The organism is Corallococcus exercitus, from assembly GCF_003611585.1.
GTDB classification, from domain to species: Bacteria; Myxococcota; Myxococcia; order Myxococcales; family Myxococcaceae; genus Corallococcus; species Corallococcus exercitus.
In genome coordinates this window covers 1-53,112 of sequence record NZ_RAVW01000008.1, presented here as the reverse complement: position 1 = coordinate 53,112, position 53,112 = coordinate 1, and the positions used below count along the sequence as shown (strand labels likewise).

Below are 53,112 nucleotides of genomic sequence, written 5' to 3'. Positions count from 1 at the left end.
GGGGAGGCACTGCGGACAGCAGCGCGGCTAGATGGCGCCGCCGCTGCAGTCCTCATAGGGGGACGTCGCGCCGTCCTCGGAACACAGCCGGTGGGCCGAGTTGTAGAGGTCCTGCCAGACCGTTCCCGGCCCCGATGCGACGAGCGAATAGGTGGTGTTGGAGAAGTTCGACGTGGCGAAGCCCATGACGTCCGGGCCTCCGTGGACCAGCTCCAGCAACTCCGAGACATCCTTGCGCGTGAAACGCATCGGGGACCTCCGTGCGGCGGGTGGAACGGCGGGTGGGAAGGCGCGGCGCTAGTAGCAGCCGAACGTGGAGCGGTCCTCGGCGGTGACGGTGCCGCCGTCCTCGCAGGTCCACTGGTACGTCCAGGAGTTCTGCCAGACGGCGCCGCCGCCGAAGGAGGGGACCATCGTCCAGGTGGCGCCGGCGAAGGTCGAGGTGCCGTGGCCCTGGACATCCGGGCTGCCCTGCACCGAGCTCAACAAGTCACTGACGTTCTTGCGCGTGTAACGCATGGGTGTGCTCCGGGTGTGGCGTGGAGGGAGGCGGCGCGGAAGGCGCTAGTAGCAGCCGATCTGGGACGCGTCCTCGAAGACGGTCTGGCCGCCGTCCTCGCACATCCGGTGATTCGGATTGTAGATGTCCTGGAGGATGTTGCCGCCCGCCGACGGGGTGATGTTGTACGTGTAGCTGCCGATGGTGGACGTCCAGAAGCCCACCACGTCGGGGGTGCCCTTCACGGTGTCGAGCAGCTCGGAAACGTTCTTGCGCGTGTACCGCATGGTGATGCTCCTGGGATGAGGGGGGATCCGGCGGAGTCCGGAATCCTAGGAAGGGACCGGGGAGCGAGCAAGCCAGGGGAGGGAGGGGTCCCTGGAAGTGTCAGGAAACACGCCTGTATTCGTGTTTCACGGTCCCGCCGGACCCAGGGCCCGGCAGCCTGGGTCGCATGCCCACGTTCAGCCAGGGCTCGAGCGCGAGCTGGACGCCGCAAGCCACGACGGTGACGAGCGCCGCGGTGAAGCCTGGCGCCTTCCACGCGCCGACGACGGCCGCCGCGGCGATGACCCAGGGGCGGATCAGCGTGAACGGCCCCAGGACCACCACGCTCGCGAGCGTCCGCGCATCCGCCTCCGCTGCCGCCCAGACGCCCATGCCCACCAGGGTCAGGGTGGCGTACGGCAGGAGCACCCAAAGAATCGCCTGCGCGCAGATGAGCAGCTGCGCGAACAGCCCCGGTGAGAACAGGCAGGCCCCGGCGATGCCGGCACCCACCAGCGCGGTCGTGAAGATCCCCCGCCCCATCCCCCGGCGAATCGCATGCCGGTAGAAGTCGGCCTTGAAGATGCGGGCATCCCGGCCCGCGGCGACCCGGAAGCCGCAGAACGAGGCATCCGTGATGGCCAGCAGCGCGAGCAGCACGGGAAGGACCGCGTTCATCGGTCAGGCCCCAGCCGTGCGCGCAGCGGACCCAGGTGGCGCATAAGCGGTTCCCACAGCTCCGCGCGCGCCCCGAGCGTGGCGGTCATCGGACGAAGCGCGGCGCCAAGGAGGTTCCGGGCACCGTCCAGGGACGCGCAGGTGAACCCTGTCGCCGTCCGGGCCGCCGACAGCAGCGTCTGCGTGGGATGGACACGCCGCGCGGAGACGACGCCATCGTGGCGCGCGAGCGGCTCCCGCATGCGGGCCTGGTGGAACATCCACGAACCCCAGGGCGAGAGCACCGAGTGCTGGATGTCGTAGTGCACGAAGGCGTGCCCCTGCCGCTGGCCGGCGAAGAACGCGTTCAGGTCGTTTCCACGAAAGTGATGCAGGACGCCCGTGGAGATGAAGACGTGGCCGGGCTGCTCCAGCTGGAACGCGTTCGCGACCTTGAGCTCGCAGGAGAGGGACTCCTCTTCCGCGAGCCGCCGGGCGCTTTCAATCAGCGTCACGTTCATGTCGCAGCCGATGAGCTCCACGTCCCGCCCCAGCCGCCCGTGCGCCGCGAGCGAGCGGACGACGTAGCCCAGCCCACAGCCGACGTCGACGATGCGCAGTGGAGGCTTCACGCCTGCGTCGCGCAGCGCCTGCAGCAGGGGCAGCAGCACGCAGCGGATGCGGTCCGCCTGCAGGAACTCCTCGCTCAGCCGCTGCAACTCGATGTGCGAGCGCAGCAGGGCCAGGTTGCAGGCCTCGGCGTCGAGCGTGTCATTGGACGCGGGGAGCCGCCGCACGAACCGCGCGGCGGACCGCTGCCCGTTCGCCTCGAGCCGGGCCACGACCGCCGAGCGGGACACCGGCCGGGGCTGGAGCGTCGCGACGTCGTAGTCGACGATGAGGTCTGAGATTTCCAGCAGGTCGGAGGGCATTCCAGCGCGGTCACGGGTGTGACCGGTGGAGTGTACCGCATCGGGTGTGGGGACACCGGGGCGCGTGCCCGCCCCGGCGCCCGCCCTGCCTACTCGTGCGCTCCGGTCAGCCCCGGCGGGCAGCTGAAGGTGGCCGGCACGGACCACAGCTCGCGCTCGTTGGTGGCGTCATAGGCGGTGAAGAAGATGCGACTGCCCACGCGGGTGAACGAGTCCGGATAGGCGACGTCCGCCAGCCGGCCCTGTGTCGCCACGGAGCCCCGGGTGAAGTAGGGGAAGGCGGGCCCGTCTTCGTCCGGCGCGCCGCCGAACAGGACCTGGCCCGTGCCGGTGGCGAACAGGGGGTAGCGGTAGCCGTACTCCACATAGCGGTTGTCGAAGAGCTCGCGGGTCCCTGCGGCGGTCCCATTCGTCGCCCACAGCGACACGGCCCGGGCCACGGGGGCGTCGCTCTGGATGACCAGGGAGAAGTAGATGTCGCCGCCGGAGACCACCGCCGTCCGCACGGCGGGATACGCGTACTCCTCGGACCCATAGGGGTTGGGCAGGGTGGTGATGCGCGTCTTGCCGTCGCCGCTCAATGAGAGCCGTTCAATGCGCAGCCGCTTCGTCACCGGGCTGTCCACGGACGTCAGATAGACGGACGTGCCCAGCGTCCCGAGCAGGTTCACGGGATGGCCGAAGGAGTCCAGGCGGACGGTCCCCGCCGCGGTGCCATTCGTCTTCCACACTTCGTGGTTGGGGCCGTCATCCAGGATGAACAGCGGCGTCTCACCCGGGCGGCTCACGTCCCTGACGTAGGTGGACCCCGCGTCCAGCTGCTTGACGGAGGTGGTCCCGGCCAGCGTGCCGTCGGTGCGCCACAGCGTGGTGCCCGTCTCCTCGGAGAAGAAGAAGAGCAGCGCGTTGCCGACCTTCAGCTTGTAGTAGCTCAAGCCGGTGAAGGCGCGGAAGTTCCGCACCCGCAGCGTGCCCGCGGACGTCCCGTCGGACCGCCACAGCTCCGGCCTCGACTCGTTCGCCGACACCGGCACCCAGCGGAAGAACACCAGGCGGCCATTGAGCTCATAGGCCGGCTCCAGGACGGAGTCGGCCGCGCCGGGAGTGATGTCCTTGACCAGCCGGGTCCCGCCCTCCGTTCCATCGCTGATCCACAGCTCCATGCCGGTGGCCGGGGTGCGCGTCTGGAAGAAGAGCCTGTTGCCCACCGCGACGAGGTTCGTCGGCTGGTAGACGCCGGGCGGCCCCGGAAACGTCTTCACCGGGACGGTCCCTGCCTCCGTGCCGTCACTGCGCCACAGGACCGAACCCGTGTCGAAGGTGGAGGTGACGAAGTAGAGCGTCCCCTGGACGTTGGTGAGCTCCCCCGCGAAGCCGCCGGAGTCCGGAGGCAGGAGGGTGGCCACCCGGGACGCCACCCCGGGAGGGCACGCCTGGGCGCTCACCTCGCGGGAGTCCTCCTCCGTGGCGGTGGGGACCGCCTCCCCTGACCCTTCATCGCCCTGCGAAGCCCCACAGCCCACCCCTGCCAGCGCCAACCCCAGCAGGCAACCCCAAGTACTTACATGCATGCCTTCTCCTTCCGGCCCTCGGCGGTCGGAGGGTGGGGCGCAAGGCATTGCGCTTCAAGGGGCACCTCGAGGAGGTAGGAGTGTTCCGGTGCTTTTCGCCTGTTCTTCTCAATCCCTACCGTTGCCGAGGCAGTCCGAGCAGATAGGTGATGGTCATTCCCTGCGCGCGATGGACCCCGGTGTGCCAGCGGTAGCCATTGGCGTCCAGCCCCTCCGTCAGCTCCTCCAGGTCCTCCGGCGCGTACGTCCGCAGCGACGACACCACGCCATCCCAGAGGATGAGCAGGGGGATGATGGGCACCAGGTAGGTGAGCAGCAGCCGCCACCAGCGCACCGGGCGGATGAGCGGGGTGAAGCCCCACACCAGGGGGATGATGAGCAGCAGCTGGATGAGGACGTAGGGCATGGAGCGCTGCGTGAGCTCGAAGGCGGCGATGGGGACTCCGCGCGTGGCGGCGTCCGCGAGGAGCGCGCGCGCCTGCTTCGGGCGGAAGTGATGCAGCGCCTCGAAGAGGGTGCGCAGCCCCGTCAGCTCCTCCGGGATGCGGGTGACGTCCACCGGGGTGTCGCGGTACCGGGCGCCCTCGGGCAGCTCCGGCACCGGGGTGGGGTGGAGGTCCGTGAGCACGACCTCGGCCTCGGGATGCACCTTGCGCAGCACCGGGAGCAGCGTGCGCCAGGGGCCGCCCGTGCCGGAGCACAGGTCGATGATCCGGTTCGTCCCGGTCATGCGCAACAGCTCCCCCAGCTGCGGGGCCACGGCGTCGTAGGGCCGCGTCCGGTCCAGCACGACGTGCAGGTAGTCGACCTCGCCACGGCGCAACGGCGCGGGCAGCCACGGCTGGTCGAGGAACTCGAAGAGGTGGAGGCGGGGGAGCAGTCGCATCGCGAGGAGGATAGTGCCTCCTCGCGATGCCAGTGAATTTCGCGCGGCCTATCTCGCGAAGGCGGACCGCTCGCGCGCCATGCCAACCAGCAGGGCCACCACCGCGACGGGGCCCACCACCTTCAGGACCTTGCCGGTGTGGTAGCCCCAGGAGTCCACCCGGTCGGCGAACATCTTGAGCAGCCAGTGGCTGGGGTAGTGGTCCGGCTTCCGGTACGCGGCGCGCCGGATGAGGCCGGAGACGCCGTGGAGCGGGGTGGCGGTGCCGAACACCGGTGGCATCTGCTTGTTGGGACGTCCGTGCATGGGCACCGCGGACGGGCCCTGCTGGGGCTCCGGTGGGAAGCGCGCGTTGGGCATCGGCCGCGGCTCCTTCATCATCGGGACGCCGGGCCGGCGCGCGGGGTCCAGGTCGACGCCCCAATAGGACGGGCGCTCGGAGCGCTGCATTGCCTGATATGCGGAGTGCCGCTCCACCTCCTGCTGCGTGGCGAGCTTGGGCTGCTCGGTGTTCGTGTCGGGCGTGGGGTTCATCACACGGCTCCTCTCAGTGCAGGTGTTCTCCGTTGGGGAAGAGGGCGACCTTGATGCAGCCGTCCTGCTTCTGCGCGAACGTGTGGTAGCCCTCGGGCGCTTGCTCCAGCGGCAGGCGGTGGGTGAAGACGCGCGAGGGCTGGATGCGCCCGGCGCGCACGTGCTCCAGCAGGTGCGGCATGTAGCGCTTCACGCTCGCCTGGCCGGTGCGCATCGTCTGCGCCTTGTTCATGTACGTGCCCAGGTCCACGCCCACCGCCGGAGGCCCGTACGCGCCGATGAGCGAGATGACGCCGCCCTTGCGCGTCGCGTGGATGGCGAAGTTGACGGCCACCGGGGAGCCGGCCTCCGCCTTCATGAGCACGCCCATCGTGCGGTGCACCGGCGAGCCCGCCGCTTCACAGCCCACGGCCTCCACCGTCGCGTCCGCGCCGCGTCCCTCCGTCATCCCCTTCACCGTGGTGACCAGGTCCACGTCGTTGAAGTTGAGCGTCTCCACGCCCAGCCACTGCCGCGCGAACTCCAGGCGGTAGTCCTCCTTGTCCACCGCGATGACCCGGCCGGCGCCCATGGCCCAGGCGCTCCACATGGCGAAGAGGCCCACCGGCCCGCAGCCGAGCACCAGCACCGTCTCCCCGCCCTTCAGGTCACACATCTCCGCGCCCTGATAGCCGGTGGAGAAGGCGTCGGTGATGGGCAGCGCGTCCAGGTCCGAGACCTCCTCGGGCACCTTCTCCGCGTCCACGCCGATGAAGGGCACGCGCACGTACTGGGCCTGCCCGCCGTCGTAGCCTCCGAACGAGTGGGAATAGCCGTAGATGCCCGTGCCCGCGTCCGTCGCCGGGTTGGTGCTGTCACAGCAGGACGTGAGGCCGCGCTGACAGAAGTAGCAGCCGCCGCAGAAGATCTGGAAGGGCAGCATCAAGCGGTCGCCCTTCTTCAATCCCTGGCTGCGGGCCGTAGGGCCCAGCTCCTCCACCACGCCCACGAACTCATGGCCGAAGGTGAAGCCGATGCGGGTGTCCGGCACCAGCCCGTGGAGCAGGTGAAGGTCCGAGCCGCAGATGGCCGCGGACGTCACCCGGACGATGCCGTCCTGGGGATGTTCGATGCGAGGGTCGGGCTTGTTCCGCACCGCGACCCGGTAGGGACCTTCGTAGGTAAGTGCGCGCATGCCTTGACGCTAAGCATCGCGACCGGGCGGACCATGGACCTGGGTCCAGGAAGGGCCCGTGCGGGGGAGGACCTTCCTGGCTGCCCGGCGCCCAGGCTTGAGCCACTGGCCTGCCCTCCTACTTGCTCACCGCGATGGATTTGCGGAAGAGCGCCAGGCTGTAGACGAAGAACCCCATGCCCACCGCGCCCACCATCAGGAACTGGCGCCAGACGGCCGTCAGCCCTCCGCCGCGGTAGATGATGACCTGCGAGAAGCTGACGAAGTGCCGGGCCGGCAGGAGGTACGTGACGTACTGCAGCCACTTCGGCTGGCTCTCCACGGGCGTGCTCCCGCCCGAAAGCAGCATCAGCACCAGCACCACCAGGATGATGAGCAGCGCGAACTGCGCCATCGAGCGGGAGATGGTCCCCAGGAAGATGCCGAGCGCCGTGGCGAAGAACAGGTAGAGCACGACGCCCGCGAACCACAGCACCACCGAGCCGGCGAACGGCACCTTCAGCACCATGTGCACGACCAGGAGGAGCGACGCCGCGGTCGCCACCAGAATCACCAGCCCGTTGGCCCAGACCTTCGCCATCGCGATCTCGAACGAGGTCAGCGGCATCACGAGCAGGTGCTCCAGCGTTCCGTGTTCGCGTTCGCGGATGACCGCCGCGCCCGTCAGCACGACGGTGAGCAGGGTGATCTGGTTGATGATGGCCACCACGCTCTTGAACCAGGAAGAGACCCCGTTGGGGTTGAAGAGCTTGCGGACGACCAGGTTGACGGGCTTCGCCCCCGTCTCCTCCGTGCGCTTCATGAAGGAGGAGATGCGGTCGTTGATGATGTTCTTGATGTAGCCGGAGCCGATGCCCGCCTGCTGCATGGCGGTCGCGTCGATGTTCACCTGGATGTCCGGGTTGCGCCCCGCGCGGAGGTCGTGCTCGAAGCGGGGCGGAATCACGACGACGAACATGAACCGGCCCCTGTCCATGTCCGCCTGGACCTCATCCGGGGAGATGATCTCCGGCTGCTTGAAGCGGGGCGGATAGAAGGCGTTGATCAACTCCTTGGACAACGCGGACCCGTCCTCGTCGGCGAAGGCAATCGAGGCGTTGTTCACCTCGCTCGAGGTCCCCGTGGCCTGGACATAGATTGCCAGCGTGAAGGCATAGACGACGAAGACGACCAGGACCGCGTCGCTCACCAGGCTGCGAAGCTCCTTGAGCCCGAGCCATATGATGTTGAGCAGCGAGTTCACCTCTATTTCTCCTGCTTTCTCAAGCCGATGACGCTGATACCCAGGAGGACGGGGACGCACACGGCCAGGAAGGCCACGTCCCTCAGGATGAGCCCCGCCCCCAGCCCCTTGGTGAAGGCGCCCAGGCTGGCGTGCATGTAATAGGTGGCCGGCCAGATGGAACCGACGACACCGGCCCCGCCCTGCAGCGTGGAGACCGGCTGCAACAAGCCGGAGAACTGGATGGTCGGCACGATGGTCAGGATGGCCGTGACGAAGACCGCCGCCACCTGGCTTCCGGTGAAGGTGGACGTCACCATCCCAATGCCTGTCGTCGCCGCGACGTAGAACAGCGTGCAGAGGATCAACGTCAGGAAGCTGCCCTTGATGGGAACACCGAAGACCACCAGCGCCAGGGCGGTCAGGATGAAGAAGTTGACCATCCCGATGGCCACGTAGGGCAGCTGCTTCCCAAGCAGGTACTCCAGCCTCCCCGTGGGCGTGACATAGAAGTTGATGATCGACCCCAGCTCCTTCTCACGCACGATGCTGACCGTCATGAGGATCGCGGGGATCAGCAGCAGCAGCAGCGCCGGGACACTCGGCACGATGGAGTAGACGCTCTCGAAGGTTGGATTGTAGAGGTAGCGCTCTTCGATGTTGGCCGTGTCCTTCCGGGCGCTGGCCGAAGAGAAGCCGCTCGCGGGATCCCTCAGCATCCGGTTGTGGACCGCCTGGGCATATTGCTCGACGGTGTCGCCACGGAAGGTCATGGCGCCGTCCACCTGCGCCAGCACCTCCGGTCCTGCGCCCCGGCGGAAGTCCAGACCGAAGCGAGGCGGAATCTCCAGCACCATCGAGACATCGTCCGACTGGAGCCTGCGGAGCGCCTCGTCCGAGGAGTCGGCCGGCGGAGTCAGGGCGAAATAGGGTTTCGCCGCGCTGAACTGTTCCAGATACGCGCGGCTCTCGGGCGACTGGTCCATGTCCAGCGCGGCGAAGCGGATGTTCTCGACGTCGGTCGTGATGCCGAAGCCGAAGACGAGCATCAGCAGCGCCGAGCCGATGAAGGCAAACGCCAGCCGGACCTTGTCGCGGAGGATCTGGATGGCCTCGTTGTGGCTGTATGCGAGCAACCGGCCGAGTCGCAGCCGGAGGCCGGCCCGGTCCACCCGATGCGCGGGCGGGGGCGGAGGCGGGGCGGCCTCGGGCGCGGGAGTCGCGTCCTTGGCCGTCGTGTCCTTGGCCGCCGCGTCCTTGCTCTCGGTGCGTGCCTTTTCGGCGATGGCGTCCTCCATGTAGCCGATGAAGGCGGTCTCCAGGCTGTCCGCGTTGCGCGCCTCGATGAGCTTCTGGGGGCTGTCCGCCGCCAGCACCCTTCCCGCGTTCATGAGGGAGATGCGGTCGCAGCGCATCCCCTCGTTCATGAAGTGCGTGGTCACGAAGATGGTGACGCCCTGCTTGCGCGACAGGTCGATGAGCAGCTCCCAGAAGCTGTCCCGGGCGACGGGATCGACCCCCGACGTGGGCTCGTCCAGGATGAGGATCTGCGGCCCGTGCAGCACGGCGACGGCCAGCGACAGCCGCTGGCGCAGGCCCATGGGCAGGTCCCCGGCCAGCGCCTCCAGGTGCGCGCCCAGGCCGAAGCGCTCGACCAGTTCGTCGATGCGCGCCTTCGCCTTGTCTGGCGGCAGGTGGTAGAGCCGCGCGTGCAGGACCAGGTTCTGCTGGACGCTCAGCTCGCCGTAGAGCGAGAACGCCTGCGTCATGTAGCCCAGGTTCTTGCGCACCTCCATGCTGCCGGCATCCACGGCGCTGCCGAAGAGCTTCGCCGTCCCTTCCGTGGGCGGCAGCAGGCCGGTCAGCATCTTCATGGTCGTGGACTTGCCGCAGCCGTTGGAGCCCAGGAACCCGAAGATTTCCCCGCGCTCAATCGACAGGGTGACGTGGTCCACGGCGGTGAAGGTCCCGAAGCGGCGGGTCAGCCCATGGGCCTCGATGGCCAGCTCCGCCTTGCCCGGCGCGCGGGGCGGGATGACGATCTCCTTGTGGCCCCGGCGCTTTTCCTCGGGCAGCAGCGCGATGAAGCATTGCTCCAGGTTCTGGGTCCCCGAGCGCTCCATCAGCTCCGCGGGCGTCCCCGTCGCCAGCACGCGCCCCGCGTCCATGGCGACGATCCAGTCCCACTGCTGCGCCTCGTCCATGTAGGCCGTGGAGATGATGACGCTCATGCCGGGGCGCCCGCCGCGGATGTCGTCGATGAGGCTCCAGAACTGCCGCCGGGAGAGCGGGTCGACGCCGGTGGTGGGCTCGTCGAGGATGAGCAGGTCGGGGTCGTGCACCAGCGCGCCGCACAGCCCCACCTTCTGCTTCATGCCGCCGGAGAGCTTGCCGGCGGGGCGCTCCGCGAACTTGCCCAGGCCGGTGGCCGCGAGCAGCTCCGGGACGCGCGCCTTGCGCTCCTCGGGCGACAACCCGAAGAGCCGGGCCATGAAGTCGACGTTGTCGTAGACGCTGAGCTCCAGATAGAGGTTCTTCCCCAGCCCCTGGGGCATGTACGCGATGCGCGGCCCCACGGCGCGCCGGTGCCGGGCGTCCGCGATGTCCCCGTCCAGGACCGTCACCCGTCCCTGCTGCATCTTCTTGGAGCCGGCGACCAGGGCCATCAGCGTCGACTTGCCGACGCCGTCTGGCCCCACGATGCCCACCATGATGCCGCTGGGAACGTCGAGCGAGATGCCGTCGAGCGCGACGACCTTGCCGTAGCGGTGGGTCACGTCCTGGATGGAGACCACCGGCCTGCTGGAGGCGCCAGCCGGCGATTCTGTGGACACGGCTGAGACCATGGCGGAGCCCTCCCGGTGCCCGGCTAACGGGACGCGGATTGCTCCGTGATGACGTTCCGCAACTGGGCGGGCCACTCCACGGAGGGGTCCACCTTGACGTAGCCGACGCCCCGGATGCCTGTCTTGATGCGCTCGACGTAGCGGCTGGCCAGCTGCCGGGGAACCTGGAGCTTCACGCGGAACACCAGCTTCTCCCGCTCGCTCTTGGTTTCAACCTGCTTGGGCGTGAACTGCGCTTCCGGGGACACGAAGGACACATACCCGGGGATGGAGCGGTTGGGCTCGAAGTCGACGGTGAGGCGCGCCTCGGAGCCAATCTTCACCTTGGCGGCCTCGCTGGCCGGGAGGAAGATCTCCATGTAGACGTCCTCCAGGTTCACGAGCGTGAGCGCCGGTCCGCCGGGCGCGAGCACCTCGCCGGGTTCGGCCAGGCGGTAGAGGACTCTTCCCGTCACCGGAGACCTGAGCGTCGCATCCGCGATGCGCGTCTGGATGGTCTGGGCATTCGCTCGCGCGACCTCGATCTCCTGCTTGGAGGTCTTCAGCGTGGCTTCCGCTTCCGCCAGGGTGGCCCGGGTGGTCTCCAGCTGGCTCGTGCGAACGTCCACGTCCCGCTGCGAGCCGGCCCCCTGCTTCACCAACCTGCGGGCGCGCTCGGCCTCGATGGTGGCGAGCTCTATCTCACTCTTCTGCCTGACGATGCCCGCCTGGGCCACCGCCATCTTCTCCTGCGTGGCCGCGAGGTTCGCGTTGGCCTCCGCCAGGCTCGACTCCAGCGTGGTCGTGTCCAACTGCACCAGCACCTGACCTGGTTTGACGAGGTCGCCTTCGTTGACAAGGATTTGCTTCACCCGCAGGGGTTCCTTGGCGGCGACATCCGCCAGCTTCGACTCCAGGCGGCCATTGCCCGAGACGATTCCCTCCGGCAGCTCGGATTGCTTCCCCTTCCAGTAGCGGAAGCCAATGAACGCGAGGATCGCGATGGCGACCAACCCGAGGATCCACTTCATCTTTCCTTCCGGAAGCTTGGGCATGGCGGACTCCCTATTGCTTTCCCGGTTGCGAAAGCGTCTTGGCTTCCTGCGCCCGCGGCTTGGACAACATGTCCCCCCAGTTGGTCCGCTGCTCCATCTCGGTCTGCATGGGTTCGGGCACGACGGGCTGGTCGCGGCGGACCTCCCAGCCTCCGCCCAGCGCCTTGTAGAGGGCGACCAGGTTCGTGGCGATGGAGGAGCTTGTCTGGGCCAGGTTGTTCTGCTGTTCCAGGAGTGAGCGTTGCGCGTCCAGCACGCGCTGGTAGTCCACGGCGCCTTCCCGGTACTGCACCACCGCGAGCTCCACCGACCGCTGCGCGGCCTTCACGGCGGCCTGCTGGAACGCCATGGCCTTCTGGGCACTGACGAAGCCCGCCAGGGAGTCCTCCACCTCCTGGCCCGCCTTGAGCACCGTGTTGCGGTAGTTGACCAGCAATTGCTGGAACCGCGCGTCCTCCACCCGCACCCCGTTCTTCAGGCGGCCGTAGTTGAGGAAGGGAAAGACGATGCGGGGGCCCACGGAGTAGACGAGGCTGCCCAGGGAGAAGAGGTTGCCGGAGGCCGAGCCGGCGGTGCTCGCCTGCAGCCCGATCGTCCCGAAGAGGGAGAAGCTTGGATAGAGCTCCGCCTCGGCGATGCCGATTCGCGCGCACTGCGCGGCGGCGAAGAGTTCCGCGCTGCGGACATCCGGGCGCCGCCGAAGGATTTCCGCCGGCATTCCGACCGCCACCGTCGCGGGCGCCACGGGAATCCGCTTGGGACCCGCCAGCAAGGCCTCCACGGCGCCCGTGGGCTGGCCCAGGAGCGTGCTCAGGGCGTTGCGAGCCTGGTCCAGCCCGCCCTCCAGCTGGGGGATGGTGGCCCGGGTGCTCTCCAGCAGGGTCGCGGCCTGCGTCACGTCGAGCTCCGACGTGGCACCATTGCTGAAGCGCGACTCGGCGATCCGGAAGCCCTCCTCCTGGATCCTGGCGTTCTCCTGCGCCTGCTCGATGAGCACCTCGTACGTCCGCACCAGGACATAGGTCCGCGCGACCTCCGCGGTGAGCGACACGAGAGAGGACTGGTAGTCCGCCACGGACGCGAGCAGGTTGGCGGTTCCCGACTCCACTCCCCGCCGGTACTTGCCCCAGAAGTCCACCTCCCACAGCGCGTCGAAGCCCAGCTGGTATTCCAGGTAGTGGCGGTCGAGGTCGCCGAGGTTGGCCAGGTCGAGCAGGTTGGACGCGGCGGCGTTCTCACTGCGTCCCACCGCGGCGGCGCTGCCGGTGGCCACCTGCACCTGCGGATACTGCCGGCCGGTGAGGATGGCCAGCTGGGCGCGCGCCTCCACGATCCTCAGCCCCGAGATCTGCAACGGCAGGTTCTGCCGGTAGGCAAGCTCGACGAGCCGGTCGAGCGACGGATCCCCAAACGACTTCCACCATTGGGAGTCGACCTCGGCCTGCTTCTTGAGCCGGGGGTCGTCCTGGGTGCGCCACTCCTTGGCGACCGCGGCCTCGGGCCTCTTGAAGTTGGGACCTACCGTGCACCCAGAGAGCGCTGATAGGACGCCGAGCAGCGGTAATGCGCCGACGATGGGGCCGAACCCCGGCTTCATCCCCCGCATGGTGTTGTCCGTCCCCCTCATCCGAGACACCTCGATGGATGGGAGGGTCCGCACTGCGCGGAAGGCATGGAAGTACGAGCGGCCCGGATGCCCCGCGGGACAGTCCGCGATGTCCTTTCAGCAATGCAAGACACCGGCCTGGGGGCGACGTGGATGTCGCCGGCCCCACAAGGCTGGCGTCTTCCGCCGGACGCCTTCGGCTGGCGGACGCGTCTCCCCAGGGTACGCATTGCGCATGTCGTCGGGTCGCACGACCCTGAGGCCATGGCCCAGGACACCCATTCGGAGCCCCTGAAGCGCAAGGACTACGACAAGGAGCTTCGCAAGCTCCAGGCCCGGCTCTGCCAGCTCCAGGACTGGGTCAAGCAGGAGGGGATGCGCGTCATCGTGGTCTTCGAAGGGCGGGACGCCGCGGGGAAGGGGGGAACGATTCGCGCCATCACGGAGCGGGTGAGCCCCCGGGTGTTTCGCGTGGTGGCCCTCCCGGCGCCTTCAAGCCGGGAGCAATCACAGATGTACCTGCAGCGGTACGTGCCGCATTTCCCCGCTGCGGGTGAGATCGTGATCTTCGACCGCAGCTGGTACAACCGGGCCGGCGTGGAGCCCGTGATGGGCTTCTGCACTCCCGAGGAGCACGAGCGCTTCCTGGTCGGTTGTCCCGTCTTCGAGAAGTACATGATCGAGAGCGGAATCCTCCTGCTGAAGATCTGGCTCGAGGTCGGCAAGGCGGAGCAGGAGCGGCGGTTCGCGGCGCGCATCGACGACCCCCTCCGGCAATGGAAGCTCAGCCCGATGGACCTCAAGTCCTGGACCCGCTGGTACGACTACTCCCGGGCGCGGGACCAGATGCTGGCCGCGACGGACACACCGCATGCGCCCTGGCACATCCTGCGCTCCGACAACAAGAAGAAGGCGCGGCTCAACTGCATCCGCTTCCTGCTGGAGAAGATTCCCCACGAGCAGGTGAAGCGTCCCAAGGTGAAGCTGCCCCGTCGCTCCAAGCAGGGCGCGTACGACGACGACGCCTCGCTCCGGGGGAAGAACTTCATCCCCGAGAGGTACTGACCTCCTGCCCGAGGAGGGCGGCGGGGTCCGCCACCACGAGGTCCGCGCCGTGGCGGCGCAGCTCCGCGGGCTGGCCCAGCCGGTCAACGCCAATGACATAGGCGAAGTGGGCGGCCCGTGCGGCCGCGACGCCGGCGGGCGTGTCCTCGAAGACGACCGCTTCCTCGGTGTCGACGCCCAGGGAACGGGTCGCCGCGAGGTAGAGCTCGGGGGGCATCGTGGCGTCGAGCCGCGCGTCGAAGAGGTCCAGGAGGCCGGCCGACTGGAGCATCCCAGCGCCGTGCCTGCTCGCGGAGACGGCCGCGGTCTTGAGTCCCATGGCGCGCGCCGCCTGGACGTAGCGGACCGTTCCCTCATACGTCTCCACGCGCTCCTGCTGGAGCAGCTCGGTCAGGAGCCCGGACTTGCGGTCGTTCAGCGCGTGGACCGTGTTCTCCGGCAGCTCGATGCCGCGAGCGTCGAGGAACGCGTAAAGGCCTTCCTGGGACAGCTTGCCGTCGAAGTAGCGGCTGTAGTCGCGCACCAGGTCGAAGGGGATGAAGGGCTGCCCGGAGGAGCGCGCGCGCTGCCGCAGGTAGTAGTCGCAGAGCTGTTTCCAGGCCCGGGCGTGGAGGCTGGCGGTCTGGGTGAGGACGCCGTCGAGGCCAAAGAGGCAGGCGCGCGTGCGGGGTGGAAGCCCCAGCTTCGTCCGCGCGAGGGGTGGCTGGCCCAGGATGAAGGTGTCGACCGCGTGGGCGAAGCCCTCCTCATCGTTGCTGCGCGTGACGTGGCGTGCGAACCGTTGGACCTCCGGGCTGGCGTTGCCCATGGCGATGCCCATGCCCGCGGTGTTCAGCATGGGCAGGTCATTGGCCATGTCCCCGATGGCCGCGATCTGCTCGAGCGGAAGCCCGAGGAGGCGCGCGGCCTCGCGCACGACCATTCCCTTGTTTGCTTCGGGGTGCGTGACGTCGACGTAGTAGGGCGTGGAGCGCGCCGCGGAGGCCTCCGTTCCCAGCCGCAGGGCGAGTTCGGCCTCACACCGCGCGACCCGCGCCGTGTCCTCGCTCACCCCGACGAGCTTGATGGCGGCGTCGAGCACGCCGTGCAGGTCCGCGATGACGACCGGGTCGAACCCGACGTTGCTCTTCTCCCTCGCCACGCGGAAGGCGTCGGGGGCGCGGAGGAACCAATCCGCCCCCTGGTATACCCAGACATCCAGGCCCGCCTGGAGCATGAAGTCGACGGCCTGTCTGGCAATGGCGGGCGGCAGGGTCCGCTGGGCCAGCACCGTCGTGAGATCGGGTTTGACGTACACGCCGCCGTTGAACGCGGCCAGGGGGGCGGTGAGCTTCAGCGGGGCCACCAGCCCTGCCATTCCGCGCGGCGGACGCCCGCTCGTGAGGGTGAACAGGATGCCGCTGTCGCGCAGCCGGGCAACGGCGTCGCAGGTTCGCGCGGTGAGGATCTTGTCCCGCGTCACCATGGTCCCGTCGACATCCGCGATGAGCAACTTGAGGGTCATGGTTGTCTCCAGCGCCCGCCCGCTCGCCGGCGCGACCGCGCACCGGGCGTCGCCAGTGACAGCGGGGTCCAGCGTCAAGATGGCAATCGCGACGTGGGTCGCACCATCCGTCCGGCGCTCAAAGGCAGCCCCGTTGCCGAGCGCCCCCTCGCGGGTTGTCGGCGCGTCAGGACGCACTCAGTTTCACCCTCAGGAAGACGGGAGGAACACATGCCGACGATGCCAGGGCTCGGTGAAACCGCGCGAGCCATCATCGCTGATGGAATGGGCATCCTGGCGGCGGACGAGACGGTTTCCACGATCACCAAGCGCCTGACCGCGCGCGAGATCGAGTCGACCGCGGACAGCCGCCGCGCCTATCGGGAGCTGCTCTTCAGTACGCCCGGCATCGCCGAGTTCATCGGAGGTGTCATCCTGCAGGACGAGACGATCCGGCAGGACAGCGCGGCGGGCACTCCGCTGATCAAGCTGCTGTCGGACCGCGGCATCATCCCCGGCATCAAGGTCGACGCCGGCGTCCACCCCCTGGCCGGCGCGCCGGGAGAGTCCGTCACGGAGGGGCTCGACGGGCTCCGCGAGCGGCTCGAGGAGTACCGCGAGCTCGGTGCGCGCTTCGCCAAGTGGCGCGCGGTCTTCGTCATCCGCGCCGGGATGCCCAGCGCGACGTGCATCCACGCGAACGCGCACGCGCTCGCGCGTTACGCCGCGCTCTGTCAGGAGCAGGGCCTGGTGCCCATCGTGGAACCGGAAGTCCTGATGGATGGCGCGCATGCGCTCGAGCGATGTGAGGACGTGACGGGGCGCGTGCTGCAAGCGGTCTTCAATGAGCTCTTCGCCGCGCGGGTGTCCCTGGAAGGGATGCTGCTCAAGCCGAACATGGTCACCGCGGGCCACGGCTTCGCGAGACAGGCTTCGGTGGACGAGGTGGCGGAGGCGACGTTGCGCGTCCTGACACGCCATGTGCCGCCCGCGGTCCCCGGGGTCGTCTTCCTGTCCGGCGGGCAGGACGCGGTCCTGGCCACGGAGCACCTCAACGCCATCAATGCGCTGGAAGGCCCGAAGCCCTGGACGCTGAGCTTCTCCTACGGACGCGCGCTGCAGGACGAGGCGCTCGAAGCCTGGGGAGGTCGGAGCGAGCAGGTGCCCGCCGCCCAGCGGGCGTTCCACCACCGCGCCTGGTGCGACAGCGCGGCGACCCTGGGCACGTACAGCGCGGAAATGGAAGGCGAGGCGGGTTTCGCCCGGGCCATGGAGCCGTCCGCCATTCACAGCCAGGCTGACTCCACACTCCACACCCATCACTGAGAGGCATGTCATGGCACACCCCGAAGGGACGGAAGCGTCGGAGTATGGGCCGCCCTTGTCAGCAAGGGAGCACGGCCATGGGCCCTCGGCTCCCGGCCGTGAGCGGACCCGGGGCGGGGGACCGCTCACCGCCAGGGAAGTGGAGCTGATGAACGCGTACTGGCGCGCGTGCAACTACCTGGCGGTGGGGATGATCTACCTCCAGGACAACCCGCTGCTGCACCGGCCCCTGGTTCCGAAGGACGTGAAGCACCGGCTGCTGGGCCACTGGGGCGCGAGCCCGGCGCTCTCGTTCACCTGGGTCCACCTGAACCGGCTCATCGTGGAGCAGAACCTGGACGTCATCTTCGTGGCCGGGCCGGGCCACGGCGCCCCGGGCGTGCTCGGGCCGGCGTACCTGGAGGGCACCTATTCGGAGGTCTATCCGGACAAGAGCCAGGACGCGGAGGGGATGCGGAAGTTCTTCAAGCAGTTCTCCTTCCCCGGCCACATCGGCAGCCACGTCACCCCGGAGACGCCGGGCTCCATCCACGAAGGCGGCGAGCTGGGCTACAGCCTCTCCCACGCGTACGGCATGGCCTTCGACAACCCGGACCTCATCGTCGCCTGCGTCGTGGGTGACGGCGAGGCGGAGACGGGGCCGCTCGCGACGGCCTGGCATTCCAACAAGTTCATCAACCCCGTGCGGGATGGCGCCGTGCTGCCCATCCTGAACCTCAACGGGTACAAGATCGCCAACCCGACCATCCTCGCCCGCATCAGCCCGGAGGAGCTGGAGGCCCTGTTCGTCGGCTACGGCTACAAGCCCTACTTCGTCGAGGGCAGCGACCCGGCCCAGATGCACCAGAAGATGGCGGAGACCCTGGAGCAGGCCGTCGCGGAGATCCGCGCCCTGCAGAAGACGGCGCGGCTGACGGACACCCCGACGCGCCCCCGCTGGCCCATGATCGTCCTGCGCTCGCCCAAGGGCTGGACCGGTCCGAAGGAGCTGGACGGGCACAAGCTGGAGGGCTCCTGGCGCTCACACCAGGTCCCCTTTGGCGCCGTGCGCGAAAACCCGGCGCACCTGAAGGCGCTCGAGGACTGGATGCGCAGCTACCGGCCCGAGGAGCTGTTCGACGCGGAGGGACGGCTGATGCCGGAGCTCCGGTCGCTCGCGCCCAAGGGGCACCGGCGGATGAGCGCGAACCCCCACGCCAACGGCGGCCTGCTCCGCAAGGCGCTCAAGCTGCCGGACTTCCGCGACTACGCGGTCAAGGTCGGCACGCGCGGCACCACGCTGCATGAGAACACGAAGCCGCTCGGCGAGTTCCTGCGCGACATCATGCGCGACAATCCGACGTCCTTCCGCGTCTTCGGTCCGGACGAGACCGCCTCCAACCGGCTCCAGGCCCTCTACGAGGTGAGCGGGAAGACCTGGATGGCCAACCTGTTGCCGGAGGACGCGGACGGGGGCTACCTCGCGCGGGACGGCCGCGTCATGGAGATGCTGTCGGAGCACACGCTGCTGGGCTGGCTGGAAGGGTATCTGCTCACGGGGCGGCACGGCTTCTTCCACACGTACGAGGCGTTCGCCCACGTCGTCGACTCCATGTTCAACCAGCACGCCAAGTGGTTGGACATCAGCAAGAACCACGTGAGCTGGCGGGCGCCCGTCGCCTCGGAGAACATCCTGCTGTCCTCGACGGTATGGCGTCAGGACCACAACGGGTTCTCACATCAGGACCCGGGCTTCATCGACCTGGTGACGAACAAGTCCGGCTCGGTCACGCGCATCTACCTGCCGCCGGACGCCAACACGCTGCTGGTGGTGGCGGACCAGTGCCTGCGCAGCACCGACTGCGTCAACGTCATCGTCGCGGACAAGCAGAAGCACCTGCAGTTCACCAGCATCGACGAGGCCGTCTCCCACTGCGCCAAGGGGCTTGGCATCTGGAAGCGGGCCAGCACGGACGAGGACGCGGAGCCGGACGTCATCATGGCCTGCTGCGGCGACGTCGCGACGCAGGAGGCCCTGGCCGCCGCTTCCATCCTCCGCGCGCGCGCACCGAACCTGAAGCTGCGCTTCATCAACGTCGTCGACCTGTTCAAGCTGCAGTCGTCGGCGGACCACCCGCACGGGTCCACCCAACGTGAGTTCCAGAGCCTGTTCCCGCCGGGCAAGCCCATCATCTTCAGCTTCCACGGCTATGCCTCGCTCATCCACAAGCTCGCGTATCGCTTCATCGACCACGAAGACCTGCACGTGCATGGCTACCGGGAGAAGGGGAACATCAACACGCCCTTCGAGCTGGCGATCCTGAACGAGACGTCCCGCTTCCACCTGGTCATCGACGTCATCGACCGCGTGCCGGGGCTGTCCGTGAAGGCGGGGCACCTGAAGGAGGAGATGAAGAACGCCATCCTCGACAACCTGGCTTACGCGCACGAGCACGGCCGGGACCGGCCTGAGATCGCCGACTGGACCTGGCCGGACTGAAGGACCGCTCACGCATGGCGCGGCGGGGCGCCATGCGTGAGCCTTTGCGCTACTGCCCCAGGACGACGCGGAAGATCCGCTCGTTGCTGTTGTTGGGGATGCTGTCCTTGTCGCCCTGGTTGGTGGTGGTCATCCACAGGTTGCCGTCGGGGGTCGGCTCGACGGTACGCAGCCGGCCGTAGGTGCCCACGAAGAACTGCTGCACGTTGGTCAGGCTGGAGCCGCTGATGACCTCACGGTAGAGGCGCGTGCCGCGGGCGCAGGCCACGTAGAGGACGTCGCGCACCACCGCGATGCCGGAGCAGGAGCCCTCCGCCGTGGGGTAGGTCTGCTTCGGCGCGATGTACCCGGCCGTCGCGCAGCCGGAACCGCCCTGGGACACGGTGCCTTCGCAGTTCGGCCAGCCGTAGTTGCCGCCCTTCTGGATGAGGTTGGTCTCGTCCATCACGGAGTTGCCGAACTCCTGCTCCCAGAGGCGCCCCTGCGAGTCGAACGCCAGCCCCTGCGGGTTGCGGTGGCCGTAGCTCCACACGTAGTTGCCGAAGGGGTTGTCGGACGGAATGGTGCCGTCCGTGTTGAGCCGCAGCACCTTGCCGGCCAGGTTGTTGAGGTCCTGCGCGTACGCGCCGTTCTGCGCATCGCCGGTGGACGCGTAGAGCTTGCCGTCCGGCCCGAAGCGCAGGCGTCCGCCGTTGTGGAACTTGTTGCGGCCGATGCCCTGGAGCAGCACCTGGAGCGACGCCGTGTTCAGGGCGCCGTTCTCATACCGCAGGCGCACGATGCGGTTGTCGGTGGGGGAGGTGTGCATCACGTACAGCCACCGGTCCGTGGAGAAGGTGGGGGAGAGGGCCAGCCCCATCAGCCCGCCCTCGCCGTCGGTGCTCTGCACGTTGGGGACGGTGCCCACGGACGTCTTCTGTCCCGTCGCCGGATCCAGCCGGACGATGTCCTGCGCGTCCCGGCGGCCGTAGAGCACCGTGCCGTCCGGCAGGTTCACCAGGCCCCACGGGATGTCCGTGTCGGTGGCGACCTGGGTGACGGAGCAGACGGGGTTCGCGCAGGCCTGGCCGGTGGTGACCGTCGCGGCCAGGCTCTGGGCGGACGCGTTGCCCTGGGCGTCGCGGGCGAGCACGGCGTAGCTGTAGGCCGTGTTCGGGGACAGGCCGCTGTCGACGAAGGTCGTCCCGGGCGGCGAGCCGGTCGCGGTGCCAATCTTCACGCCTCCGCGGAACACGTCGTAGGCGGTCACGCCCACATTGTCGGTGGACGCGCTCCACGTCACGGTCACGCTGGTGCCGGAGGCGGTGGCGGTGACGCCGGTCGGAACGGTGGGCGCCTGCGTGTCCGCCTGGCACGGCGGCGGGGTGATCGAGAGCGTGGCGCTGCCCTGGGAGACATTGCCCGCCGCGTCCCGAGCATTCACATACAGGCCCCAGGTCGCGCCGGGGACCACGGTCAGCCCGGTGGACACGACCGCGCCGGAGACGGACTTCATGAGCTGGCCGTCGTGGTAGACGTCATAGAAGGCGACGCCCTCGTTGTCCGTGGACGGGGACCAGGAGAGCGTGGCCGTGTTGCACGTCACGTTGGACAGCGCGAGCCCCGTGGGCACGGTGGGGGGCTGGGCGTCGGGAGGCAGCGACCACTGCTGGTTCGTCTGGCCGTTGCAATTCCAGACGACGACCTTCGAGCTGTTGGCGGTGGCCTGGCCGGACACGTCGAGGCACAGCGCGGACGCAGTGTGGACGACCGCGCCGTTGGCGTTGCGGACCCACCGCTGATTCGCCGTCCCATCGCAGACGACGCTGACGGCCCGGGCTCCGGCGCTGGCGGTCTCCGGCTGGATGCACCGGGCGCCGTCGAACACGCGCAGCTCACCTTCGGGCGTGAACAGGAACCGTTGGTTCGCCTGCCCGTGGCAGTCATAGATATGGAGCTCCTGTCCCGGCGTCTGGCTGTTCTGCGCCACGTCGAGGCAGCGGCCGGACTGCACACCGATGAGCCGGGTGCCCGCGGTCACCGCGGCGTCCTGTGTCTGGAGTTCGGGGTCGTTCTCCGGCTTTCCTTCACAACCCACGACGGCGACCAGGAGTCCGGCCACCAGATGACGAATGTGCATTGAGAGGCTCCTTTGCATTCCTCTTCTTTCACGGAATTCAAGGAGAGCCTCAAGTGAACTCTTTGGGACGCATTCGCAGGTGTCCACCGGGCCACGTCCCCGGCGGATCCTCTCGATCACTGAGAGGTCAGGAGCCCTCCCCCTCTTCCATGGGGACGGGCTCCCGGGCCGAGCAGGCTCACTACGTGTGGCAGACCAGATACTGAGACGTGGTGGAGGCGGTGTTCACCGCGCACCACAGTGACTTGCTGGACGTGTTCCCCCATGTGTCCTTGGCGGTGACCGTGAACGGCAGCTCCGTCTGGATGGTGGTCGTGCCAGGGATGTTCCACAGCACGGACCAGGGGGCCTGGGTCAGCGTGGTGGTGAAAGCGGGCGTCACCAGCCCGCCGGTGAGGGTGACGGACTGGATGCCGCGGGGGTCGTTCACGGGCTCCGCTGAGACGAGGTACGCGCGGCGCGAGCCGTAGACCGTGAGGTTGATGGTGGGACCGGTGTTGTCCGCCGTCACCGTGCGCGTCTCCGGCGAACTGGAGACGCCGTTGATGTCCGTGCACTGGAACAGCAGCGAGGAGTCGCCGTCCGCCCGGCCCGAGGTGTCGACCACGAACTCGTAGGGCGCGGTGGTGTCCGTCTGGGTGATGACGCCGCCCTCACGCAGCTCCACGTGGTGCACCCCTTCCGTGTCCGTGCACTGCACGGTGAACTTCGGCTTCTTCGGCACGGTGTCGTCCCGGGTGATGCCCGTGATGACCGGCGGGGTGAGGTCCTTGACGAACGCCGTCTGGAAGTTCGTCGTATTGCCGCACAGGTCGCTGACGATGGCCTGGAACGTGTGCGCCCCCGCGGCCATCGCCTCCCCGAAGTCCAGCACGTAGGACGGCGTCGTGGGCTGCGCCACCAGGGTCGCGTCCACATACAGCGCATACGGATACACGAGGCCGCAGCCATCCGCCGCGCTGAAGGTCAGCCGCACCAGCGCGCCCAGCTGGGTCTTGGCGAAGCTCACCGCCGGAGACCTGCGGTCGAGCGGGGCCCCCTGGGACACGGTCGTCTTGTTGCCGAAGGCGTCCGTCACCTCCGCGATGAGGTTGTGGACCAGCGGATCCGTGGGCGTGTAGCTGGCCTGGTACGTGGTGGCGGCGTTCGTCCGCGTGGCGAACACGATGCCGTCCACCTTGAAGTCCACGCGCGCCACCGGGGAGGCGTCGCTCACCGAGACATTCACCGGGAACGGAGGCTCGTCCCCCGTGCCCACCGTCATCGTCACGCTGGGGGGCGTGTTGTCCACCTTCAAGGTGTCGTGGCGGACGGTGACGTTCATGTATTCGTCGTAGACCCGGATGACCAGGTCGTGGGTGCCATCGGTCCAGGTGGAGGTGTCCAGCGCCTGTTCGTAGGGGGGAACGAAGATGCCGTACATGAACTGGCTGCCGTCGAGGAAGTCCACGGTGCGGATGCCGGAGGTGTCCCTTGGGATGACGGTGTAGAAGGGCTGCTTCGGCGTACCGGAGCGGAGGAAGGAGAAGTCGGGTGGGGTCTTGTCCAACACGACCGTCACCGTCCTCGTGGCCAGGTTCTGCCAGTAGTCCCACGCCTGCAATTGGACCGTGTGGCTTCCACCGGCCAGCGCGGTGCCCGGGAGGGTCTGCGTGAACTGCCAGCCGGCCAGCGACTTGATCTGCGTGCCGCCGTCCAGCACCAGCCGCGGCGCGGTGGTGTACTGCCCCGGCACCTCGGCGTCGGTGATGGTGCCGGTGCACTCGATGTCCTCGAGCACCTGCCGGCAGCTCAGCGTCGTCTGCGGCGGCACGGAGTCCGGCTTGTAGCCGACGTTGATGGCCGCGAACGCGCGGGCCACGGCCAGCATCCGGGGGCCTCCCTGCACGCCGTCCCGTGTGGTCGCCGCCGCGAGCGCCGCCTGGCGGGCATCGAGGTAGTCCGAGCCCAGGGGCATCAGCTGCACCGCGAGCGCCCAGATGCGCAGCGCCTCCGCGGCCCCCACGCCGCTGAACCCTTCGGGCACCAGGGAGGAGTACCACGGGCTCTGGGGCTGGGAGCTGGCGCCATAGGCCAGCAGCAGGAACATCCGGCTCAGGGGGCCCGCGGAGAAGTGCTCGTCCGCGAAGCCGATGGAGTCGAACCACTCCGGATACATGGGCGACAGGAGGTTGCGGGACACGACGCCCGTCTCCTCGGCGACGGTGAGGTTCGAGGTCTTCACCGTCACCCCATCGATGTTCGTCGACGTGGACGACACCCGCTTCGCGTCGCGCAGCAGCTCCGTGACGAAGCCGAAGATGTCTCCCGTTCCCTCGTTCAGTCCGGCCTGCTCCGAGCCACTGGATGGAACGTCCGAGGGATCTCCGGCCAGCTCCCGGGCGAAGAAGTCATGGGCCAGCTCGTGGCCCACGACGTCGGTGGTCGTGAACGGGGTCCTGGGACTGGCATTGAGGGAGCGATAGCCGAACCGGATGGCGGGTTCGGTCTTGTCGGGGTCGTAGTAGGCGTTCTCCGCTGGGATGTGCACCCGGACGCGGAAGGCCGTGCCGTTGCCCGCCGGGCCCGCGCGCCCCAGGAAGGTCTCGTAGACGGACCAGGCCAGGCCCACGGCGTGGTAGGCGTCCACCGCCGCGGTCTCTCCGTTGGTCCCGAGCGGGCCCCCTCCGCTGTAGCGGAGCCCGTCGCCAAAAATCAGGTCCGCGCTCTGGTAGAGCTCGTAGGTGCCACTCCTTGGCGACTGGGGAACGTACGCCTCGTAGTCGTTGTTGTGCGAATCCCGCAGCCGGTTGACCTGAGCGTAGGTTTCATAGAACGCGACGAACGAGATCGGTCCCGCGTAGTAGCCCGTGCCCCGGGCCTTCTTGAACTGCCCCGCCAGGCCCGTGTGTTCGAGCGGCTCCAGACGCAACACCTCGCCGGAGCGGGCATCCACCTGCGCGCTCCACCGCCGCCGCGCGTCCCCGCCCGTGGAGAGCTTCAGCCGGTAGATGAGCCGCAGGCCCGTCACCACCCGCTCGAAGTCCTCGGCGTTCCGGAGGCCGGCGACGCGCGGCGCTGCGTCCTTGCGCAGCTGGCGCGCCTCGGTGGGCAGGAGCACGAGCCGCGCGGATTCCACCTTCGCGCTGGAGTCCCTCATCGCCGCGAGCGCGGCGTCCCGGGCCTGGGCCTCGGTGAGCCGGGCCTCCGTCTCCACGGCCCCGGTGGGCTGGAAGCGGACGTTGGAGAAGAGGGGCTGGTCCAGCACCGTCTTCGCTTCCAACCCCCAGATGGGCACGCCCCGGAAGTGGAGCGCCTGCCGCCGCCCCTGCGCGTCCGGTACCAATGACACATCCCGCGGGTCGAAGCCGCGCTCCGCCACGAGCTGCTCGGCCCGCGTCCGGGCCGGAGCCTTTTCGGGCTCCGAGGCGTCTTCCGACGACGTGGGACCACAGCTCAGACACAACAAGGCAAGGCTGCCCCGCAGCCATGAACTCAATCGCATGGAACTTCCCCCTCTGCCGGACTCGTGAAGACATCCAGCACCCGTGATTGCATGATTTACTGATTTATTGCAATCCCACCCACGGCGCGCGGCGACGGTCCCTCAGACGGAGGCGAAGAGGTCCCGGGCCACCAGCAGCATCGCGTCGGCTTCGCGGAGCGCGAAGGTCGTGTCCGTGAGACGGGCGGATTCGATGCGGTCCAGCCGCAGGATGCGGACGGCGTCACGGAGGTGGTCCCAGACGAGCAGGTACCAGGCGGGCCACGCCAGCATCAGGTAATGGGGCTCGACGACCCGCGTCGTCCGTTCTCGCGCGGACCGGTAGACGACCTCGAGGGTGCGCTGCTCGAAGAAGCCGTCCTGCACGAGCCCCAGGACGGCCGGACGCGGATTCTCCCAGGTGTCCGAGACCCGCTGCGACGCGAGCGGGCCGTGGAGGATGCGGCGGCGCAGACGGTTGATCCGGATCCGTTCCTCCGGAGGGAAGGCCATCGCGAGCTTCTGTCGCAGGCCCTTGAGGCTCGACAGGAGCAGGGGAGAGCGCATGCGCTCACCAATCGCCAGCGCCAGGAGCAGGTCGAGCGCCTCGCGGTGGTTGAGCTGGAGCCGCCCCAGCCCGACGCGGGCCGGCACCCGAACGCCGCCGCCGCGGCCCCGCTCGGCTTCAATGGGAACGCCGCGAGCCGCGAGCCGTGCCATGTCCCTGCGCAGGGTGCGCAGGCTGACGCCCAGTTCCGCGGCAAGTCCAGGGCCGTTCCAGCTCCGCTGGGAGGCAAGCAGGCCCAGGAGCCGGTCCAGGCGCTCGCTGACGCTCTCGTGGGTCTCTTTCATCAAAGGTGTCACAGGCTGTCACCATTCCGCGGACAGTCAAGGCACTGCGAACCACCGCAGCCACTCAACGCAGACGGGAGTCACGATGAAGATCGCACTGGTGGGAGCCACGGGAAACGTCGCGGGGCGTGCCCTGGAGACGCTTGTCCATGCGGGAGCGCAGGCGGTCGCACTGGTCCGCCACCCGGAGAAGCTGCCGGAGTCCCTCCGCTCCCGGGTCCAGGTGGAGCAGGGGGCCCTGGAGGATGGCGCCTTCGTGGCCCGTGCGACCCGTGGCGCCGACGCCTTGCTCTGGCTGACGCCGACGACCTTCGGCGCCCAGGACTTCAGGGCCTACACCCTGGACCTGGCACGCAACGCGGTGCGGGCCATCCAGGAGAACACGCTTCAGCGCGTGGTCTTCGTGTCGAGCCACGGCGCGGACCGTCCAGGCCTGGGCCATGTCTCCTTCGCGGGCGAGGTGGAGAAGCTGCTCGAGGCAGCCGCGCCGCACACCGTGTCGCTGCGGTCCGCGGGCTTCATGGAGAACCTCCTCGCGTCGGTGGAGACGGTGAAGGACGGACGGCTCTTCACCCTGCTCCCTCCTGACAAGAAGTACCCCCTGGTGGCCACGCGCGATGTCGGGGACGTGGCCGCCCGGTGGCTGCTGGACTCCACCTGGACGGGCCACCACCACCGGGGCGTGCACGGGCCCGAGGACCTGAGCGCGAACGAGCTGGCGGGCATCCTGGGGCGCGTGCTCGGAAGGCCCGTGCGGTGCCAGCAGGCTCCGGCCGAAACCCTCCGCCACGACTTCATGATGCGTGGGATGAGCCCCTCCGTCGCCGAAGCCTACGCCCAGATGTTCCGGGGCTTCGGCCAGCAGGACTACCGGCCCACGGAGCCACGCACCGGGGAGACGACGACGCCCACGACCTTCGAGTCGTTCGCGCGCGAGAGCCTGGCGCCCCGGATCCGCGCTACTTCTTCGCGCCCCGGCCCTTGAGCACCTTCTGGCCCAGGGTGAAGAGCACCACCAGCACGGCCCCCGCGCCCAGGCCCACCGCGGCGTTGAGCAGCATGGGGGCGAGCCCGCCCAGGACGCTGCCCACGCCGGGCACGCGTCCGGCCCAGGCGGTGAAGGACTCCTCCGCGTGGTGCAGGGTGGAGACGCCGTGCACGAGGATGCCGCCGCCCACCAGGAACATGGCCGCCGTCCCCGCCACGGAGAGGAACTTCATCAGCCACGGCGCCGCGCGGAGGATGCTCGCGCCCAGGCCTCGCGCGAAGCCTCCGCCCTTGCGGCTGAGGTAGAGCCCCGCGTCGTCCAGCTTCACGATGCCCGCGACAAGCCCGTACACGCCCACCGTCATGATGAGGGCGATGCCCACCATCACCGTGACGCGGGTGGCGAAGTCCGCCGTCGCCACCGTGCCCAGCGTGATGGCGATGATCTCCGCGGAGAGGATGAAGTCAGTGCGCACCGCGCCCTTGATCTTGTCCTTCTCCAGCGCCACCGGATCCACGTTCGGGTTCGTCAGCACCTCGCGCAGCTCGGCGTGGTGCGCGTCATCCTCTTCCTTGCTGTGCAGGAACTTGTGCGCCAGCTTCTCGAAGCCCTCGAAGCAGAGGAACGCGCCGCCCACCATCAGCAGCGGCGTCACCAGCCAGGGCGCCAGCGCGCTGATGGCCAGCGCCGCCGGCACCAGGATGGCCTTGTTGACGAACGAGCCCTTCGCCACCGCCCACACCACGGGCAGCTCGCGGTCCGCGTTCACGCCCGTGACCTGCTCCGCGTTGAGCGCCAGGTCGTCTCCCAGCACGCCCGCCGTCTTCTTCGCCGCCACCTTCGTCAGGATGGAGACGTCATCCAGGATGGTGGCGATGTCGTCGATGAGCGCAATCAGGCTGCTGCCTGCCATGGAGGTCTTCCGGTAGGAGAAGGGTGAAGTCGTTTACGGGCCTGCGGGATTAGCACAGCTGGGGGGGCCGTGCTCCAGCGACCGGAGGTCAGCCTTCCGGGGGCACGTCCAGCGGCAGCACCGTGGTGAAGGTGGCGCCGCCGCCCTCCGTGCGTTCCAGGTGGATGCTGCCCCCGTGGGCCTCCGCGATGTGGCGGGCCATCCACAGGCCCACCCCGAAGCCGCCGTGGTGGTTCGCGGGGACCGCGCGCTCGAAGCGCCCGAAGACGCGCTCCTGGTCCTCCTGGCCGACCCCGTCGCCATGGTCCCGGACCGCCAGGCTCACCCGGCCCGCCGCGCGCGCCACGCGGACCTCCACGGGCCTGCCCGTCCCGAACTTGAGGGCGTTGTCCACGAGGCTGTCCAGCAGCTGCTCCAGCCTCGCGCGGTCGAAGCGCCCCACCACCGGCAGGGGCGCCTCCAGGGTGAGGACGCAGTCCGCGCGAAGGGCCCTCTCCCGCGACCGCGCCACGACGCTGGCCGCGAGCCGCGCCAGGTCCACCTCCTCGCGTGAGAGGTCCAGCGGTCCGGTGACGAACTCCGACACGTCGACCAGCTGCTCCACCAGGCGCGCCAGGCGCTGGAGGTGCTTCTCCGTCGTCCGCGCCTTGCCCCGGGTGGCCTCCGGCGTCACGTCCGCGTCCGGGACGTCCAGGCTCCGCACCAGGGACTGGACGTTGAGCGACAGGGCGCTCACGGGCGTGCGCAGCTCGTGGCTGACCAGCCGGAGGAACTCGTCCCGCGTCCGCAGGGACTCGCGCAGCGAATCCTTCTCCACCTCGTTGCGGGCCACCTCCCGGCGCACGCGGGCCATGTCCAGCTGGGTGCGCACCCGCACCAGCAGCTCGCGCGCGGAGAAGGGCTTGACCAGGTAGTCATCCGCGCCGCTCTTCAGGCCCTCCACCGTGGCCTCGTCGCCCGCGCGCGCGGACAGCAGGATGATGGGGATGGCGCGCGTGCGCTCGTCGGCGCGCAGCGCGCGCACCAGGCCGAATCCGTCCAGCACCGGCATCATCACGTCGGAGAGGATGAGGTCCGGCGGCCGGACGCGCGCCTGCTCCAGCGCCTCCTGCCCGTTCCGGGCGGTCTCCACGTGCGGGAAGCCGTGCTTGAGCAACCCCGTGACGTAGGCGCGCAGGTCCGCGTTGTCGTCCACGAGCAGGATGCGGGAGCGCGCGAGTTCCGGAGGGGCTTCCGGCGAAAGGGGCTCGGGCGTGAGGTCGTCGCCGAGGGCGTCCGGGGCGATGCCGTCCGTGGCCCAGCGGCGCGCCTCCTCGACGAAGAGGGCGGCGCCCGTGGGCACCGGGCCGGGCCGCAGGGTGCGCTCGACGCGCTCCGGGGGCAGGTGGGCCGTCCCCCGGGGCAGCCGCACGGTGAAGGTGGTGCCCTGGCCCAGCTGGCTCGTCACTCCGACGCCGCCCCCGTGCAGCTTCACCAGCTCCTGCACCAGCGCCAGGCCAATGCCCGTCCCCTCGTGGCTGCGGCCCTGGGTGACGCGGACGCGGTAGAAGCGCTCGAAGACGCGCGGGAGTTCCTGCTCGGGGATGCCCACCCCCGTGTCCTGGACGCGCAGGACGGCCTGCGCGTCCTCCCACCGCAGGCTCACGCGGATCTCCCCGTGGTACGTGTACTTCACCGCGTTGGAGAGCAGGTTGAGGACAACCTTCTCCCACATCTCCGGGTCCACGTAGACGGGCTCGGGCAGGGGCGGGCAGTCCACCTCCAGCCGCAGGCCCGCGCTCTCCACCGCGGACTGGAAGGCGCTCGCGAGGCTCGTGGTGAAGGCGGCCAGGTCCACGGGCGCGTAGCGGGCCTGGGCCCGTCCCGCCTCCATGCGGGAGAAGTCCAGCAGCGTGTTGACCATCTTGAAGAGCCGCAGGGCGTTGCGGCGCACCAGCTCCAGCGGCTCTCCCTCCAGCGCCTTTGGCGTCTTCGTCAGCGCGTCCTCGACGGGCCCGAGGATGAGCGTGAGCGGCGTGCGGAACTCGTGGCTGACATTGCTGAAGAACGCCGTCTTCGCCGCGTCCAGCCGGGCCAGCTCCTCCGCCCGCTGCTTCTCCTCTTCGTAGGCGCGGGCGCTGGAGATGCTGGCGGCCAGCTGCCGCGCCAGCAGTTGCAGGAAGCCCCGGTACTCGTCGTCCAGCGCGCGCAGCGGGCTCAGGCCCGCCACCAGCACCGCCAGGGTGTCGGTGTCCGCGCCCATGGGCACCGGGAGGAGGAGCGCGCGCGTCGTGGGCTCGGGCCAGGGGCCGCCGGGAAGGGGGCCGAAGCGCTGGGCCAGGTCCTCCAGCAGGACCTCCTGCCGCGTCCCCGTGACGCTCGCCAGGGGCCAGGACGGCGTGTCGCCCGCCGCCAGCGTCACGGGCGCGGCGGCCGTCCCGCGCTCCAGGCCCGCGCAGCTGACCAGGCGCGCCTGATCCGCCTTCACCCGGTAGAGCAGCGCGAAGGGCACGTCGTGCGCCGCCTGCGCGAGGACGGCCTCCAGCGAGCGGAAGATGCCCTCGACCGTCTTGTCCAGCGCCGTGCGGATGGACAGCTCCCGGAGGATGGCCAGCCGGCGGTCCCCCACCACCTGCCGCGTCGTCTCGCTCGCGATGGCGAACATGCCGACGATCTCTCCCGACTCGCCGATGGTCGGGTTGTAGGACCAGGTGAAGTAGGACTCCTCCCGCAGGCCGCCGGGGCGGCGTGCGAAGTTGACGTTCCCGTCCACGATGTAGATGGGCTCACCCGTGTCCTGGGCGCGCTGGATCAACGGGCCCAGCTGTCCCCACTCCTCGACCAGCGCCTCGCTGCCGCGCGCGCCCAGCGTCTGGGGATGCTTCGCGCCCAGGATGGGCCGGAACGGGTCGTTGTAGAGCATCCGCAGCTCGGGACCCCAGAAGAGGATGATGGGGTAGGGCGAGCGCAGCATCGTGCTGACGGACGTGCGCAGGGACTGGGGCCACTGCTCGGGCGTGCCCAGCGAGTTGGTGGACCAGTCGTGGGCCCGCATCATGGCGCCCATGTCGCCGCCCTGCTGGAGGAAGGGCTCCTCCGAGGCCGGTCGCGCGGACGGCGTGGACTCCGGGGCGGGAGCGCGCGGGGCCGGTGCTGCGGCGGCCCGGGGCCGCTGTTCGCGCGGAAGGGTGATGTGGAAGGCGGTGCCCCGGCCCTGCTCGCTCTCCACCCAGACGTGTCCGCCGTGGCTCTCCACGATGCCCTTCGTGATGGAGAGACCCAGGCCATGACCGTCGCGCCGCCGCTGCGACGCGTGCCAGTAGCGGTCGAAGAGGTGCGGCTGCACGCTGGCGGGGATGCCCGGGCCGGTGTCCGCCACGGTGAAGCGCAGGTCGTCCGTGCCGGGCTCGCTCCCCACCCGCAGCAGGAGGCTGCCCCCGGCGGGGGTGAACTTCAGCGCGTTGGACAGCAGGTTCCCGAGCGCCTGGAGGAGGCGCTCCCGGTCGCACCACAGGGTGAGCCCGGGCTCCTGCTCCACGACGAGGCCCAGGCCCTTCTGCGCCGCCTGGGGCTCGAAGAGCTCCCGGGCATCGCGCAGCAGCGCCTCCACCGGCTGCGGGCGGACTTCGATGGCGAGCGTGCCCGTGTCGATGCTCGCCAGGTCGAGCAGGTCCTCGATGAGCCGGTTCATCCGGTCCACGGAGCGGCGGATGGCGTCGGCCTGCTTGCGCGCGCGCGCGGTCGCCTCGGATTCGGGCGGCAGCCGCTGGAGCAGCTCCGTGGCGGCGCGGATGGCGGTCAGGGGCGAGCGCAGGTCATGGCTGACGACGGCGAGCGTCTCCTCGCGCAGGCGCGTGGCGCGGCGGGACTCCTCCAGCAGCCGCTCGGCCTCCGCCACGTGCGCGCGCTCCGCGAGCAGTGCCTCCTGACGCAGCCGCGCGACCGTGAGCTGGGCGTTGACGCGGGCGATGAGCTCGTTCGCGGAGAAGGGCTTGACCAGGTAGTCGTCCGCGCCGCTGTCGAGCCCCGCGATGGTGGCCTCCTCGCCCGCGCGCGCGGACAGCAGGATGATGGGGATGGCGCGCGTGCGCTCGTCGGTGCGCAGGGCCTGGACCAGCTGCAGGCCATTCACCCCCGGCATCATCACGTCGGAGAGGATGAGGTCGGGCGGCCGGGCGAGCGCGGCGGCGAGCGCGGCCCCTCCCTCGTTCACCGCCTCCACGCTCCACCGGGGCTCCAGCAGCCGGGTGAGGTAGACGCGCATGTCCGCGTTGTCGTCCACCACCAGGATGCGGGTGTCCGCGTGGGCGGTGGACCGCGGCGCGACGGGCTCGGGCCCGCTCCACTGGGAGAGCTCCGCGAGGAACGCACCGGGGCCGATGCCGGTGGACGGGAGCGCCGGCTCCTTCGCGCCCGGCTTCTGGGGCAGGTGCGCGGAGCCTGTGGGCAGCAGGACGTGGAAGGTGCTCCCCTGGCCGAGCGTGCTGGTCACCGTCACGCGTCCGCCGTGCAGGTGCACCAGCTCCTGCACCAGCGCCAGGCCGATGCCGGTGCCCTCGTGGCTGCGCCCCCGGGCGCCCTCCACGCGGTGGAAGCGCTCGAAGACGCGGGGCAGCTCCTCCTCCGGGATGCCAATGCCCGTGTCCTGGACGGTGAGCTCCACCTGCTCGCCGAGCCACTTCAGCGCGAGGCGGATCTCCCCCGTGAAGGTGAACTTGAAGGCGTTGGAGAGGAGGTTGAGGACAACCTTCTCCCACAGGGAGGGGTCCACGTAGACGGGCTCTGGAAGCGCCGGACAGTCCACGCGCAGCGTGAGCCCGGCGGCGGTCGCCGCGGAGTCGAAGTTGCTCGCGAGGTCCACGGTGAGCGCGGAGAGGTCCGTGGGGACGAAGGACACCCGGGCGCGCCCCGCCTCCAGGCGCGCGAAGTCGAGCAGCGTGTTGACCAGCTTCTGCAGGCGCAGGCCGTTGCGGCGCACCAGCTCCTGGCGCTCGCGCTGCGCCGGAGGCAGGGGCTGCCGCGCATCCGCGAGCCCGTCCTCGATGGGGCCCAGCATCAGGGTCAGCGGCGTGCGGAACTCGTGGCTCACGTTGCTGAAGAAGGCCGTCTTCGCGCGGTCCAGCTCCGCCAGGGCCTCCGCCCGCTTCTTCTCCTCCTCGTAGGCGCGGGCGTTGCCGAGCGCCGTGGCGATGTGGTCCGCCACCAGCCCCAGGAACCCGCGGTAGTCGTCGTCCGGGGCGCGCCTCGCGCTCACGCCCGCCACGAGGAAGCCATAGGGGTGCTCGGCGCCGGCCCGCGTGATGGGGAAGAGCCACGCCGTGCGGGGAGACTCCGGCCACCTCCCGCCGGGCAGCGGCCCGAAGCGCGCCTGCACGTCCGGGACGAACCTCGGCCCCTGGGCTTCGGTCGCCTCCGCGAAGGGCCACGCGGCGCTGGCCGCGTCCGTGCCGAAGAGCGCGGCGGGCGTGGCGGTGTCCTGCCCCCAGCCCGTCATCGCCACCAGCTCCAGGCCCGGGCCCGCGTCGCCCTGGCGGTACAGCAGGGCGAAGGGGATGTCGAAGCCGTTGGTCTCCAGCGCGGCCGCCGCTTCACGCCAGGCGTCCTGTTCGCGCTTCACCGCGCCCACCCGTGCCGCCAGGTCCCGCAGCGTCCGCAGCCGCCGCTCGCCCAGCACCCGGCCGGTGGTCTCCGTGAGGGTGACCAGCACGCCCCCGACGCCGCCGGACTCATCCCGGATGGGGCTGTAGGAGTAGGTGAAGTAGCACTCCTCGAGGTAGCCGTTGCGGTCCAGCGGCAGCATCCAGTCCACGGAGCCGACCGCCGTGCCCTGTCTCACGCCCTCGAACATCGGGCCGATGATGTGCCAGCTCTCCGCGAACGTGCTCTGCGCGCTGTGGCCCATGGCGGCCGGGTGCTTCGTCGCGCCCAGCACCGGCCGGTAGCCGTCGTTGTAGAACTGGACCAACTGGGGCCCCCACGCGATGTACATGGGGAAGCGCGACTCCAGCAGGATGCTCACCGCCGTGCGCAGGGACTGGGGCCACGTCCCGGGCGCTCCCACGGGGGTCCGCGTCCAGTCGATGGAGCGCATGAGCGCGCCCATCTCGCCTCCGCCTTCGAGCACCGCCACTGCTTCGCGGCGGTGCACTTCCGACGTCTCGGGGTCGCTGGGGGCCGTCGCGCTCGTGCGGGTCGAGGAGCTCATCGAGAGCGTTCGTTAGCACACGCGAAAATGGGCCGAGCGGAGCGTGTGAAACGAAGGTTGTCCCCTCGACGCAGGTTCCGGAAGGCGACCGTCCGGAAGCCCTCGCTGACGGCGGCTGCTCGCGTGCCCTCCATCAGGGCGAGCGGGCGTCCAGCGTCTCCGCCGGGGACACGGCGGGCACCGCTCCAGCGCCTAGGTGCGCGGGGTTCCCCGGCGCGCGGCGTCAACGCTCCAGATGCCCGAGCCGCGCGTGGCGATGTAGAGGAACACGAAGCAGTAGAGCGCCGCGAGCTCGCCCTGGTTCACGAGGGGGATGACGTTGCCCCCGTGGGACGCCACGTGCCCCAGGAAGAAGGCGACCGCCATCGTGCCGCTGGCGATGAACGCCGCGGGGCCGGCGAACAGCCCGAGCGCGACGAGTGCGCCGCCCAGGAACTCGATGGTTCCCGCGCCGTAGACGACGAACGGCGGCGCCCCCGGGGGCACACCGCCGAACAGGCCGAAGAGCTTCTGCAGACCGTGCTGCATGAACATCAGTCCGGTCGCGATCCGGAGCAGCGCGTAGATGCGTTCAGCGTGGGGCCGCAGGAAACCCATGACGTCCTCCGAGCGTAAAGACGCGCGCAGTGTACGGCGGCCCCGCCCGGGGCAAGCGCACCCGGGGCGCGTGCCCGGTGATGGGGATGCCCGGCGTCAGTACGTGAACAGATGCCTTGGGCCACGGCTGGCCGCGCCGGGCTGCCCATGACCTGGAGGCACATGCGTCAGGAGTTGGCGGCCAGCAGCTGGTTCCGCGCGATGTCGATGATTTCGAGCAGGGCGATGCTGCGCTCGAGCGGATGCAGCGGGGACTCCCTGTGTCCCTCCGCGATGTGACGTGCGACCGCCACGGCCTGCCAGGCCAGACCCTCGCTGCCGTGGAGGCCGGAGGGGTCGGTCCAGCGCAGCCGCTGATCCGACCGCGCCGCCTTCAGCGTGAAGCCGCCGGGCGTGAAGAAGCGTGAGTCGAGCTGGAGTCGCGCGTGTGTCCCCGCGATGACGGCCTCCTGGGGCGTCTCCGCGAAGAGGGTGGTGTGCAGCAGTGCCTGGGCACCCCGTGGGTAGGTGAGGACGAGCGCTGCCTGCCCATCCACCCCGGTCTGGGTGAGGGAGCCCATGGCGTGCACGTGCGGGGGCGGGCCCAGCGCGAAGTGCGCGAGCCAGATGGGATAGATGCCGATGTCGAGCAGGGCGCCCCCGCCGAGCGCGGGGTTGAAGACGCGGCCTTCGGGGTCGAAGTCGAAGCGGCCCCCGAAGTCCGCGGTGACGAGCCGGATGTCCCCCAGCACCCCGTCGCGCAGGAGCCGTTCGATGAGCAGCGTCTGGGGGAGGAAGCGAGACCACAGGGCCTCCATGGCGAAGACGCCCGCGGCGCGAGCGGCCCGGGCGATGTCGCGGGCCTCGGCGGCGCTGAGCGCGAGCGGCTTCTCCACGAGGACGTGCTTGCCGGCGGAGATGGCGAGCAGGGCCTGGCGCTTGTGCTCGCTGTGGGGAGACGCCACGTAGACGATGTCGACGTCAGGGTCGGCGACGAGCTGTTCGTAGGACCCGTGGACGCGCGAGATGCCGTATTGCGAGGCGAAGCGTGAGGCGCGCTCGGGGTCGCGCGAGGCGACCGCGTGGACGCGCTGGTCGGTGTGTTGATGCAGCGCCCAGACGAAGCCCCCCGCGATCCGGCCGGGCGCGAGCACGCCCCAGCGCAGTACGGGACCTCCGCGCAAGGGGATGGCTTCGACGGCGGGGAGGGCGGTCGGGAAGGAGCTCACGGCGCTGAATCTAGCCGTCAGGCTCGGGTCCCCGTCACACCCGTCGGCGCAGCGGCTCCCGGGCGGAAAGCCAGGACGCGGGAATGGAGGAGTGCCCCGCGCTGAGGGCGACGATTCCCCCCACGATGGCGCAGGTGGTGTCCCGGTCTCCGAAGCCGGCCACGGTGCACCAGAGGGCCTCCTCGAAGGAGCCGAGGTGTCTTGCCGCGCACCACACGGCGAAGGGCACGGTGTCCTCGGAGATGACCTTCTGCCCGCTGCCCAGCGTGCGCGCCGCGGAGGAGGGACTGGCCTCCAGCGGCCAGGCCCGGGCCTTCTCCAATCCCTGACGCGTGGCTCCGGAGGGCGTGCAGTCCAGCACCGTGTCGAAGAGCTCCATCGCGGAGCCGCGGGCTTGCTGCCACTGGCAGGCCCACGCGGCGGCGACCGCGATGGCGATGGCGCCCGCCTGTCCCTCCGGGTGCAGGTGGGTCACCTCCGCGGACGCGCGCGCTTCCGCCACCACCCGGGTCAGGTCTCCCGCGAAGTACGCCCCCAGGGGCGCCACGCGCATGGCCGCGCCGTTGCCCATGGAGCCCTGGCCCTCGAAGACCTCCGCGGACACTTCACGCCAGGGCAGCCCGAGCCCCAGCTTCCACAGGATGTCGTGCGCGGTGGCGCCATAGCCGCGGTTCTTGTCGCGGCGGTAGCGCTTCGCGAGGAGGTCCGCGAGCGCGTCCTGGTGGACGTGGCCGTGGTCCTCCAGCACCTGGACCAGGGACAGCGTCATCTCCGTATCGTCGGTGTATGTCCATGGCGAGCGGGGCAGCAGCCGCTGCTCCACCCAGGGCTGCACGCGCTCGTGCGGGCCGAAGAACCGCTCGCCAAAGGCATCACCGACGGACACGCCGTCCAGCGAGACGAGGGCGCGAGCCATCCGCGCCGCGGCGTCCATCGGCTTGCGTGGGGGAGCGCTCACGCTCAGAGCAGCTTCGACATGATCTGCTGCTCGCGCTGCTCCAGCTTGATGGAGTCGAGCGTCCAGCCGATGAGCTCGTCGGCGGCGGACACGTCGAAACCGAAAGCGCTGGCGGCATCCTTCACGGCCTTGCGCTCCTCGTTCGCGATCTCCCCGTCGGCGCACGCCACCTCGACGAGCATGCGCAGCAGGGAGACACGCAGCTCCCGGACTTCAATCTTCCGGACGATGTCCGTGAGGTTGCCGGGCTTCTGGAACTCCGCTTCGATGATCGCGGCGACCTGCTCGTCACGGGGCGACAGCCCCATGCCCCTCACCACGTCATCGAGCTGCTGACGCTCGTCCTCGGTGACGCGGCCATCGCTCGCCGCCACGTTGGCCATGGCCTGGACGAACGCCAGGAGCTGCTCCTCGGGATATTCGCGCGACATGTCGTCTCCAGGTGGGACAGGGCTGCTGGGGAACCCAGGTTAATGGGCGCCCGCGCGGAGCGAAAACGGATTTCGTCCGGACATGGGGGAAGAAGGGCAGCGCGTGGAGAGGAGTATGGTCCTCTCCATGAGCCGGAAGAAGGCACAGCTCCTAACGCGGGATCAGTATGGATGTCACGTCGCCACGATGCGCACGGCGGAGCTCATTCAGGACCAGCTCTCCGGAAGGGGAGGGGGAGGCGGCTGGGTACTGCGGTTGGAGGACTCCAGTAACGCGCCTTGGGACGACCTCACGGAGGAACACCCGGGGGAGACGGGAGTGCCCCGTCGGATCGTCTGGCAGATCAAACGCCAATTCGAGCTCCTGAAGGACACGGACTTCAAGAAGCTTGTGCAGGAGTTGTTCGTCCACCCTGCACTCGAGGGACGCCTGGCCCTGTACCACTTGGTGGAAGTGCGGAAAATGGGCCAACTCGGAGTCCTCGCGGAACTGGGCAACCGACTCTTGAAGCCCGGCCTGAACCCCGACGACGAACTAGAGCTGAGCCAGCGGGAGCGCAAGTGGCTCCAGATCCTCCAGAAGCTGACGGGCGGCACTGAACGAGAGGTCCTGGCCTTCATCCGGCGCCTCGACGTGCGTTCGCTAGGCCGCGAGCAGGATATGGAGCGGGTCGCGAAGGCCTTCCTCCAGACACACTTCGAGAACCCTGACGCCGTCCACTCGAAGCTCATGGCGTTCTTCGCGAAGTCTGCGGACGGCGCCATCGCCATCACCTACGAACTCTTGCAAGCGCAGGTCCTGAAGGATGAGCCCCGGCGTCTCGTTTCGGGAACGCCTTCCCTTGCAACGGCGCGCGCTGCCTACCTGCAAGCCGTCGTCGACAACTACCAGCGGCAGCTGACGCTTCGCCGGCTTTCAGGGCGTGGAGGCGCGGACTCTGGCGGGCCGAAGCTCGCCGGCGTATTCGCGATGCCCGCGCTTCATGGGGCCCTGGGAGGACACTTCCTTCCCGAGGCCCTTCGCAATTCGGAACCCATGGGGGAAGTCCTTCCTGGCGAGAACGTGGAGGACAGCCCTCTCTCCGATGGCATCTCCGCACGCGTGCACGACGTCCAGCTCGTGGAGTCGCTGACGGCGGACGCGCGTCTGGTGGATTGCCCTCGCTTCCTCGTGGAGGGCGAGGTCGGCACCGGAAAGAGCACGCTCCTAGAGCACTTGGCCTTTGTCCTGGCGGAGCGGGCACGGAGCGACGCGGGCGCGCCCATCCCTGTAAAGATTGATGCCCGGTTGCTCGCGGAGGACCTTGCCACGGCCGTGCAGCGGATGTTCCCAGCGCTCGATGCACGGGTGCTCGAGTCGCATTCCGCAGGCTTCATCTACTTGGTGGACGGCCTGGACGAGGTCGGGCAACGCTCTGCATCCGCCGTGCAGGGCCAGCTCTATCAACTGGACGGCAAGGCGTCGACCCGAGCGATGGTGCTCGCCGGACGCCCTCTGGCGGGTTACGTCCAGCCTCCGCCCGGTTTCAACAGACTTCAGGTCGTCCCCTGGAGCCGGGCCCAGGTGCAGGCGTTTCTCAGTCGATGGCGCGAGGTGGATCCACACGCGATCGAAGCCCTGGACCTCGAACACCGATGGGAGGCCCTGGCGCCCATGCTCACCCAGCCGCTGACGGCAACCTTTGCCCTGATGCTCGCCCGGGAGGAACCTGAAGCGCTGCGCAGTCGGTCGTCGCTCTTCCAGGGCATAGCCGAGAAGCTGTTCCACGACTGGGCGCGCCAGCGGAGTGTCGACGGCCGCGATGCGCCCATGAAGTGGAGCATGATGGCCCGGTCTTTCCAGCGCATGGCACTGAAGAGCCTCCGTTCGGAGCGGGAATTCGTCTCCCGGAGCGACCTCCGCCAGTTCCTTGGACGGGATGCCGCTGATGCGGTCCTGGAATGGATCGACGCCGCCCATCTCCACTTCGGGCTTCTGGTCTGGCAGCCAGATCAAACTTATCGGTTCGTCTTTAAGGGCCTCGCGGAGCACTTGGCGGGCGCGGCGCTCCTGCAGGAAGGCGACGAAGCGATGCGAAAAGCTGCTCACCGGCGATGGGGGCTTGAGCCGGTCAGACATGCCATCGGCCTCGGGGCCGAAAAAAAAGGGAGGGCATGGGCCATCGAGTTCATCCGGTCCCTCCTAACCGACTCGAAGGCCCCCCATCCCCAGCTACGCTTGCTCTTGGTCTCGGCCTACGCGACCCTGGATCTGGGAGCAGAGGGTGCTGTCCTGGCGGAACCTGTCGCGGAAGCGCTGTGCGAAGAGCTCACCCTGGAAACGTCCTCCTGGCGCGCGGGGGTGTTCGCCAATGTCAGCCGCGAGCTCCTTCGGCAGGATGGTCCCCCAGGCAAAGCCCTGCTCGCGAAGCTGCTGCCTCGTCTCCGGGCCGAAGGCCGCCTCGCGGATTGGTACGCAGCCCAGATGGAGACCGCTCCCTCCTTCTGGCTGCGGTTGCTATCGCAGAAAGATCCCGAGGTTCGCTGCGTCGCGATTGGAAAGCTCACGGCTAAGGTCGATGAACCACTTGTGCGCGGGGCCCTCAGCGAGCAACTGCTTGATGGGACCCGGCCCCACTTCGCGCGGGTTCCGGCCTATCAGGCGGGACTTGCCTTGCGTCAGGCGAAGCGCGACGACGACTTCGCGGCGAGGCTTCCAGACATCGCCTACTTGGCTGCGCATGGGGGCCAGCTCCAGGGAGGAGCGGCAGCGTTGGCGCTCAAGCCGGGCGAAGTGCTTCCGGCAGTCCTTGTGACTGCGTTCAAGCTGATGGCTCAGGGAGGATGGGTCTATCGGGAAGTGTTAAATGAACTCGCGGCCACTGACGAAGGCCGGGCCGCCCTTGAGCTTCATTGGCCTGATTGGAATGCCGAACGGCACTCTCGTCCGCAGGAGATTGAGGCCCCCAAGGGTGAGCCGCGAATGGCCTATGGGAGCAAAGAGGCTCCGCTGTCAGCAGCGACCTCGCGGCAGCTCTCACGGATCGTGTCCCCTGAGTTGGTGGGCAGGCGACTCGGCTTGACGTTGAGCCGGGAGTTCCTGGCGGGCCCGCGCCGCGCGCAATGGGTCTGCGAGGAGGCTTGGGATTTCCCCGAGGCAGCCGTGGCTTGGCTTGAGTCCAAGGAGCGGGGAACCTTGACTCAGGCGTCCGAGTTCCTTCTAGGCGAGGCGGCGTTGCGCCACCCTTCCTTGCGGAAGGCCCTGCTGGAACTCTGGGCGCGCAGCCATGAGGAACGTGACCGGCAGCTGTTTCCTGGGAACGCTCTTTCTCAGCTCGTCGGCTCCGGAGATGAAGAAGCCGCACGGGTCTTCGCGGAGTGGCTGGATGTTACCCACTGGTTGAAGATGGCCTACCATCGGCTCTTCCTCTGGCCTGCGGCCCTTCAGCACCCGAACGTCAGGCCCGTCGCCATTCAAAAGGCCCTCGAGACGTGGACTGAGTTCGAGGTGGGGAGCGTCGATGCGAACGGGAAACGCACCACCTTGTGGAGCGGGGTCATGGCCAGTGTGCTGGGCGCGCTGAGACCTGCCTGGGAAGGGCATGCGCAAATGGAGGACAAGCTCCTCCAACTGGCCCGTGAGGGGAGCGTGCAACAGCTGACCCACGTGCTGCTCGTCTATTACGCGAAGCCGCGCCCACCGGAGTTGGCGGAGATCCTCGTTCAGCGGTTCGAAACGTTGCAGGAAGAAGACCACGCAGTGGAGCCCTCATACATCGCCACGTGCATCAATTGGGCCCAGCACGCCGGGCTCCAGAAGCGGCTGCGACCGTCGCTGGAGCGAATCGTCACTTGGTATTCCTGGCCCCGGTATGTAGCCGCCTCGGTCCTGGTGGAGAGCAGTCCTTCAGAGCAAGCACGGCAGCTGTCTCAGAGAACCGCCGAGCACTGGCCGGAGCAATGGGATGGTTATTCACTGAGCCGGTCGGTCCTGTTGATCCTGCAGCGTGCCAATCCCGAGGCCTGGATCCAGCGGCTCATGACGCTCCTCAAGGACGAGGCACTGTCTGCCCGGGCGGTCTTCGAGCTTGCCCGTTGCTTCACGAGGTACCCGGAGCACTCGCAGCGAAAACTGCTTCTTGAGAACGTCCACCGTCGATTGATTCAAGGAGCTCCGCCCCGCTGGCTCCAGCGGGGAGTAGACTCTGAGGACAGCATCAGCTTCGAGGACCTGTTCCACCAGATCTTGTTCGAGTCCGACGACCTAGACTGACGCTTTCCAGGTGATGTCGTAGACCTCCCTGAGGGAGGAAGGGGAACGAAGCCCAGCTTGAGAGCCTTCAAGATGCCGTGTCTGGCAGCCCAAGGGCTGATTGCTGCCAGCACTCCTACATGCTTCAGTCCGGCACGGAATCCAAAGGCGCGGCGCAGCGACTGTCGTCGCAGGCAGCGGCGGGAAGCACCTGGGGGGCAGGTCGCTGCACACCGGACACCGGGCCCGCCTGGGCCTCGAGCAGCAGGGTCTGCAACTCAGCGCCCAGCAGCAGGTCGTCGTGAACACCGAAGAGCTGCCGGCGAAGACGTCCCTGCGCGTCAATGAGGACCGTCGTCGGCGTTCCCCGCATGGCGTACGCGCTCATGGTCCGCGGGATGGGATCGCCGCCTTCGCCCGGTGCGTCCACGCCCACCGGGAACTTCACCCGGTATTCGTGGAGGAACGCCCGAAGCGACTCGAGCTTCATGGCCTCGTGGTGCTCGAAGACCGTGTGCAGCCCGACCACGGCGAGCGGCGCGCCCGCGAAGAGCTCCGCGACGCGCTGTGCCTGCGGGATGCCCCGGGCGACGCAGCCGGGGCAGAGCATCTGGAAGGCGTGGAGGAGGATGACCTTGCCGCGAAGCCGCTCCAGGGTGAGCGGCTCCGGCGTGTTGAGCCAGGTGGTCGTCCGCCACGCGGGCGCGAGGCGCGGCGTCATCAGAAGTCCCCGTCCTTGACGTACGGGTGGGCCCAGAGCGTCACCTGCAACAGGCAGGACTTCACCCACGCCGCGTACATCTTCTCGACGTCCTCCGCGGAATGGCCCTGCTCGGCCAGGAAGGGGCGCAGGGTGAAGGTGACCGGGAAGATGAGCGCGAACAGGTTCCGGAACGGCACGACGTCCGTCGAGGGCGCTCCGTCGGTCTTGTTCTTCTTCACCCGGTGGTGGCGCAGGCCGATCTCGTGCTGGTAGTCGAGCCAGGCCTGGTCGTACCGGGCACTCGACGTGTCGAGGATCCACTGGCCGAAGCGCTTGCGGACCGGGGTGAGGTAGTCACCCAGGGGCTTGCCGTCTGTCTTTCCACTGAACGAGGCGAGCAGGTGCGGCTGGCTCCCGACGAACCCGTACCAGACGTCGAGGATGGCCTCGACGCGTCCCTTCACGATGTCGTGCGACATGCGGAGGAACTTCACGTCCTCTTCGCCGAACAGGACGCTGGCCTTCATCTGTTCGAAGTCGGTGAGGGACACCGGCGAGCGCGAAACGGACGGGGTGCCATGGGTGTAGCCGGGGATGGGGTTCATCGCTGCTTCTCCTTCGTGGAGCAAAGCTCCGCTGTCGCCGTCGGCCGGAATGGCCGCGGAATCCGTGTTCACTCGTGCTTGAAGCGAAGTGGCGTCAGTCGCGACGCAGGAACTGCTCCCAGACCTCTCGCCGCGCCGACTCCGGCGCGCGCTCGTGTTCCGGGCAGTCGAGCCGCAGTTGATCACTGGAGATCGGCGCGTCCACGAAGGCACAGTGATGCGGCGACGCGCCTGGGCGCACGTTCGGGCGGAAGTGCGTACAGGTCACGCACATGCCGGTGACCGGAACGAGCCCCTGCTCCTGAAGCATCCGGATCATCTTCACGATGCCGGAGAAGAACGCGCGCTGCTCCTCCGGGGAGAGGTCCGCGACCGCGTCCGCCATGAACTCGGGCCACGAACGCGCGCGGGCACCGAGCGCGGCGCCCGTCGCCGTGGGCGTCAGGAGGCTGGCGCGCGGGTGTCGCGGATCCGGGGACCTGGTCACGAGCGCCTTCTCGACGAGGACGCGGACCGAATCGCTGATGGTGGGAAGCGTCACGCCGAGGCGCTCGCTCAGCTCCGTACCGGAGAGGGGCCCATGCGCGACCAGCGCGGCGAGGATCTGCCCCTGCGTGGCGGACAGGCCCGCCCCGTTCGCCTGCTGCCACGACTGCTGCTTCATCGCGAGCCCGAGCTTGTGCAGCCCGGTCGCGATGCGCGCGGACAGCGACTCGCTGTTCGCGTCGAAGTACCCCGGTAGCTTCCCAGTCATGGCCAAGATCTAAGTTAGGACTCCTAACTAGTCAAGCCTGCCTGAGCCCCGGGCCGCCTTCCCAATGGCCGCGGGGCCTACGGCGCCTGGATGACGTCGGTGAGGCGCAGGTGGCGCGGCTGGGCCTGCACCCGCTCGAACCAGGCGCGGATGGCGGGGTAGCGGCTCAAATCAAAGCGGCCCTCCTCCGCCACGTGCGTGTACGCGTACAGCGAGATGTCCGCGAGGCTGTAGTGCTCGCCCGCGAAGAAGGGCCGCTTGCGCAGCTCCCCCTCCATGACGTCGAGCGCGGCGTAGCCCTTCTGGATGCGCTCCTCCAGCTCCTTCTCCTTGCCGGCGGGGATGCCGAAGAAGGCGATCCACGCCCGGGCCACGGCGACGTAGGGCTCGTGGCTGTACTGCTCGAAGAACATCCACTGGAGCATCCGCGCCCGCTCCAGCCGGTCGGTAGGGATGAAGGGTGTGCCCTCGGCGAAGTACCAGAGGATGGCGTTGGACTCGGCGAGGAAGACCCCGGGCTCCAGCTCCACGGTGGGGGTCCGGGCAATGGGGTTCATCGCCTTGAACTCCGGCGTGCGCGTCTCTCCCGCGGAGAGATTCACCTCCCGCGTCTCGAACGGAATCTCGAGCTGATGCAGCAGCAGACGGACCTTGTAGCAATTCCCAGAGGCGTGGAACTGGTGGAGCTTGATCATGGGCGGCTAGTCTATTCCCATGAGAGCCCTCGCGCTGATGACTCTTCTGCTGGGAAGCACTGCCTGCCGGACACCTCAGCCGGAAGGGGGCTCCGCGGCGAAGGCGGGCCTGTCCGTCGCGACGTGTGAGCTGCCTTCGAGCCCCGCCGAAGTCATCTCGCTGACCGAGGCCCCCATCCCCGGCGAGCTGCATGAACGCTTCGACCTGCCTGACGGTCCGGAGTGGTGGGCCCCCGCGCCCGAGGACGCGGAGCGACAGCGCTACCGGGAGGCGCTGGTGGCCCGGCTCGGAGCTGGCGGGGTGGAGATGCGTGCGCTGCTGGAGCGTTCACGCGAGCTGTTCACGGCCCTGGCGCTGCCCCTGCGACGCGAGGCGGAGAACAGCACGCGCGTCCTCGAAGGTGGCGCCGGTACGGTGGGCCCGGCTTCCTGTCTGGAGTGGAGGCTCTTCCAGCGGCAGGCCTGGCGCTTCCCGATGCTGGAGCACCCCACCGAGTTCAGCGCGTACGTCCTGCGCGGCCAGGGACGGCTGCACGTCTACTTCTCCGGCGCGGACCGCGTGGGCGCGAAGCTCCGGTCCGAGGTGACGGAGCGCGTGGCCGCGGACGTCGCTCGTGGCTTCGTGCTCGTCGCGCACGCGCACAACCACAACTTCATGTTCGACCGCGTGCCGGGAGACCGGCAGTGGACCACGCCGGAGACCGTGAACGACGTGGGCGGCGGGGTGGCCCCCAGCCTCACCGACGTGCAGGCGTATCGCGGCATGCACGAAGCCCTGGGGCTCCAGGGCGCGTGGGTGACCAACGGCTTGGAGACGGGCCGCTACACCGCCGGGGACTTCACGCGCCTCTCCGCGTGGGAGGGCTGAGACAGCAGCCAGGCAGGCTCGACCCCGCCTTTGCACCCTCCGCGTGGCCTCTTCATCTTCCAGGGAGGCTGGACTGGAGCGGGAGGCGACACGTGCTGCAAGAAACCAGGACCACCCCCTTGCAGGACGTGGGGCGCGGGCTGTTGGGCTCGTTCATGGTCGCGGCCGGCACGGGGCATCTCTCCTTCGCGCGAGGGCCCTTCCAGGCGCAGGTTCCTGACTGGGTCCCGATGGATAAGGACACCGTGGTCCTGCTCTCCGGAGTCGTGGAGATAGGGCTCGGGCTGACCCTGCTCTTCAACAAGCGGCACCGGGCCCTCGTCGGGCTGGGACTGGCGGTCTTCTTCGCGGCGGTCTTTCCCGGCAACCTGCATCAGTACGCGAAGCACCTCTCCGCGTTCGGCCTCGATACGGACACCAAGCGGCTGGTCCGGCTGTTCTTCCAGCCCGTGCTGATGGGCTGGGCGCTGTGGTCCACCGGCGGCAGGAAGGCGTGGCGGTAGGCGGCGGGTCCACGGACATCCGGCCGTCGTTGAAAGGCATTGTACCAATCTCCGGCGAATTCCCGGCGATGATTCCTGAAATTCCAATCACCATCGCCTGCTCCTCGGTGAGGAGTACAGTGCCGCCCTTTCGCGAGAGGGAGGTACGCGTATGGGTTGCTACGTGTTGGGGCTCCAGGAGATAGGCCAGACGCAGGTCGCGCTCGTTGGCGGCAAGGGTGCGCATCTGGGGGAGCTTTCGCGGATGGACGGCATCCGCGTACCGGCTGGCTTTTGCGTGACGACGGAAGCCTTCCAGCGGGTCCTCGCGGAAGCGCCGGCGATCGATGCTCAGCTTGAACAGCTGTCGCGCCTGAAGCAGGACGACCGGGAGCAGCTCCGCGCGCTCAGCGCCGAACTCCGCCGGACCCTTGAAGGGGCTTCCATGCCTGACGCTCTGGCGGCGGAGATCACCCGCCAGCTCGTCCAGCTCGGCGAACAAGCCGCCTACGCCGTCCGGTCGAGCGCGACGGCGGAGGATCTGCCGACAGCCTCCTTCGCGGGCCAGCAGGACACGTACCTGAACGTCGTGGGACCGGCGGCGATCCTCCAGCACGTCAGCCGGTGCTGGGCCTCGCTCTTCACCGAGCGGGCCGTGCTCTACCGGCTGCGGAACGGCTTCGACCACCGGAAGGTCCGCATGGCGGTGGTCGTGCAGCGGATGGTCTTCCCGCAGGCGGCCGGAATCCTGTTCACGGCCGACCCCATCACCTCGCACCGGAAGATCGCCTCCGTGGAGGCCAGCTTCGGCCTCGGCGAGGCGCTGGTCTCCGGCCGGGTGAACGCGGACGTCTACAAGGTGCGGGACGGCGCGGTCATCGACAAGGCGGTCGGCACCAAACAGCTCGCCATCCTCGCCTCGTCAGCGGGCGGAACGCGGGAACAGGCCATCGAGCCGGAGCGGCAGCAACAGCCCGCGCTGACGGATGCGCAGGTCGTGCGGCTCGTGCAGCTGGGGCGGCGGATGGAAGCGCACTTCGGCTGCCCCCAGGACATCGAATGGTGCCTGGTCGACGATGACTTCCACTTCGTCCAGAGCCGGCCCATCACCACGCTGTTCCCCATCCCCGTGGCTGGCGACCCGGAGACCCACGTCTATCTCTCCGTCGGCCATCAGCAGATGATGACCGACGCCTTGAAGCCGCTGGGGCTCTCCCTGTTCCAGCTGACGGCCATGCGGCCGATGTACGAGGCCGGCGGGAGGCTGTTCGTCGACGTCACCCAGAACCTGGCGACGCCAGCGGGCCGCGCGGGCCTCCTGGGGCTCGCGGGGAAGTCCGACCCGCTGACCGGGGACGCGCTTCGAACCGTCATCGGACGCAGCGACTTCATCCGGCCACTCCCGGACGAAGGGCCTCGCGCGGCGCCAGCTGGCGGCGCCCCGGCCCCGCTCGAAACCGACCCGGCCATCGTCGACGAGCTGATCCGCCGCAGCGAGGCCTCCCTCGCCGTCTTGAAGCGCGACATCCAGACGAAGTCCGGAACGGCGCTGCTCGACTTCATCCTGGCGGACCTCCAGGAGCTGAAGCGGCTCTTGTTCGAGCCGCGAAGCTTCCAGGTGATCATGGCGGGGATGGAGGCCACCTGGTGGCTCAACGACCAGCTGCAAGCGTGGCTGGGTGAGAAGAACGCGGCCGACACGCTCACGCAGTCCGTCCCAAACAACATCACGTCGGAGATGGGGCTGGCGCTCCTGGACGTCGCGGACGTCATCCGACCGTATCCGGAGGTGGTGGCCTTTCTGCGGGGCGTGAAGGACGACGGCTTCCTGGACGAACTGCCCGGGCTGGCTGGCGGGCGGGAAGCGAGGGACGCCATCCAGGCCTATCTCGACAGGTACGGCATGCGCTGCGTCGGCGAGATCGACATCACGAGGCCGCGTTGGAGCGAACGCCCCACCACGCTCGTGCCCCTCATCCTCGGCAACATCCAGAACTTCGAGCCGGGCGCCAGCAAGCGGCGCTTCGAGCAGGGGCGGCAGGAGGCCTGGAAGAAGGAGCAGGACGTGCTGGAGCGCCTGCGGGCCTTGCCCGACGGGGCAGGGAAGGCCGAGGAGACGAAGCGGATGATCGACCGGGTCCGGACCTTCGTTGGCTATCGGGAGTATCCGAAGTACGGAAAGATCAACCGCTACTTCGTCTACAAGCAGGCCTTGATGAAGGAAGCCGAGCGCCTGGTGCGGGCTCGCGTGGTGCAGGAGAAGGAAGACATCTTCTACCTCACGTTCCAGGAGCTCCAGGACGTCGTGCGCACGAACCAGGTGGATGCGCAGCTCATCCGCCAGCGCAAGGACACGTTCAGGTCATATCAAGCGCTCACGCCGCCCCGGGTGCTCACGTCGGATGGCGAGGTCATCACCGGCGCGTACCGGCGCGACAACCTGCCCGCTGGAGCGCTGGTGGGCCTGGCGGTCTCCGCCGGAACCATCGAGGGGCGAGCCCGCGTCATCCTGGACATGGCGGAGGCCCATCCCGAGCCGGGCGACATCCTGGTCACCGCCTACACGGACCCCAGCTGGACGCCTGTGTTCGTCTCGGTCAAGGGACTGGTGACGGAGGTCGGAGGCCTGATGAGCCACGGCTCGGTGATAGCGCGGGAGTACGGCCTGCCGGCCGTCGTGGGAGTGGAGCACGCCACCCGGCGGATCCGGGATGGACAGCGGATCCGCGTGCATGGAACGGACGGCTACGTCGAGCTCCTGTAGGCAGGTGCGAAGGGGCGGATGATGGAGAGGACACGGCGAGTGGACTGGGAAGCCCGAGGCGCCGGGTCCGCGTTCACGCCCCGGGAGGAGCTGCCCGGGGCGTAGCGCTCAGCGCCGCGCGAGCCGGGTCTCGGCCGCCTTGAGCACGTGCTCCTTGAGCAGGTAGCCGAAGCCCGCGTTGCGCAGTCGGACGATGAGCTCGTCCCGGGTCGTCTTGAGCTGCTCGGCGGTGCGCTCCAGGCTCCAGCCCCCCTGCGCGAGCTGCTTGAGCAGGTAGGCCCGGCGCGTCTGCGCCGCCGAGAGCCGGTAGGTCTTGAGGTACTCGACCGTGCCGTCGCCGCGCAGGATGGCCTCGCCCATGTGGTTCTCCTCCGAAGGCGACAGGCCCGTGATGAAGCGCTGGAGGTGGAAGGGACCGGCCTCGTAGACGGGGGAGGTGACCACCTCGGCGCCGATGACGCCCTCCGCCATGAAGCCCATGAAGTCCGCCCAGTCCGCGCGCATGCGCTCGATGGCGGTCCGCAGGTCCTTCATCGAGTTCACCCGCGCATCCTCCACGCCCAGCCCCAGCACGGGCGCGTCTCCCAGGAAGCCGTACTGCACGAGCAGGTCCCCGTAGAAGTCCTCGAGCAGGGCCCGGTGCAGGGCGCGGTAGTCGTCGGGGTGCGAGACGATGGCGCAGGAGAGCAGCGCGTCCGCCTGGAAGATGAGCATGCCCACCTGGCGCTCGTGCAGCTCGAAGATGCGCAGCGCCTCCGCGAAGGCCGCGCTGGCCCAGCCCGAGTAAGCCCACTCGCCCCGGGGGTTGAGCCCCTGGGAGAGGGCCTCCTGGGAGTACTCGCTCCACGCCACCTCCGGCCCGCCGAAGTACAGCGCGAGGAAGCCCTCCATCGTCAGGTGCATGGGCAGCAGCCGCAGCCGGTTCTTGTCCTCGCGGTGCACCATGCGGTGCAGCACCCGCGTCGAGGAGAAGGGCCCGTGCTTGAGGCTCTTGCCCTCCTTGCCCTCGGGCTTGCGCAGCCGGGTCTCGGGCGTCACCGCCGCGCCCTTGTCGTCCCAGTCCACCACCAGGCCATGGGGGACGTAGGACGTGTAGTGGAGTCCGGGCTCCATCAGCCCACCCTGGAGCGACACGACGCCCACGTCCTCGTCGTAGCTCCTGCGGGTGATGCGCAGGTCTCCGGGGATGTCATCGCGCAGCACGGGCACCAGGCGGATGCTCCCCCAGACCTGCGAGGGCGCGAGCCGCAGCCCCGTGAGCGGCAGCCGCCGCACCACGCTCTTGCCGCCCTCCTTCATGCCACCTCCTCGTCGAGCGACTCTTCCGGTGACTCGGTCCCGGAGCGGCTGCCAGGCGTGTGCTCAAGCATCCGCCGCACGCGCGCCGCCAGGTAGTCCTCGAGCTCCGCCAGGGGAGAGGCCCCCTCGGCGAAGCGCGCGAAGCCGAGCACCGTGGGCAGGTCCTCCGCGTCCCGCACGCCCACGGTGGGCACGTGCGTCCCGATGCCCCGGGGCGCGTACAGCTCCGAGGCGAACACGGGGTTGGCGTGGATGATGGTGGTGCGGCGGGCGGGGTCCAGCTTCGTGCGAAACAGGCGGGTGACCTCGGCCACGGCGTTGGGCGGATCGTTGTCGTAGCCATCCGACACGACGACCACCAGCTCGGGCATCCAGTCCAGCGCGTCCAGCAGCGGGGTGGCGAGGTCCGTCTGTCCTCGGGCGCGCGAGAGCAGGGGATGCTCGGGAGGGTGCATCCAGAACGCGCGGTATTCGCGCGCCGTGGCGGCCAGCAGGTAGTGCGCCGCGAGCGCCATCCCGAGGGGCCGGCGGCGCTTCTCGCTCGAGCCCGAGGCGGAGTAGCTGTTGTCCAGCACGGCGGCCACCCGGCCCAGGGGCACCGAGGCCCGCCGCAGACTGTTCACCGCCGCCCGCTCGAGCGCCGTGTTCAGCTCCGCCAGCCGCTCCCGTCGCACCTCCAGCGGGAGGGAGAGCACGTAGAGCGCCAGCCGGGTGAGCGGCGTGCGCCCCAGGTCGAGGGCGATGGCCCCTTGGGCGCGCGTGGCCGAGCTCTGCAAGCGCAGCCGCTCGCCGGCGGTGAGGCGCGGCTCGATCTTCTTCAGGAAGACATCCCGGGACAGCTGGTGCTTCGCGGCGAGCCCCTCGGCGACGGTGTAGGGCAGCTCGAAGAGGGCGGAGGCGTCGTAGTGGGCCTTGCGGAACGTCTCCAGCAGGGGGGCCTGGAACACGCGCTTGCGCCAGCCGTGGAAGAGGAAGGGGTTGAGCTCCCCGGGAAGCTTGAGGTGGCCGTGCGCCACGGCGGCGCGCAGCTTGGAGCGGTACTTCACCGCGTCGAAGTGCAGGTCCGCGCGCCCCTTCAGGAACTCGCGCACGATGGCGCGGGAGCGGCGGTTGTTGATGCGCCGCTCGCGCAGCACGTCCAGCACCCGGTAGGCCCGCTGGGGCGGCAGGGCCCGGAGCGCCGCCGCGATGAGCGCGCCTTCCTCGTGCCGGTCCGCGGACGGGGTCTGCTTTCCGCTCGCCAGCAGGTTGAGGATGATCTGCGCCTGGTTGAAGTGGTTGATGCCCGCGGCCAGCGTGCGCGTGTAGAGGCGGCGGTAGTTCCCGAGGATGTAGGCGTGCAGGAACTCGATGGACACCGCCTGCCCGCGCCCGTCGTTGTAGAACTCGCGCTGTCCGGTGCACGAGAAGCACGCGTTGACGAACATGACCAGGTCCTCACGGGCGACCTGCTCGGCACGTGCTCCGGCGATGTCCATCCGGGGATTCACCCTTCCTGAAGAGGCAGCGCCGCTCGGGGAAGGCGGACACGATCAGCTAGTCAAGCTCCAAAGGCTCGTTTCGGAAATCGCATCACAGTCCCGCGAGCGGCACCCCTCACCGTAGCATGACGCGGCGGCCGGGCACGGACTGACACGCGGGGGCTATTCGACCTCGCCGCGGGCCTCGGTCCAGAGCGCTCAAGCGGTCCAGGAGCCCTGCCAGAAGCAGGCGCGTGGTGCGTTCACTGTGAGAATGGATGCGATGCGTAACGTGATGCGTTTGCCAATGCCTTGGTAGCGTCTCGTCCGAGGTCCTTTCCATGCTTCGAAGGAGAGCGTGATGAGCTTCTTGAGCCGGTGGTTTGGCAAGCGTCCCTCCGCCGAACCCGAACCCATTCCCGTCACCTCCATCGACCAGGAGTACGCATACATTCGCTCGCACCCCTGCCGTTGTGGTGGGGTCTGGCAGTCGCTGGAGCGTTCGACGAAGCCGGGGTCGGAGGCGGCATTGCACCTCAAGCTCGAAGTGCATGAGATGCACTGCGGCAAGTGCGGTGCACGCCAGACCTTCCGCTTCCTGTTGGACACTTCGCACCCGGATTACATTCGCGCGCTGCAGGAGACGGAGCAGGAGTTGCTGGGCGAGCCGCCCGCCACGACCGCCCCGCCCTCCACGGTGCCTCCGGGACACCGGATCGAGCGGATCCCCGTGCCCGAGGACATGGAGCCCGACCTCTCCTCTGTGGGTGACAGCGTCTGTGTCGCCACGCTGGGGCATGGAAGTGACAAGCCCGTGGAGGAACTGGAGGACATGCTGCGCGCGCTCGGGCCACAGGCCTGGGATGCGCAGCGCCCCGCACGGCTCCTTCATCCGGGGGAGCCGTTCTCTCGGATCTTCGCCCCCGCCAATCCACACGTCAGGACCGTTCCCCGACTGCTGTTCTGGATATTCAACACGCACAGCCTGAGCACCTGGATGGCGGAGCCCACGCGCTTGCAAGTGCTGCTGCGCCACCTCTACCGGCTGGAGCACGCCACGGAGCCCGTCACCCAGTTCGTCTGCTTCGAGCACAACTGCGGGCCGCGTGCGGCCGTCATGGCGCGGTTGCTGGCTGGACTGGGCCTGCCTGTCCGGGCACTGGACCCCCGGCTGCCCCTCTGCTTGAAGGTTCACCGCCCCGAAGGCATCGCGCTCATCGCGCTGACGAATGACCCCCTCCCATTGAATGGCGACGTGGACGTCTTCCTCGCGACCGTGAACGCGATGAGGGCCGAGGCCGAGGCCCAGGGAGATGCGTCGCGGCTGCTCGAACTCGAAGCGCGGGAGCGCGACTACCTGGCTAAAGTGCTCCAGCCGCTCCAGGCCCAGGTGCGGCCCGGGCCGCTGCTGCGAGCCCCGCGCCTGCACCGGTTGCTGAAAGCCGTCGTGGCCCGGCGTGAGCCGACGGACCTGCAGGCGCTCGACGAGGCGCTGCTCGGGCTCGCACAGCCGCTGTTGATGCTCATGAGGTCGGATGGCAAGGAGGTCTTCTCGGCGAAGGTTCCTGGCGTTGGCACCGCGCTGCGGGTCCACACGGACATGCTCTCGTTGCAGATGGCTGTGAAGGACCTCGGACTGGCCGAGACCGACCTTCGCATCGTCGGCGTCGCGGTCCGCGAGGTCTTCGATTGGGGCGGGAGGGAGAACCTCGCGGTGGTGCTCAATGTCTATCTGTCACGCCAGGCCACGGAGGTGTTCTGGCTGCCAGACGCAGCGAAGCGAATGGCGCAGGGGCAACCCACCTCGGCCGCGCGGCTCTCGGGCGTCCACTAGGGGCTGTCCCTGATCTCAGGCCGGAAAATCAACCTGGTGGATCAAACACCGGCATTGGACCCGGCTTCGGAAGGCATCAGGAGGTTGCCAGCCAGCGTCAGGCATGATCAACGCTGGCTGTGC

Annotated in this window: 38 protein-coding genes; 9 read left to right on the top strand and 29 right to left on the bottom strand. The window is 68.9% G+C overall.

Annotated features, from left to right (window positions below; translation table 11 throughout):
- Window positions 1-27: 27 nt before the first annotated feature.
- The 13 genes from D7W79_RS02025 to D7W79_RS01965 all read right to left on the bottom strand — a co-directional run bounded on the left by D7W79_RS02025 (window position 28) and on the right by D7W79_RS01965 (window position 13,219).
- On the bottom strand, window positions 28-249 hold the full coding sequence (locus D7W79_RS02025) for a hypothetical protein (RefSeq protein WP_120523629.1): 222 nt from the start codon (window positions 247-249) through the stop codon (window positions 28-30).
- Window positions 250-297: 48 nt separating this feature from the next.
- Window positions 298-519, bottom strand: a complete 222-nt coding sequence (locus D7W79_RS02020; protein WP_120523628.1) for a hypothetical protein — start codon at window positions 517-519, stop codon at window positions 298-300.
- A 45-nt stretch (window positions 520-564) separates the two neighbouring features.
- On the bottom strand, window positions 565-786 hold the full coding sequence (locus tag D7W79_RS02015) for a hypothetical protein (RefSeq protein WP_120523627.1): 222 nt from the start codon (window positions 784-786) through the stop codon (window positions 565-567).
- 100 nt (window positions 787-886) lie between these two features.
- Complete coding sequence (locus tag D7W79_RS02010; protein WP_147441768.1) at window positions 887-1,426, bottom strand: hypothetical protein; 540 nt, start codon at window positions 1,424-1,426, stop codon at window positions 887-889.
- Between the two features lie 14 nt (window positions 1,427-1,440).
- Window positions 1,441-2,355, bottom strand: coding sequence for a class I SAM-dependent methyltransferase (locus D7W79_RS02005; RefSeq protein WP_120523625.1), 915 nt, complete (start codon window positions 2,353-2,355; stop codon window positions 1,441-1,443).
- 89 nt (window positions 2,356-2,444) lie between these two features.
- Complete coding sequence (locus D7W79_RS02000; RefSeq protein WP_120523624.1) at window positions 2,445-3,926, bottom strand: hypothetical protein; 1,482 nt, start codon at window positions 3,924-3,926, stop codon at window positions 2,445-2,447.
- Between the two features lie 115 nt (window positions 3,927-4,041).
- Complete coding sequence (locus tag D7W79_RS01995) at window positions 4,042-4,812, bottom strand: class I SAM-dependent methyltransferase (protein ID WP_120523623.1); 771 nt, start codon at window positions 4,810-4,812, stop codon at window positions 4,042-4,044.
- A 48-nt stretch (window positions 4,813-4,860) separates the two neighbouring features.
- Window positions 4,861-5,346 (bottom strand): hypothetical protein, encoded by a 486-nt coding sequence (locus D7W79_RS01990; RefSeq protein ID WP_120523622.1) that lies wholly within the window; start codon window positions 5,344-5,346, stop codon window positions 4,861-4,863.
- 13 nt (window positions 5,347-5,359) lie between these two features.
- A complete protein-coding gene (locus D7W79_RS01985; protein WP_120523621.1) occupies window positions 5,360-6,520 on the bottom strand; it encodes a zinc-dependent alcohol dehydrogenase in 1,161 nt (386 codons plus the stop codon).
- Window positions 6,521-6,638: 118 nt separating this feature from the next.
- Window positions 6,639-7,763, bottom strand: a complete 1,125-nt coding sequence (locus D7W79_RS01980) for an ABC transporter permease (RefSeq protein ID WP_120523620.1) — start codon at window positions 7,761-7,763, stop codon at window positions 6,639-6,641.
- A gap of 2 nt (window positions 7,764-7,765) precedes the next feature.
- Entirely contained in the window at window positions 7,766-10,576 is a 2,811-nt protein-coding gene (gene rbbA / locus D7W79_RS01975; RefSeq protein ID WP_244221552.1) for a ribosome-associated ATPase/putative transporter RbbA, read from the bottom strand.
- 35 nt (window positions 10,577-10,611) lie between these two features.
- A complete protein-coding gene (locus D7W79_RS01970) occupies window positions 10,612-11,622 on the bottom strand; it encodes an HlyD family secretion protein (protein ID WP_120523618.1) in 1,011 nt (336 codons plus the stop codon).
- 10 nt (window positions 11,623-11,632) lie between these two features.
- Window positions 11,633-13,219, bottom strand: coding sequence for an efflux transporter outer membrane subunit (locus D7W79_RS01965; RefSeq protein ID WP_244221551.1), 1,587 nt, complete (start codon window positions 13,217-13,219; stop codon window positions 11,633-11,635).
- Window positions 13,220-13,492: 273 nt separating this feature from the next.
- Between D7W79_RS01965 and ppk2 the strand changes: the two genes are divergently transcribed.
- Entirely contained in the window at window positions 13,493-14,293 is an 801-nt protein-coding gene (gene ppk2, locus D7W79_RS01960; protein ID WP_120523616.1) for a polyphosphate kinase 2, read from the top strand.
- On the opposite strand, the gene D7W79_RS44440 is transcribed toward ppk2, so the two are convergent.
- Window positions 14,274-15,797 (bottom strand): Cof-type HAD-IIB family hydrolase, encoded by a 1,524-nt coding sequence (locus D7W79_RS44440; protein ID WP_244221550.1) that lies wholly within the window; start codon window positions 15,795-15,797, stop codon window positions 14,274-14,276. The genes ppk2 and D7W79_RS44440 overlap by 20 nt on opposite strands.
- Window positions 15,798-16,061: 264 nt before the next feature.
- Between D7W79_RS44440 and D7W79_RS01950 the strand changes: the two genes are divergently transcribed.
- Window positions 16,062-17,102, top strand: a complete 1,041-nt coding sequence (locus tag D7W79_RS01950) for a class I fructose-bisphosphate aldolase (protein ID WP_244221549.1) — start codon at window positions 16,062-16,064, stop codon at window positions 17,100-17,102.
- 10 nt (window positions 17,103-17,112) lie between these two features.
- Window positions 17,113-19,581 (top strand): phosphoketolase family protein, encoded by a 2,469-nt coding sequence (locus D7W79_RS01945; RefSeq protein ID WP_120523614.1) that lies wholly within the window; start codon window positions 17,113-17,115, stop codon window positions 19,579-19,581.
- A 49-nt stretch (window positions 19,582-19,630) separates the two neighbouring features.
- Here the strand turns inward: D7W79_RS01945 and D7W79_RS01940 are convergent, their stop codons facing one another.
- The 3 genes from D7W79_RS01940 to D7W79_RS01930 all read right to left on the bottom strand — a co-directional run bounded on the left by D7W79_RS01940 (window position 19,631) and on the right by D7W79_RS01930 (window position 26,015).
- Window positions 19,631-21,700, bottom strand: coding sequence for a PQQ-dependent sugar dehydrogenase (locus D7W79_RS01940; protein WP_120523613.1), 2,070 nt, complete (start codon window positions 21,698-21,700; stop codon window positions 19,631-19,633).
- A gap of 181 nt (window positions 21,701-21,881) precedes the next feature.
- Entirely contained in the window at window positions 21,882-25,184 is a 3,303-nt protein-coding gene (locus tag D7W79_RS01935) for an Ig-like domain-containing protein (RefSeq protein ID WP_120523612.1), read from the bottom strand.
- 102 nt (window positions 25,185-25,286) lie between these two features.
- Entirely contained in the window at window positions 25,287-26,015 is a 729-nt protein-coding gene (locus D7W79_RS01930) for a helix-turn-helix transcriptional regulator (protein ID WP_120523611.1), read from the bottom strand.
- A gap of 85 nt (window positions 26,016-26,100) precedes the next feature.
- On the opposite strand from D7W79_RS01930, the gene D7W79_RS01925 reads away from it, so the two are divergent.
- A complete protein-coding gene (locus D7W79_RS01925; RefSeq protein ID WP_120523610.1) occupies window positions 26,101-27,000 on the top strand; it encodes an NmrA family NAD(P)-binding protein in 900 nt (299 codons plus the stop codon).
- Here the strand turns inward: D7W79_RS01925 and D7W79_RS01920 are convergent.
- From D7W79_RS01920 to D7W79_RS01895, 6 genes are all read right to left on the bottom strand, one after another.
- Window positions 26,975-27,916, bottom strand: coding sequence for a DUF808 domain-containing protein (locus D7W79_RS01920; RefSeq protein WP_120523609.1), 942 nt, complete (start codon window positions 27,914-27,916; stop codon window positions 26,975-26,977). The genes D7W79_RS01925 and D7W79_RS01920 overlap by 26 nt on opposite strands.
- Before the next feature lie 88 nt (window positions 27,917-28,004).
- Entirely contained in the window at window positions 28,005-34,100 is a 6,096-nt protein-coding gene (locus tag D7W79_RS01915) for an ATP-binding protein (RefSeq protein WP_439099167.1), read from the bottom strand.
- Between the two features lie 192 nt (window positions 34,101-34,292).
- Window positions 34,293-34,697, bottom strand: a complete 405-nt coding sequence (locus D7W79_RS01910) for a DoxX family protein (protein WP_120523608.1) — start codon at window positions 34,695-34,697, stop codon at window positions 34,293-34,295.
- A 167-nt stretch (window positions 34,698-34,864) separates the two neighbouring features.
- Entirely contained in the window at window positions 34,865-35,905 is a 1,041-nt protein-coding gene (locus tag D7W79_RS01905; RefSeq protein WP_120523607.1) for a Gfo/Idh/MocA family protein, read from the bottom strand.
- A 34-nt stretch (window positions 35,906-35,939) separates the two neighbouring features.
- The gene (locus tag D7W79_RS01900; RefSeq protein ID WP_208729613.1) at window positions 35,940-36,863 is read right to left on the bottom strand and encodes an ADP-ribosylglycohydrolase family protein; all 924 of its coding nucleotides are present in this window, start codon (window positions 36,861-36,863) and stop codon (window positions 35,940-35,942) included.
- Between the two features lie 2 nt (window positions 36,864-36,865).
- Entirely contained in the window at window positions 36,866-37,294 is a 429-nt protein-coding gene (locus tag D7W79_RS01895) for a tellurite resistance TerB family protein (RefSeq protein ID WP_120523605.1), read from the bottom strand.
- 127 nt (window positions 37,295-37,421) lie between these two features.
- Here D7W79_RS01895 and D7W79_RS01890 point away from each other — a divergent pair, with 127 nt between their 5' ends.
- On the top strand, window positions 37,422-41,546 hold the full coding sequence (locus tag D7W79_RS01890; RefSeq protein ID WP_147441767.1) for an NACHT domain-containing protein: 4,125 nt from the start codon (window positions 37,422-37,424) through the stop codon (window positions 41,544-41,546).
- Window positions 41,547-41,670: 124 nt separating this feature from the next.
- On the opposite strand, the gene D7W79_RS01885 is transcribed toward D7W79_RS01890, so the two are convergent.
- From D7W79_RS01885 to D7W79_RS01870, 4 genes are all read right to left on the bottom strand, one after another.
- On the bottom strand, window positions 41,671-42,246 hold the full coding sequence (locus tag D7W79_RS01885; RefSeq protein ID WP_120523603.1) for a redoxin domain-containing protein: 576 nt from the start codon (window positions 42,244-42,246) through the stop codon (window positions 41,671-41,673).
- Window positions 42,246-42,833 (bottom strand): protoglobin domain-containing protein, encoded by a 588-nt coding sequence (locus D7W79_RS01880; protein ID WP_120523602.1) that lies wholly within the window; start codon window positions 42,831-42,833, stop codon window positions 42,246-42,248. The genes D7W79_RS01885 and D7W79_RS01880 overlap by 1 nt, the downstream gene beginning before the upstream one ends.
- Before the next feature lie 94 nt (window positions 42,834-42,927).
- A complete protein-coding gene (locus tag D7W79_RS01875; protein WP_120523601.1) occupies window positions 42,928-43,587 on the bottom strand; it encodes a MarR family winged helix-turn-helix transcriptional regulator in 660 nt (219 codons plus the stop codon).
- A gap of 77 nt (window positions 43,588-43,664) precedes the next feature.
- Complete coding sequence (locus D7W79_RS01870) at window positions 43,665-44,282, bottom strand: glutathione S-transferase family protein (protein ID WP_120523600.1); 618 nt, start codon at window positions 44,280-44,282, stop codon at window positions 43,665-43,667.
- A 37-nt stretch (window positions 44,283-44,319) separates the two neighbouring features.
- Here D7W79_RS01870 and D7W79_RS01865 point away from each other — a divergent pair, with 37 nt between their 5' ends.
- The 3 genes from D7W79_RS01865 to rph all read left to right on the top strand — a co-directional run bounded on the left by D7W79_RS01865 (window position 44,320) and on the right by rph (window position 48,396).
- Window positions 44,320-45,150 carry a hypothetical protein gene (locus D7W79_RS01865; protein WP_120523599.1) on the top strand — a complete coding sequence of 277 codons (831 nt, stop codon included), beginning with the start codon at window positions 44,320-44,322 and terminating at the stop codon, window positions 45,148-45,150.
- A 92-nt stretch (window positions 45,151-45,242) separates the two neighbouring features.
- Entirely contained in the window at window positions 45,243-45,653 is a 411-nt protein-coding gene (locus D7W79_RS01860; RefSeq protein WP_120523598.1) for a DoxX family protein, read from the top strand.
- A 151-nt stretch (window positions 45,654-45,804) separates the two neighbouring features.
- Window positions 45,805-48,396 carry a rifamycin-inactivating phosphotransferase gene (gene rph / locus D7W79_RS01855; RefSeq protein ID WP_120523597.1) on the top strand — a complete coding sequence of 864 codons (2,592 nt, stop codon included), beginning with the start codon at window positions 45,805-45,807 and terminating at the stop codon, window positions 48,394-48,396.
- A 108-nt stretch (window positions 48,397-48,504) separates the two neighbouring features.
- Here the strand turns inward: rph and D7W79_RS01850 are convergent, their stop codons facing one another.
- Both D7W79_RS01850 and D7W79_RS01845 read right to left on the bottom strand, forming a co-directional pair.
- Window positions 48,505-49,695, bottom strand: a complete 1,191-nt coding sequence (locus tag D7W79_RS01850) for an ARPP-2 domain-containing protein (RefSeq protein WP_120523596.1) — start codon at window positions 49,693-49,695, stop codon at window positions 48,505-48,507.
- Window positions 49,692-51,173, bottom strand: a complete 1,482-nt coding sequence (locus tag D7W79_RS01845) for a hypothetical protein (RefSeq protein WP_120523595.1) — start codon at window positions 51,171-51,173, stop codon at window positions 49,692-49,694. The genes D7W79_RS01850 and D7W79_RS01845 overlap by 4 nt, the downstream gene beginning before the upstream one ends.
- A 343-nt stretch (window positions 51,174-51,516) precedes the next feature.
- Between D7W79_RS01845 and D7W79_RS01840 the strand changes: the two genes are divergently transcribed.
- Entirely contained in the window at window positions 51,517-52,989 is a 1,473-nt protein-coding gene (locus D7W79_RS01840) for a hypothetical protein (RefSeq protein WP_120523594.1), read from the top strand.
- Window positions 52,990-53,112 lie beyond the last annotated feature (123 nt).

Excerpts from the sequence above, each read along its gene's own strand:
- D7W79_RS02025 (WP_120523629.1), bottom strand. The coding sequence starts at position 249 with ATGCGTTTCACGCGCAAGGATGTCTCGGAGTTGCTGGAGCTGGTCCAC.
- D7W79_RS02020 (WP_120523628.1), bottom strand. The coding sequence starts at position 519 with ATGCGTTACACGCGCAAGAACGTCAGTGACTTGTTGAGCTCGGTGCAG.
- D7W79_RS02015 (WP_120523627.1), bottom strand. The coding sequence starts at position 786 with ATGCGGTACACGCGCAAGAACGTTTCCGAGCTGCTCGACACCGTGAAG.
- D7W79_RS02005 (WP_120523625.1), bottom strand. The coding sequence starts at position 2,355 with ATGCCCTCCGACCTGCTGGAAATCTCAGACCTCATCGTCGACTACGAC.
- D7W79_RS02000 (WP_120523624.1), bottom strand. The coding sequence starts at position 3,926 with ATGCATGTAAGTACTTGGGGTTGCCTGCTGGGGTTGGCGCTGGCAGGG.
- D7W79_RS01995 (WP_120523623.1), bottom strand. The coding sequence starts at position 4,812 with ATGCGACTGCTCCCCCGCCTCCACCTCTTCGAGTTCCTCGACCAGCCG.
- D7W79_RS01990 (WP_120523622.1), bottom strand. The coding sequence starts at position 5,346 with ATGAACCCCACGCCCGACACGAACACCGAGCAGCCCAAGCTCGCCACG.
- D7W79_RS01985 (WP_120523621.1), bottom strand. The coding sequence starts at position 6,520 with ATGCGCGCACTTACCTACGAAGGTCCCTACCGGGTCGCGGTGCGGAAC.
- D7W79_RS01970 (WP_120523618.1), bottom strand. The coding sequence starts at position 11,622 with ATGCCCAAGCTTCCGGAAGGAAAGATGAAGTGGATCCTCGGGTTGGTC.
- D7W79_RS01965 (WP_244221551.1), bottom strand. The coding sequence starts at position 13,219 with ATGAAGCCGGGGTTCGGCCCCATCGTCGGCGCATTACCGCTGCTCGGC.
- ppk2 (WP_120523616.1), top strand. The coding sequence starts at position 13,493 with ATGGCCCAGGACACCCATTCGGAGCCCCTGAAGCGCAAGGACTACGAC.
- D7W79_RS44440 (WP_244221550.1), bottom strand. The coding sequence starts at position 15,797 with ATGACCCTCAAGTTGCTCATCGCGGATGTCGACGGGACCATGGTGACG.
- D7W79_RS01950 (WP_244221549.1), top strand. The coding sequence starts at position 16,062 with ATGGGCATCCTGGCGGCGGACGAGACGGTTTCCACGATCACCAAGCGC.
- D7W79_RS01945 (WP_120523614.1), top strand. The coding sequence starts at position 17,113 with ATGGCACACCCCGAAGGGACGGAAGCGTCGGAGTATGGGCCGCCCTTG.
- D7W79_RS01940 (WP_120523613.1), bottom strand. The coding sequence starts at position 21,700 with ATGCACATTCGTCATCTGGTGGCCGGACTCCTGGTCGCCGTCGTGGGT.
- D7W79_RS01935 (WP_120523612.1), bottom strand. The coding sequence starts at position 25,184 with ATGCGATTGAGTTCATGGCTGCGGGGCAGCCTTGCCTTGTTGTGTCTG.
- D7W79_RS01930 (WP_120523611.1), bottom strand. The coding sequence starts at position 26,015 with ATGAAAGAGACCCACGAGAGCGTCAGCGAGCGCCTGGACCGGCTCCTG.
- D7W79_RS01925 (WP_120523610.1), top strand. The coding sequence starts at position 26,101 with ATGAAGATCGCACTGGTGGGAGCCACGGGAAACGTCGCGGGGCGTGCC.
- D7W79_RS01920 (WP_120523609.1), bottom strand. The coding sequence starts at position 27,916 with ATGGCAGGCAGCAGCCTGATTGCGCTCATCGACGACATCGCCACCATC.
- D7W79_RS01915 (WP_439099167.1), bottom strand. The coding sequence starts at position 34,100 with ATGAGCTCCTCGACCCGCACGAGCGCGACGGCCCCCAGCGACCCCGAG.
- D7W79_RS01910 (WP_120523608.1), bottom strand. The coding sequence starts at position 34,697 with ATGGGTTTCCTGCGGCCCCACGCTGAACGCATCTACGCGCTGCTCCGG.
- D7W79_RS01895 (WP_120523605.1), bottom strand. The coding sequence starts at position 37,294 with ATGTCGCGCGAATATCCCGAGGAGCAGCTCCTGGCGTTCGTCCAGGCC.
- D7W79_RS01890 (WP_147441767.1), top strand. The coding sequence starts at position 37,422 with ATGAGCCGGAAGAAGGCACAGCTCCTAACGCGGGATCAGTATGGATGT.
- D7W79_RS01885 (WP_120523603.1), bottom strand. The coding sequence starts at position 42,246 with ATGACGCCGCGCCTCGCGCCCGCGTGGCGGACGACCACCTGGCTCAAC.
- D7W79_RS01880 (WP_120523602.1), bottom strand. The coding sequence starts at position 42,833 with ATGAACCCCATCCCCGGCTACACCCATGGCACCCCGTCCGTTTCGCGC.
- D7W79_RS01875 (WP_120523601.1), bottom strand. The coding sequence starts at position 43,587 with ATGACTGGGAAGCTACCGGGGTACTTCGACGCGAACAGCGAGTCGCTG.
- D7W79_RS01870 (WP_120523600.1), bottom strand. The coding sequence starts at position 44,282 with ATGATCAAGCTCCACCAGTTCCACGCCTCTGGGAATTGCTACAAGGTC.
- D7W79_RS01865 (WP_120523599.1), top strand. The coding sequence starts at position 44,320 with ATGACTCTTCTGCTGGGAAGCACTGCCTGCCGGACACCTCAGCCGGAA.
- rph (WP_120523597.1), top strand. The coding sequence starts at position 45,805 with ATGGGTTGCTACGTGTTGGGGCTCCAGGAGATAGGCCAGACGCAGGTC.
- D7W79_RS01850 (WP_120523596.1), bottom strand. The coding sequence starts at position 49,695 with ATGAAGGAGGGCGGCAAGAGCGTGGTGCGGCGGCTGCCGCTCACGGGG.
- D7W79_RS01845 (WP_120523595.1), bottom strand. The coding sequence starts at position 51,173 with ATGGACATCGCCGGAGCACGTGCCGAGCAGGTCGCCCGTGAGGACCTG.
- D7W79_RS01840 (WP_120523594.1), top strand. The coding sequence starts at position 51,517 with ATGAGCTTCTTGAGCCGGTGGTTTGGCAAGCGTCCCTCCGCCGAACCC.